The 57,671-nt window shown below is 63.9% G+C and carries 34 protein-coding genes and 16 pseudogenes (1 of these 50 running past the window's edge); 25 read left to right on the forward strand and 25 right to left on the reverse strand.

Features of this window, described 5'->3' with window-relative positions; translation table 11 throughout:
* Positions 1-333 precede the first annotated feature (333 nt).
* From ACIGXE_RS34745 to ACIGXE_RS34755, 3 genes and pseudogenes are all read right to left on the reverse strand, one after another.
* Positions 334-570: pseudogene (locus ACIGXE_RS34745) on the reverse strand (transposase); the annotation flags it as partial.
* A 511-nt stretch (positions 571-1,081) separates the two neighbouring features.
* Positions 1,082-1,474 (reverse strand): hypothetical protein, encoded by a 393-nt coding sequence (locus tag ACIGXE_RS34750; protein ID WP_399753945.1) that lies wholly within the window; start codon positions 1,472-1,474, stop codon positions 1,082-1,084.
* Positions 1,475-1,704: 230 nt separating this feature from the next.
* A pseudogene (locus tag ACIGXE_RS34755) lies at positions 1,705-2,017 on the reverse strand (transposase); the annotation flags it as partial.
* A 1,456-nt stretch (positions 2,018-3,473) separates the two neighbouring features.
* Here ACIGXE_RS34755 and ACIGXE_RS34760 point away from each other — a divergent pair.
* From ACIGXE_RS34760 to ACIGXE_RS34770, 3 genes and pseudogenes are all read left to right on the forward strand, one after another.
* A complete protein-coding gene (locus ACIGXE_RS34760) occupies positions 3,474-3,842 on the forward strand; it encodes a hypothetical protein (RefSeq protein WP_399753947.1) in 369 nt (122 codons plus the stop codon).
* Positions 3,843-3,920: 78 nt separating this feature from the next.
* Positions 3,921-4,411, forward strand: a pseudogene (locus ACIGXE_RS34765) (transposase); the annotation flags it as partial.
* A 598-nt stretch (positions 4,412-5,009) separates the two neighbouring features.
* Positions 5,010-5,474, forward strand: coding sequence for a hypothetical protein (locus ACIGXE_RS34770; protein WP_399753949.1), 465 nt, complete (start codon positions 5,010-5,012; stop codon positions 5,472-5,474).
* An 814-nt stretch (positions 5,475-6,288) separates the two neighbouring features.
* Here the strand turns inward: ACIGXE_RS34770 and ACIGXE_RS34775 are convergent.
* Positions 6,289-6,936 (reverse strand): tetratricopeptide repeat protein, encoded by a 648-nt coding sequence (locus ACIGXE_RS34775; protein ID WP_399753951.1) that lies wholly within the window; start codon positions 6,934-6,936, stop codon positions 6,289-6,291.
* Between the two features lie 1,188 nt (positions 6,937-8,124).
* Here ACIGXE_RS34775 and ACIGXE_RS34780 point away from each other — a divergent pair.
* The 6 genes and pseudogenes from ACIGXE_RS34780 (at position 8,125) to ACIGXE_RS34805 (ending at position 14,409) form a co-directional block, all read left to right on the forward strand.
* Positions 8,125-8,538, forward strand: coding sequence for a Tn3 family transposase (locus ACIGXE_RS34780; protein WP_399753997.1), 414 nt, complete (start codon positions 8,125-8,127; stop codon positions 8,536-8,538).
* Positions 8,539-9,232: 694 nt separating this feature from the next.
* A pseudogene (locus tag ACIGXE_RS34785) lies at positions 9,233-9,391 on the forward strand (integrase core domain-containing protein); the annotation flags it as partial.
* A gap of 430 nt (positions 9,392-9,821) precedes the next feature.
* Positions 9,822-10,790 (forward strand): MerR family transcriptional regulator, encoded by a 969-nt coding sequence (locus ACIGXE_RS34790; RefSeq protein WP_399753952.1) that lies wholly within the window; start codon positions 9,822-9,824, stop codon positions 10,788-10,790.
* A gap of 47 nt (positions 10,791-10,837) precedes the next feature.
* Positions 10,838-11,482, forward strand: coding sequence for an FMN-binding negative transcriptional regulator (locus tag ACIGXE_RS34795; protein ID WP_399753954.1), 645 nt, complete (start codon positions 10,838-10,840; stop codon positions 11,480-11,482).
* A gap of 1,209 nt (positions 11,483-12,691) precedes the next feature.
* Positions 12,692-12,805 (forward strand): annotated as a pseudogene (locus tag ACIGXE_RS34800) (four-helix bundle copper-binding protein); the annotation flags it as partial.
* Positions 12,806-13,207: 402 nt separating this feature from the next.
* Positions 13,208-14,409: pseudogene (locus ACIGXE_RS34805) on the forward strand (IS110 family transposase).
* A 51-nt stretch (positions 14,410-14,460) separates the two neighbouring features.
* Here the strand turns inward: ACIGXE_RS34805 and ACIGXE_RS34810 are convergent.
* The 3 genes and pseudogenes from ACIGXE_RS34810 to ACIGXE_RS34820 all read right to left on the reverse strand — a co-directional run.
* Complete coding sequence (locus tag ACIGXE_RS34810) at positions 14,461-14,709, reverse strand: type II toxin-antitoxin system RelE/ParE family toxin (RefSeq protein ID WP_399753955.1); 249 nt, start codon at positions 14,707-14,709, stop codon at positions 14,461-14,463.
* On the reverse strand, positions 14,706-14,972 hold the full coding sequence (locus ACIGXE_RS34815) for a type II toxin-antitoxin system Phd/YefM family antitoxin (RefSeq protein ID WP_399753957.1): 267 nt from the start codon (positions 14,970-14,972) through the stop codon (positions 14,706-14,708). Before ACIGXE_RS34815 ends, ACIGXE_RS34810 begins: the two co-directional genes overlap by 4 nt.
* A gap of 126 nt (positions 14,973-15,098) precedes the next feature.
* Positions 15,099-15,379: pseudogene (locus ACIGXE_RS34820) on the reverse strand (IS5/IS1182 family transposase); the annotation flags it as partial.
* A gap of 668 nt (positions 15,380-16,047) precedes the next feature.
* Between ACIGXE_RS34820 and ACIGXE_RS34825 the strand changes: the two are divergent.
* The 3 genes and pseudogenes from ACIGXE_RS34825 (at position 16,048) to ACIGXE_RS34835 (ending at position 17,998) form a co-directional block, all read left to right on the forward strand.
* Positions 16,048-17,159, forward strand: a pseudogene (locus ACIGXE_RS34825) (guanosine monophosphate reductase).
* A gap of 10 nt (positions 17,160-17,169) precedes the next feature.
* Complete coding sequence (locus ACIGXE_RS34830; RefSeq protein ID WP_399753958.1) at positions 17,170-17,829, forward strand: HAD family hydrolase; 660 nt, start codon at positions 17,170-17,172, stop codon at positions 17,827-17,829.
* Between the two features lie 34 nt (positions 17,830-17,863).
* Positions 17,864-17,998: a hypothetical protein gene (locus ACIGXE_RS34835; RefSeq protein ID WP_399753960.1), complete on the forward strand. Its 135-nt coding sequence runs from the start codon at positions 17,864-17,866 to the stop codon at positions 17,996-17,998.
* A gap of 158 nt (positions 17,999-18,156) precedes the next feature.
* Here the strand turns inward: ACIGXE_RS34835 and ACIGXE_RS34840 are convergent, their stop codons facing one another.
* The 4 genes from ACIGXE_RS34840 to ACIGXE_RS34855 all read right to left on the reverse strand — a co-directional run bounded on the left by ACIGXE_RS34840 (position 18,157) and on the right by ACIGXE_RS34855 (position 21,619).
* Positions 18,157-18,648 (reverse strand): hypothetical protein, encoded by a 492-nt coding sequence (locus ACIGXE_RS34840; protein ID WP_399753961.1) that lies wholly within the window; start codon positions 18,646-18,648, stop codon positions 18,157-18,159.
* A 567-nt stretch (positions 18,649-19,215) separates the two neighbouring features.
* Positions 19,216-19,713, reverse strand: coding sequence for an ATP-binding protein (locus ACIGXE_RS34845; protein ID WP_399753963.1), 498 nt, complete (start codon positions 19,711-19,713; stop codon positions 19,216-19,218).
* A gap of 399 nt (positions 19,714-20,112) precedes the next feature.
* Positions 20,113-20,481 (reverse strand): hypothetical protein, encoded by a 369-nt coding sequence (locus ACIGXE_RS34850; RefSeq protein ID WP_399753964.1) that lies wholly within the window; start codon positions 20,479-20,481, stop codon positions 20,113-20,115.
* A 451-nt stretch (positions 20,482-20,932) separates the two neighbouring features.
* Positions 20,933-21,619 carry a hypothetical protein gene (locus ACIGXE_RS34855; protein ID WP_399753965.1) on the reverse strand — a complete coding sequence of 229 codons (687 nt, stop codon included), beginning with the start codon at positions 21,617-21,619 and terminating at the stop codon, positions 20,933-20,935.
* A gap of 431 nt (positions 21,620-22,050) precedes the next feature.
* Between ACIGXE_RS34855 and ACIGXE_RS34860 the strand changes: the two are divergent.
* A pseudogene (locus ACIGXE_RS34860) lies at positions 22,051-22,522 on the forward strand (transposase family protein); the annotation flags it as partial.
* Between the two features lie 32 nt (positions 22,523-22,554).
* Here ACIGXE_RS34860 and ACIGXE_RS34865 read toward each other — a convergent pair.
* Positions 22,555-22,755 (reverse strand): annotated as a pseudogene (locus ACIGXE_RS34865) (transposase family protein); the annotation flags it as partial.
* A gap of 955 nt (positions 22,756-23,710) precedes the next feature.
* Here ACIGXE_RS34865 and ACIGXE_RS34870 point away from each other — a divergent pair.
* The 4 genes and pseudogenes from ACIGXE_RS34870 (at position 23,711) to ACIGXE_RS34885 (ending at position 26,981) form a co-directional block, all read left to right on the forward strand.
* Entirely contained in the window at positions 23,711-24,190 is a 480-nt protein-coding gene (locus tag ACIGXE_RS34870) for a hypothetical protein (protein ID WP_399753967.1), read from the forward strand.
* A 637-nt stretch (positions 24,191-24,827) separates the two neighbouring features.
* Positions 24,828-25,292, forward strand: coding sequence for a hypothetical protein (locus ACIGXE_RS34875; RefSeq protein ID WP_399753969.1), 465 nt, complete (start codon positions 24,828-24,830; stop codon positions 25,290-25,292).
* Between the two features lie 379 nt (positions 25,293-25,671).
* Positions 25,672-26,510 (forward strand): annotated as a pseudogene (locus tag ACIGXE_RS34880) (IS5 family transposase).
* 3 nt (positions 26,511-26,513) lie between these two features.
* Positions 26,514-26,981 carry a transposase gene (locus ACIGXE_RS34885; protein WP_399753999.1) on the forward strand — a complete coding sequence of 156 codons (468 nt, stop codon included), beginning with the start codon at positions 26,514-26,516 and terminating at the stop codon, positions 26,979-26,981.
* Between the two features lie 32 nt (positions 26,982-27,013).
* Here ACIGXE_RS34885 and ACIGXE_RS34890 read toward each other — a convergent pair whose 3' ends face one another.
* Positions 27,014-29,860, reverse strand: coding sequence for an AAA family ATPase (locus ACIGXE_RS34890; RefSeq protein ID WP_399753970.1), 2,847 nt, complete (start codon positions 29,858-29,860; stop codon positions 27,014-27,016).
* A gap of 348 nt (positions 29,861-30,208) precedes the next feature.
* Between ACIGXE_RS34890 and ACIGXE_RS34895 the strand changes: the two genes are divergently transcribed.
* Positions 30,209-35,173 (forward strand): amino acid adenylation domain-containing protein, encoded by a 4,965-nt coding sequence (locus ACIGXE_RS34895; RefSeq protein ID WP_399753972.1) that lies wholly within the window; start codon positions 30,209-30,211, stop codon positions 35,171-35,173.
* Between the two features lie 76 nt (positions 35,174-35,249).
* Positions 35,250-35,660 (forward strand): hypothetical protein, encoded by a 411-nt coding sequence (locus ACIGXE_RS34900; RefSeq protein ID WP_399753973.1) that lies wholly within the window; start codon positions 35,250-35,252, stop codon positions 35,658-35,660.
* Between the two features lie 184 nt (positions 35,661-35,844).
* Here the strand turns inward: ACIGXE_RS34900 and ACIGXE_RS34905 are convergent, their stop codons facing one another.
* The 3 genes and pseudogenes from ACIGXE_RS34905 to ACIGXE_RS34915 form a co-directional block, all read right to left on the reverse strand.
* Positions 35,845-36,093, reverse strand: a complete 249-nt coding sequence (locus ACIGXE_RS34905; protein WP_399753975.1) for an integrase core domain-containing protein — start codon at positions 36,091-36,093, stop codon at positions 35,845-35,847.
* 52 nt (positions 36,094-36,145) lie between these two features.
* A pseudogene (locus ACIGXE_RS34910) lies at positions 36,146-37,236 on the reverse strand (IS30 family transposase); the annotation flags it as partial.
* A 265-nt stretch (positions 37,237-37,501) separates the two neighbouring features.
* Positions 37,502-37,720: pseudogene (locus tag ACIGXE_RS34915) on the reverse strand (transposase); the annotation flags it as partial.
* Between the two features lie 83 nt (positions 37,721-37,803).
* On the opposite strand from ACIGXE_RS34915, the gene ACIGXE_RS34920 reads away from it, so the two are divergent.
* Positions 37,804-37,980 carry a transposase family protein gene (locus ACIGXE_RS34920; protein ID WP_399754000.1) on the forward strand — a complete coding sequence of 59 codons (177 nt, stop codon included), beginning with the start codon at positions 37,804-37,806 and terminating at the stop codon, positions 37,978-37,980.
* 173 nt (positions 37,981-38,153) lie between these two features.
* Here ACIGXE_RS34920 and ACIGXE_RS34925 read toward each other — a convergent pair whose 3' ends face one another.
* The 5 genes and pseudogenes from ACIGXE_RS34925 to ACIGXE_RS34945 form a co-directional block, all read right to left on the reverse strand.
* Positions 38,154-38,309 (reverse strand): hypothetical protein, encoded by a 156-nt coding sequence (locus ACIGXE_RS34925; protein ID WP_399753977.1) that lies wholly within the window; start codon positions 38,307-38,309, stop codon positions 38,154-38,156.
* Between the two features lie 1,088 nt (positions 38,310-39,397).
* Positions 39,398-39,722, reverse strand: a pseudogene (locus ACIGXE_RS34930) (IS5/IS1182 family transposase); the annotation flags it as partial.
* 190 nt (positions 39,723-39,912) lie between these two features.
* A pseudogene (locus tag ACIGXE_RS34935) lies at positions 39,913-40,089 on the reverse strand (transposase); the annotation flags it as partial.
* A gap of 481 nt (positions 40,090-40,570) precedes the next feature.
* The gene (locus tag ACIGXE_RS34940; protein ID WP_399753980.1) at positions 40,571-41,248 is read right to left on the reverse strand and encodes a hypothetical protein; all 678 of its coding nucleotides are present in this window, start codon (positions 41,246-41,248) and stop codon (positions 40,571-40,573) included.
* Positions 41,249-41,541: 293 nt separating this feature from the next.
* Complete coding sequence (locus ACIGXE_RS34945; RefSeq protein ID WP_399753982.1) at positions 41,542-43,065, reverse strand: S8 family serine peptidase; 1,524 nt, start codon at positions 43,063-43,065, stop codon at positions 41,542-41,544.
* Positions 43,066-44,473: 1,408 nt separating this feature from the next.
* On the opposite strand from ACIGXE_RS34945, the gene ACIGXE_RS34950 reads away from it, so the two are divergent.
* The 4 genes from ACIGXE_RS34950 to ACIGXE_RS34965 all read left to right on the forward strand — a co-directional run bounded on the left by ACIGXE_RS34950 (position 44,474) and on the right by ACIGXE_RS34965 (position 51,848).
* Positions 44,474-46,240, forward strand: a complete 1,767-nt coding sequence (locus ACIGXE_RS34950; protein ID WP_399753983.1) for a condensation domain-containing protein — start codon at positions 44,474-44,476, stop codon at positions 46,238-46,240.
* The gene (locus ACIGXE_RS34955) at positions 46,237-49,950 is read left to right on the forward strand and encodes a beta-ketoacyl synthase N-terminal-like domain-containing protein (protein ID WP_399753985.1); all 3,714 of its coding nucleotides are present in this window, start codon (positions 46,237-46,239) and stop codon (positions 49,948-49,950) included. The genes ACIGXE_RS34950 and ACIGXE_RS34955 overlap by 4 nt, the downstream gene beginning before the upstream one ends.
* A complete protein-coding gene (locus tag ACIGXE_RS34960; protein ID WP_399753987.1) occupies positions 49,947-50,915 on the forward strand; it encodes a nuclear transport factor 2 family protein in 969 nt (322 codons plus the stop codon). Before ACIGXE_RS34955 ends, ACIGXE_RS34960 begins: the two co-directional genes overlap by 4 nt.
* A 561-nt stretch (positions 50,916-51,476) precedes the next feature.
* Positions 51,477-51,848 (forward strand): DoxX family protein, encoded by a 372-nt coding sequence (locus ACIGXE_RS34965; RefSeq protein ID WP_399753989.1) that lies wholly within the window; start codon positions 51,477-51,479, stop codon positions 51,846-51,848.
* Positions 51,849-52,195: 347 nt separating this feature from the next.
* Here the strand turns inward: ACIGXE_RS34965 and ACIGXE_RS34970 are convergent.
* Positions 52,196-53,160 (reverse strand): annotated as a pseudogene (locus tag ACIGXE_RS34970) (IS3 family transposase); the annotation flags it as partial.
* 269 nt (positions 53,161-53,429) lie between these two features.
* Here ACIGXE_RS34970 and ACIGXE_RS34975 point away from each other — a divergent pair.
* Positions 53,430-53,723 carry a hypothetical protein gene (locus tag ACIGXE_RS34975; protein ID WP_399753990.1) on the forward strand — a complete coding sequence of 98 codons (294 nt, stop codon included), beginning with the start codon at positions 53,430-53,432 and terminating at the stop codon, positions 53,721-53,723.
* A gap of 390 nt (positions 53,724-54,113) precedes the next feature.
* On the opposite strand, the gene ACIGXE_RS34980 is transcribed toward ACIGXE_RS34975, so the two are convergent.
* From ACIGXE_RS34980 to ACIGXE_RS34990, 3 genes are all read right to left on the reverse strand, one after another.
* Positions 54,114-54,455: an STAS domain-containing protein gene (locus ACIGXE_RS34980; protein WP_399753991.1), complete on the reverse strand. Its 342-nt coding sequence runs from the start codon at positions 54,453-54,455 to the stop codon at positions 54,114-54,116.
* Between the two features lie 999 nt (positions 54,456-55,454).
* Positions 55,455-56,075, reverse strand: a complete 621-nt coding sequence (locus ACIGXE_RS34985) for a hypothetical protein (protein WP_399753993.1) — start codon at positions 56,073-56,075, stop codon at positions 55,455-55,457.
* Between the two features lie 1,320 nt (positions 56,076-57,395).
* On the reverse strand, positions 57,396-57,671 hold part of the coding region annotated (locus ACIGXE_RS34990) for a transposase (RefSeq protein WP_399753995.1) (this coding region is incomplete at its 5' end). Its footprint extends 261 nt past the window's final position; 276 of 537 annotated nt are visible.

The following is a 57,671-nucleotide window of genomic DNA, read 5'->3' on the forward strand; positions in this document are numbered from 1 at the left end:
CCGGTCCGGCAGCAACGGCTCGATCCTCGCCCACTGGGCGTCAGTCAACGACACACATCAACCAACGATCAGATGATCCGAAGGAAACGCCCTAGGTCGGTTAGCTCGCGGGAGGAAACCTCTGCGCCCCGATCGGGTTTCTGGTGGCGAGGACATACCGCGGCGCTGCCCGGCTGGCGGGCGTGAGGGCGCGGTGGCGCGCTTGATGGCCCTTGATTCCCGGGGTGAGTTGGCCACCGAGCACGCGGTGGCGGTCGCTGGGTCTCTTGGTGTGTCACTGCGGACGGTGTGGAACTGGGTGGCGGTGGCCCCCTCCGTCTTTACGTCGTGTCTCTTGTCCCAGTCCTGGTGGGAGGCATAGCGGAACGATGCCCGCAGGAGATGGACGACGCAGGCCTGCACGAGGGTCTGGGACTGGCCTCGCCGACGGTCTGGCAGGCCCTTCAAGCCGTCGCGGACCAGCATCAGGACGTCTTCGACGCCGCGGTTCTTCAGCTCGGTCGGCACGCGGAGCTGGTGGTTGGCGCCGTCGTCCCACAGACCGAGGATGTCGCGATGCCCATCGGCGGTGGCCGGGGGCGTGTGCACGGCTGGAGGAGGACCGGGGGAGTGCTGGAGCGGGAGTTGGGTGGGGCGAGGGCGGATGTGGGTAATGCGCGTCTGCTGCGGGGGGCTGCGTTCGGCCGGCTGGGCCGGGGCGGGGAAGGGCTGCGGGATCTGCTGCGTGCGATAGCGATCGGTCCGCGGGAATTCGGAGTGCTCGTAACGGCCGCCCACCCGGGACGACTTCAGCAGTGTCATCACGTCCGGGATCGCGCTCGATCAGATCCGCGTGTGCCGCGTCGACGTTGCCGGTGCACGCGGCCAGGACCTCGTGCACCGTGTCGGTGATCTGCTCTACCAGGGTGCCCCAAACGTATCCCGGAGCACTGGCGCTGTGCTGCGGCCGTGCCGGTTCCGACAGGGTCAACGCGGCAGCCACCGGCACCTCGGGCTGAGCGGCCGTGGGACGAATCTCTGACTCAAATCACTAGATAACGGCGCCACGAGACCAGCTCAGGGGATAACCACGAAAGAGCTATCAGTTGGTATCCTTACACCAGCCCAAAATTGTGTACGTATAAGATGTCGACCAGTCCGGATTTACACGTGTATTTACCCGGAAGCTATTAAAGCTACAGGTGACGCCATCGTCGATCTGGCCGCTAGGGGTCTTTTTATTCTCGGTTATCACCCAAGCTCCCATAACCTCTGCCTTCATCCTGGCGATCTGAATGGCCGCCATGGCGTAGTTGGACTGTAGGTGCTCTGCCATATAGGCCTGGATCTCGAAGTCATCGGTCTTGGAGTTGGCAATCCCAGCTGCAGATATCTGCCAATAATCGGAGTCGGCGTGAGCGGCCGCGCCGGAAGTGAGGGTGATAGCGCCAGCAGATATAGCGGAAATTACGCCCAGCGCGAGTTTTTTAACCATGAAGCTAACCCCTAATGGTGGAGCCGTTATCTTTACCTAAATGTAAGCCTGCAAATTTGGGGCGGGAGAGTATTTCCTACCTGACAGCTTGACTGTGGCAGGCGGCGCGGTCGGCGGCTGTCCGCACGCTGTAATAGAAGCTGGAGTGTGCAATCCCCGAGTCGGCAGAACTGCTTGAACCGGCAGCGGTGCACCAACGCGTCCACCCAGCGAAATGTTTCGCCGCCTTCCGCAGAAACGACGGTGGAGTCCACCGAGACGGTCCAACCGATGTCGTCAGCGTGGTCGGCCGCCGCCAGGACCGCGGCAAGGATGCGTTCCCAAGTGCCGTCTACGGCTCAGCTGATCAGCCGTCTGTGAGCCGTCTGGACGGGCCCGGCTCTCCGGCAGGTCCCGCCAGGGCGAGCCGGCGCGGTATTTTCAGGCGATGACTTCCATGGTTTTGCGGTGGTCGGCCCACCGCCGACCGCGGACTGGATCGGCCGGCATCAGCGGCTCGATCCGGTCCCACATAGCATCAGTGATCACTAATCGGACGGACACGTCCGATCACCTGAGCATCCGATCAGAGAGGCACGCTCTATGGCTCGCGGCCTGGGCAACCGCCCCAGGCCTTGCATCTGGCCACGAGATCCTCGAACGCCTCGTATCTGAACAGAATTACTGACTCAGAAAACTAGAGCTTGGCATACGTGCCCGCCGCGGCCGATCAGGCCATCACGCTCACGGCCCGCAAGGCAGGACAGAGACCACAGCAAGGGGGTTGCGATGATCCAGCGGGAGTACGGCTATGGGCTGAAGGGCATTGGCAGGCCCGATGACACTGCCACCACGCAAAACCTACGCGACGGCCTTTTGCGTGGACGCCGCCAGACAAACGCTCTCATCGTCGGCCCGGCGCGAGGTGAGGTCAGCTAGAATCGCGTCTCCTATGGTCTGTCCTAGTTTTACTTTCCCGAGAGCGACCCGCCCGGAATGCAACTGAAAGGTCCGGGCGGATTGCATGTCTCGACTTCCGTGCTTGCTTATTTCCTCACGTGCTGGACCTGCGAGCCGCAAAATTTGTTGCGTGCTATCGTCTCGCCGGCACGATCAAAGGAATCTAATTTTCACACTTAACCGAGTTGAAGTAATGGTACGTACCCATGAAATCCTGATACCAGCCTGTGTAGTAAGGCGATGTGCACTCTAGGTCGGAACGCCAAGCCATCATCATGTTTCTGAAGTTAATCGCCTGGGTTATGCTGTCGCTGGCAGCGGCGTAATAAGTGGAACCCTTCCCCTCGAACCGCCCTATCGCCAAGTAGTCACCACCAGATGCACTTGCAACACCAGCCATTGGTCCGGCTATCAGAGAAGTGGCCAAGACTGCAGCAGGGGCGATATTTTTCAATTTGACACTCAGGGACACTGAATCAACCTCAAGAGACGGGATTTAATTGAGATGTGAGTTTACTTGCAGAGCATGAACCGTGCCAGTGTAGCCACTACTCATAATTCTCCATCCTGACCTGGGGTATATCCGCGCCCGACCTTCCGAAGCGGTCCATAACGCGGCACGGTGATTGCGACGACGGCAGATCAGCTACCCTGGCCACCGCCGCGCGAGGGCGGCGGCGTCCTTCCATCAGGGTGCGGGTGGAGGGTAGTCCGAACTTTCGGACGCTAGTCGGCCCATGTAAAGCCTGGCGCGGCTGGGCTGAAAGCCGTCCCTATAGGGGCGAAATGATCCGGCGTGACGACTCTACCGCTCCCCTAACACTGGCTTCAGCATTGAGTAAAAGAACCTCACTCTCCCTGTTTCAGGTCGTGCTGCAATGAACACGCGCCCGGCCTGAGATAGCGTCACCCTACGCGTGGTCTGCGATCCTCTCGGGTGCGCCACAGGAGAGTGGTCCAGAGGCTGCCCCCGGCGGGGCAAACCGGTAAGTTGACGCGGTTAACTGGCCGGAGGTCCTCACATTTCGGACCTAATGCACACAAAGAGAGGATAGGTCGGATGCGCGTTCGCGAAACCGTCGCTGCAGGCCTGGCAGCCCTATTAAGTGCCGCTCTGGGTATAGGGGTCTGCGGTCAGGCTCAGGCTACCAAAGTCAAATCTGTGACCGTTACGGCCGAGACTAATCAGAATACAGGTGACTCGAAATCCGTCTATGTCCTTTGCCCGACGGGAAAGCATGTAATTGATGCGGGCGGCTACATCCTCGGGCAGGACGGGCATGAGTCGCAGGTGCACGTCGACGCGGTGGAGCCGAGCGCGGACAGGACGCACGTGTATGTGCATGCCTCCGAGGATGCGGATGGCTTCACTTCAGCCGACGGCATGAACCTGTCCTGGCGGCTGGTCGGGACCGCCGTCTGCGCTTAGAACGCCTAACACAATGAGGTGACCGGGTCCGGTCGGCGGGTCCGGCTTGTCTAGGCTGTGGGGGCCTCGCCGTGGATCATGTCGGATGATCTGTGTGTGGCAGGTACCCGGGCGGTAAGCCGGTCCCGAACCGGCAGGTGCGGTGCGGGATCCTGCCTGTCTTGCACGCCGGGATGCAGTGGGAACACCTACGCCAGGAGTTCGGCCTTGGGTCCGGTCGGGCTGCGACGGCCGCGGCACTGGAACGAGGACGGCGTCTGGGAAAGCCGCATGAGGTGCTGCTGGCCGAGCCGAACGCTGCTGCCCGCCGTAGCCGGTCGAGACTGGCCGTCGGCTCCAGCTATTTCAGGGCGCTAAACGAGGACTGCGGACAGGCCCCGCGACCGTCGACCGGGGATGGGCCGGCTCCAAGCACCACCTGCTCACCGACGGACACAGCACCCCGCTCGCGGTCATCCCGGCGGCAACCGCAACGACGACACCCACTCATGCCCCTGCTCGACGCCGTCCCCCCGTCGGAGGCAGCCCGGACAGCTGGTCTCGACCTAACCGGCCCACGCCGCAATCCGCACGGTCCCAGGACAGCGGCGTCCCCTGCGTGCGCAGCCCTGGCCGAGCCGGAGGCAGGCGCGGACTTCAAGGTGCCGCGGAACAGCTCGGGTCTGCATGGCGACCCGTCACAGGATCACGGAGACGTTTCACGCTTATCTGTCGGCATCTCATCCAGTGCGTCGCCTACTGGTGATCCCACCTCTTTTCGTCAGGCTCTTAGCCGAGAGATCTTGCGGCGCGGTCACGGGCAGACATGCGAGCCAACTCCACGCGGACAAAGCCCTCACAATCCTGAACTGCGGCGATGGTCGCCGGCAGCGCCTCACACCCTGCATCACCCAAGGGCACCAAGTCCAAAGAACGGCTCCGCCGGCACCGCTGGGTCATCGAGCGCCATCTCCTGGCTCACCGGATACCTGCAGCTCGACATCCGCCTGGAACCAACCCAGCCAACTATGCGGCCTTCCTCCCGCTCCACGCACCACTTCCCTGCTACAAGCGTCTGCTGAAATCCACCACATAGGGACATGAGCTAAGAACCTATTACTCTACGCAGCACCGGCATGCGGGGCAACACTGATGCACATAAGACCGGTTCGAAAGAAAGGAACGCTGATGAAAAATATCGCCCGAGTTCTCCTGACAGCCTGCCTCGGATTAGTTGTCGCGTTTTCGACCTCTTCGGCGGCGCAGGCCTCTCCAAGCGCCTGGTTCAGACAGTGCAGCCTGCAGTGGAAAACCCTCAGCCCGACGCTGAAGATTCGCAGTTGTGTCCAGCAAGGAAAGGAGTACTTCGCCGACTACGACAGAGCCCTAGTGGAAGTCAATAACACGGGCGGAGATCTTTGGCTCGCGAACATTGATGCTAAACTCTTCCAGAAGTCGGGCTCCTGGTATCAGATCAAGGATACAACCCATTGGAACTACGGATGGGTTCCAGGCGGAACGACAACAACGTTCTACGGTAACTGGGTCAACGATGCCGCGTTCGACTTCTACGTTGAGTTCGGCCGGGCTTCTGCTACCTACGGGCTGTACCAGTGGACGTATATCGCCGCAGACTCGCCAGACGTCAGCTGATTTTCTGCAGTAACAGCGCCGCCGGAGTATCTTACCAGGCCAGAAGTCCGCAGTGGCCGGCGGCGCAGCGGGCGCCGCTCTGCCCCGGTCCCAGTAATCCTAGCTCGGACCACGGCGCGCAAAGCGGCTTCGCGGCCCGGGGAGGACTGGATCGGTGTGGGGGACGGTCCTCTTCGGCCGTCCGCGAACTGTCCCCCGCCCGACTGGAGCTGGAGGGCATCACCACCTGGCCGCCCCTACAGCCGCCGGGTCTTGCTACCGGACCGCGCTTACCACCATCCGCTGGGCTGTCGCAACCCGCAGATTCCCGATGCTGTGGCCTTCGACCGCCTGGCACAAGTTCTGTTACTCGGTCGGCTATGGATGCGAAATGTGCGGCCGATGCGCGCTGCTTTGCCACGACGCCGCGTCGCCGTCGGGACGAGTGGATCAAGCTCGAAGTCATAGAGGACCTACGACCGCGTGATCGGCCTCGGCATGGACCACCTTGTCGCGTCCGGCTGCACCGCCAACAATCCCGTCGGCGGTAGCGCGCCGGCGGAAGCCCGGCCGGCCGCGGCGCAACAGGGCCCAGATGCTCGCGGCTGACCGAGCCGAGGGCATACCCCTGGTCACCGAGCCCGCACCCGCGAACGCGGCATCGACTCCCACATCACCCCCCCACGGAGCGAAAGTCCCCATCAGACCAGCGGACGCTGGAGTGTCCGCACTGAGCCGGGAACGGTAACGGTCGCGACCTACTGCCCTGTCAGCGCGCGGGATCCTCCAGGGAACGCAAAAAAAAGGGGGGACTGCACTACCTGGTCAAGGCAATTCAGGCGCGCCCGACCCGGATGACGGCGGAAGCCGATGTCACCTGCTGTGCGCGGCGCAGGGCGTGATCACGTGCCGCGCCGTTGAGTTGTAAGGCCAGGCCGAGCCAGGAGGCGGCAAGTTCCGGATGATTCTCGCCCAGGGCGCGCGCCTTCACCGCGATTGCCTGGCGGTACAGATCAGCGGCAAGATCCCGCCGGCCTTCCCCAACGTGTGTGTGCGCGAGCACGTGGAGGCAGAACCCGATCTCGGCGTGGTTCTCACCCAGCCGCATGCTGTACTCGCTCAGCGCCTCCTCAGCCAGTGCCCGCGCCGGAATGATCTGACCTGCGGCAGACAGCACCCCGGCAAGACACAATCTGTCCGCCGCCAGCGCGAGAACGTTGCCGCCGGCAGCCTTCTCCCTCAGTTCCAAGGCAGCCCTAGCCTGGCGCTCCGCAGTACGGAGATCACCGAAGGCCAGGTACAGCCCGGCAAGGTTGTGCCTGATCGTGGCCATCGCCTCCTGCCCGGCCGCTCCAGCCGACGATCTGCGCGCTGCCCACATCGCTTCACGCAGCCGTCGTTCGCTCGCCTTCAGCCGCCCGGTACTGCGCAGCACCACTCCCAGCAGGTTCAGCAAGCGGGCCAATTCCAGCGGTTCCTCCAAGGAGGCGGCGAACCTCACCCCATGCCGCGCCCACACCTCCGCCGCCTGGTAGCGCCCGGCCCGCCACAAGCCCGCTGCCACCTCGCGCAACGCCCGTGCGTGCGCCCTGTCAGCCGGCACCACCGCCCGCAGCGGCCGAGTGATAGCTACCGCACGCAGAAGATCCCGCAGCCCCTCCCCATTCCGGCCCAGCCGACCGAGCACACAGCCCCGGAACAAAAGCGCATCCGCTACATCCGTACTTGCCCCGCCCAAGTCCCTCTCCAGAACTGCCAGCGCTCCCTCGCCAGCCGCCAGCGCCTCCCTCAGACGCCCCTCTCGCAGCATGCCCCAACCCTCTTCCAGCCGCGCCCACGCCCCCGGGTCCATCACACCACTCCTCAAAAAGGCCATCCGTGCGCCAGAAAACCGAAAGCGGCGCCTGTATCCGGCCCGCCCCTACACCGCACCCAGGCGCCGCCGTCGCTTGCCGGCTCATTCCTCGGCGAGTACTCATCTACGGTGGTGCATCAAGGTCGGCACGGCCCGCTTCCCTGCGCTGGTATGGCCGGGATACGTAAAAAGTGCCGCGTTTCCGTCCAGACTCAGCGGAAGCAACGACAGGCGAGTGAGTAATCTGCGCTCAAGACCGCCCGAGGCAGAGCGCGGGGGACTGCCGCCGGAGAAAGATCGCTGCCGTGCTGAAGGACTCGGTTTTTCGGAAGGGCAGCATGGACCCCGGGCATCTCACGCAACTGCAGCTTGCCGGGTAGCAGATCGCGAGAGTGCCCTGCGATGCAGCCAGCGCACGGCCTCATGACTGCGACGGGAGCCGACCCGGGAGACCGGCACGAGATCAAGGAGCCTTTTCAACCCGCCCACCGATCGAGTGACGGGCCGCAGGTATCTCCGCTGGTCACAGCCTGTCGGGCTGCTCATCGAAGCCCAAGTTGAAAGAGCTTAAGGAATGCATGGGCGAAATCGAGAGCCTTGACGAACCCGCTGAGGGGGACCGAGCCTGCCGAGAACGAGCATCCTGGGGCCTGCGGTTGCTGAAGGTGGGAGAAGATGCCGTGACGGAACCAGGGGCCCTATCCCTTGCAACTGCGGCGTGATGGGTTTGGGCCGCGTGTCGGCGCCGACCGTTCGCCCGTCGTGCGCAGGGGTCGCTCACGGAAGGATTGAAGCTGGGAAGGCTGGCAGAGCAAACTGCGGTTCTCCACCGGCCCGCGCGCAGCCGTCGACTGGGATCTGATTTGCCGCCACTGGCCCGACCTCATGCAGGCCGCCCTCTCCGTCAAGCACGGCACCGTCTCCTCCGTCACACTCCTGTGCCGGCTGAACAACCGGTCCCGTAAGAACCAGATCTACCAGGCTATCCGCGAGGTCGGCCTGGCTGTCCGCATCGCCGTGCTTTTTCGGTACCCGTCGGACCCCTCTCACTGCGCGAACAGATCCAGAAGGCCAGCAACAAGGCCGAGGCCTACAACGGCCACACGAAGTGGCCGCACTTCCGCAACTCCGGTTGGCTGGCTATCCGCGACCACGAGCTGCATGACAAGGCGGTCACGTCCTCGACCTCCTCACCGCCAGCTCGGTCTTCTCCACCACCATGCAGCGTGACCACCCCCTGACCCAGATGGCCCGCGAGGGCTGGACTCTCCACCCGGCCGGCCTGGCGGTCCTCAGCCCCTTCATGAGAAAATTCTCCGCTTCGGCACTTACACCACCGACCAGCTCCATCTACCCCCACCCGCCTACAACGCAATCCTTTACAGCAACGGCCAATATAGGGGTTCGCAATGAATTGTGAATGGATTTCCCTCTCGATGCGCGGCCAGGACCAAAACCTGCCGCCTCTCATCGTTCTGGAGAATAGCCGGCTGGTGCTACGCGAATGGATCGAGGACAGCCTCCATAGGTGCGCCGTTGACGCGAAGGAAGTACTTCGCCGCACTTGCCTCACTGAAGACTACGAGCGCTCGCCCAAGGGAATTGATGAACAATTTTATCTCGGAGCGTACAGTCCACTCGCGAAGCTTCCCGACATCGTTGATGCAATTCTTGATCTACTTCCCACTGGCCACCGGGAACTCTCAGGACAGCCTCTATCGCAAGTGGAATATTTGTTAAGGGTTTCTGCCGAGTATAGAGACTCGCTGCCTGTAGTACTTGACGCCTGCAATTTGCCGTATGGGGTACGCGATGACGGCCGCGGCTTAATAAGCAAATCACCCACTAGAACCCCTGCCGGACACTGAAGAATTGTGTGCAGTCATCCTGAGGGCATGGAGCACCAATAGTCGGGTAATGAATCGTCTTCCACGACGGCCCCTGGAAGACGATCGCTGAGGTCGATTACGCCACCGCCTCCTGGGTCGAGTGGTACAACAACCGGCGCCTGCACTCAAGTCTGGGCATGATCAGCCCCACCGGGTTCGAGGCAGCCCACTACGTGACGCAGAACCACGAGCCGACTGATCACCGGCCAGCAAAACACCGGCAGGAAAGTCGGAACGGTTCACCGAGCGATTCGCGGTGGCGTGCGCCACGAGTGTGCCGCTGGCGGCTGCGTGCCCTGTGCCAAGCGGCGCCCCGCGTGCGCGGTGATCCAAAAGCGACAGCCTGACTACAGCGGCCATAGCCGCGTCGGGGCGCGGGGCCTTGCGGCTTATGGCGACAGCCTCCTCGATCTGGGGTACGTTCCTCGGGCGAGAGGCCGTCAAGGTCGGCTTCACCCGGTTGGCCCCTCAAGGTGTCGCAGCGTGGCGGTGCGACTGCGCTTGCCCTATCTATCGCCGCCGATGCCTGAGTTTCCAGTCGCAGCGCCTGGCGGTCACATCAGCGTACCGGCGCTTGACCTTGCCCCCTAGGGCAAGGTTTAGCGTTTAAGCGAGGTGAACGGCATGAAGATCAGTGAGCTCGCACGTCAGGCCGACGTGACAAGCAAGGCAGTGCGGTATTACGAATCGTTAGGGCTGATCACGCCCGAGCGTCTCTCCAACGGGTACCGGAAGTACACCGAGGACGACGTACGTTTGGTGCGTGAGATCAGAGCTCTCCAGCGGTTGGGTATCCCCGTGGAGCGCACACGGCCGTTCCTGGAGTGTCTGGCTGCAGGGCGCCTGCACGCCGATGACTGTCCGGCATCGCTGGCGAGCTATCGCGAGGCCATCGATGAACTTACCGAACACGTCGAGTTGCTGACTTCCCGTCGCGCGATGCTGATCAGTCATCTCAACGCCGCCGCCCACCGGGGCAGCATCGTCAACCTGTATCGGGAGGATTATCTGACATTGCCCGCCGACCTTCCCGTCCCTGAGGACGACGGTGCTGCAAACCACCTACTGGGCATGAAGATGCCCCAGCTGGCTCTGTTGAGCACGGGAGACAAAGAGGTTCGACTGGGCTCGTTGGGACCGCGTCGCACTGTGATCTACGTCTACCCTCTCACCGGCCGTCCCGGCACCGATCTGCCGGAAGGCTGGAACGCCATCCCCGGGGCCCGCGGCTGCACCCCGGAAACGTGCGGTTTCCGCGACCACTTCCAAGAGCTTCTCGAAGCTGGCGCCAGCCGTGTGTACGGGCTATCCAGCCAGGACACCGACTACCAGAAGGAGGTCGTGGAACGGCTGGGGCTTCCGTTCGACATGCTCTCCGACCCCACCCTCAGCCTGGCTGACACTCTCGGCCTGCCCACGTTCGAGGCCGACAGCACGCGGCTTTTCAAACGGCTCACCCTCGTCATCAGAAACGACGTGATCGAGCACGTCTTCTATCCAATCTTCCCGCCAAACCAACATGCCCAGCAGGTCCTCATATGGCTACGCGAAAACCCCATGAGCGCTGCCTGCCGATGTATCACAGACTCCTGAATCGCGGCATCTAAAGTCCACCCATAGCTTTCACCGAAAGGCTGACTATGTACGTCCCCAAACAGTTCGTGCCCGACGAGGCGGCCGTCCATGACCTGCTGGCCAATCAAGGCGCGTCTGACCTGATTACCCTGACTCAGCAGGGTCTCCTAGCCACCCTGCTGCCCTTCGAGTACGCCCCTGCATCCGGTGGCCACGGCGCCCTCATCGGGCACATGGCGCGTGCCAACGACCAGTGGCGTGAGCCGGTGCAGGGCGAGGCCATGGTGATCGTCCGCGGGCCCGAGGCGTATATGACGCCGTCGTGGTACGCGACCAAGATTGATAACCACCGCGTGGTGCCGACCTGGAACTACGTGACCGCACATGTCTATGGGCAGCTGATTGTGCACGAAGACCCGAGCTGGATTGAGGCGCAGATCCGCCGTCTAACCGACCGGCATGAAGGCGGCTACGCCGAGCCCTGGTCCGTCGACGACGCCCCGGCGAAGTTCGTCGAGCGACAGATACGAGCCGTCGTCGGCATCGAATTAGTCATCAGCCGCATCACGGCTAAGTTCAAGCTGAGCCAGAATCAACCCCAGAAAAACGTCGAGGGAATCGTCGCCGGCCTGGAAGCCCGGGGCCAGGCCGGCGACGTTGCGGTGGCAGCAGCCGTGCGTGCCCACACCCTCACGGCCACCATCCGATGATCGAGCGGGCGATGCCATAGCCCCCCCCGGCGGGCGCGCTTCTTCGGCTTCCCGTAGTGCGACGCCCCCTTCCGCTTGGACGCGACGGCAGCGAGGGCGGTATCGCCGGATCATCCACCGCTATTAAACGGGCTGGTATGTGATAGCGGGTGAGGTGTCCGTGCTGGTGGATGGCATGATCCGGCTGTGGCGATCATGGTCAGTCGGGCGGCACCGACGTCACCGACTGGCTCCACCACTGGCACCGCTGCCCCGGCTGCCGCGCCCGCACACCCTCCTCGCCGCATGGGCCTCCCCACACAGCCTGGCGGACGCTACGCCCCACCCTCCCGCACACGAACACCTTGCGGTCCACTGCACGTGTCGTAGACAGGCAGCCACCACGCACCGTGCTCCTGCCCGCTCACTGTCGCCGTCGACGGATGTCCATCCGGCGAGCACCGCCTCCTGGCGCGCATCCCCTCCCGCGAAGCCGCCGAGCGCTTTCGTGGCTGCGGCACGCCGCCTGGACGGCCTCCCCGCCCAGCCTCGTCCCGTCATCGCAGACACCAGCGACAGCCTGGCGCTGTTCTGAAAACAACTCAGTCCGTAGTTATAGATCGTGATGCCGATGGGGAGTTCCTGCGGCCGCTCGGCTGGGCGGGAAGGCCGGAAGAATGGTCGCCGTGTGAACGCCCGGGAGTGCGTGGGACGACAGAACGAAAGAGTCCGGCGCACCCCCCTCCGGCCGATGAGGCGATCAAGAAAGCTCCAACACCCCTCCCCCCGCCCTTGCCCCTCACCGGCCCGGCGCGCGTCGCAAGCCGGCAGCAACCGCTCCCGATCTCTCCCGGCCGCGTGAGAGCGGCTTTCATACGGACGCAGTACGTGCCCTTTCACCGCCGTCAGGCGTTGTTCCTCACGACGCGTGCACCATTCCGACCGCCCCACGGCCGGACCCGCACGACTCCGTGGCCCCGATCCCGCGCCCGGCATCGGGGCCACGTCCCAGGCTCCCCGGTTCTTCTTGCCGAACCGCCCAACTCTTGCAGCCTCGGCCTCTCCCCTTTGAGACCGGGACTGCCCGCTGACTCAGGCTCCAGCCCCGCCCCCCCGCCCCCTCATCCGCGGGACTGCGGCCTACAGCGCCCCAGGCGGCCGGATGTGCTCTTATGCCCGCGAGGTACCAGGTGCGCGCCCATTCGGGGTTCTGCTGTCCAAGGAGGAGTCATGAGCCAGTCTGTCGGGCCGGTGCCTGAGATGAGCCGGGAGATGCAGGAGTGCATCGAAGCATGCATGGCGTGCCACAGCGTGTGCGAGGAGACGATGAGCGCCTGCATGCAGCCTGAACCACACGCCACCACCATGACCGAACACGCCTCGAATCAGATCACCCCCACTCAACCTGACAATGCCCTCTGATGGAGACGGTTCTCTTGGTCGAGAACCCATCTACCAGAGGATTCACCACGTTGTCAGTTCAACTGCCACACATCGGAAGCAGGTTGGAAAAGGCTCCCTACGTTGTATGCCGGGACAGGGCGAACCCTTCGTATGGTTCTCCCACCCAGGGTGCCGGGTGTGGTTCAAAAGGCTCTGCCGCTTGCGGCTTCCACTGATTGGCCGCCCGGCGCCCCACGACGACTCGGCTGCCAATTAGGAATTGCGAATGATCGCTCCGTAGGGAATCGACAGCGGGGTCGTCCGTCGGGAGGCACCTAGCACACCCCACCGCACGGAGGCATGATGGCCGCGATCTGGGCCGGCATCGACGCAGGCAAGACCCACCACCAATGCGTCGCGAATCGATGAGAGTGGCCGTCGGCTGCTGTCGCGGCGCGTCGCCAACGACGAGCCTGAACTCCTCGAACTTCTCACCGACGTCCTGGCCCTGGGCGATACGGTGACCTGGGGAATCGACCTGGCCGACGGCGGAGCCGCACTGGCCATGGCATCCTCCTCAACAATGACCAGCAGGTCCACTACATCTCCGGCCGCGCCATCCACCGCGCCTCCGAGACCTACCGCGGCGAAGGAAAGACCGACGCCAAGGACGCCGCCGTCATCGCCGACCAGGTCCGCATCCGCCGCGATCTGCACCCTCTATGCCCCGGCGACGAGACCGTCATCGACCTCAAGATCCTCACCGGTCGGCGCATCGACGTGGTCGCCGACCGTACCCGCACCGTCAACCGGCTGAGAGCCCAGCTGACCGGCATCTTCCCCGGCCTGGAGCGGGCCCTGGACCTCACGCACAAGGGACCACTGACCCTGCTGACCGGCTACCAGACCGCCGCGGCCATCCGCCGGCTCGGCGCCAGACGCCTGGAGACCTGGCTGCGCAACCGCAGGATCCTTCGAGCCGACCAGCTCGCCCAGGCCGCGGTCGAGGCCGCCGAGCGCCAGCCCACCAGCCTGTCCGGGGAGAAGCTGACCGCGCAGATGGTGCACACGCTTGCGAAGGAAGTACTGGCCCTCAGCGAGCAGGTCGCCGAGCTGGACAAGCTCATCGAGGCCCGTTTCGCGATCATCGACACTTCGAGGTGATCACCAGCATGCCCGGCCTCGGCATCATCCTCGGCGCTGAGTTTCTGGCCGCCACCGGCGGCGATATGTCCGCCTTCGAGACCCCCGACCGCCTCGCCGGCTTCGGCGGCGTCGCGCCGGTCCCGCGCGACTCCGGAAAGATCAGCGGCAACCTGCGACGCCCGCAACGCTACAACCGACGGCTCCAACGCGTCCTCTACACCTCCGCGCTGTTCAGCATCCGACGGAGCGACGAGTCCCGCCGGTTCTACGATCGCAAACGAGCCGAAGGCAAGCGTCACACCCGGGCTGTCCTTGCCCTCGCCCGCCGCCGGGTCAACGTCCTCTGGGCCCTCCTCCGCGACGGACGGTGCTACCAGCTCACGCCGCCGACCGCCCTCGCGCTTGACAGACGACATTAGGAATCAGCGTGATCGTCGCTTGATGGCTTTGGGATCGCCGGGTAGCCCCACTCAGCCGGTGTGTCCTACATGCTCAATGTGCAGCGTGCTGTTCTGGGCGTCGATGCGGTACAGGATCCTCCAGGGGCCGCTGTGCAGACGCCTGTGACTGCTTCCCCACGCGCGAGAGCCTTCGGGGGCTGGATCATCCGCGAGCCGGTCCGTGGCATGCAGCAGTGCGTCCACGCCGGCGGGGTCGGCCTTTAGATGGCCGGCTGCCTCGTTGAGCGCTGCAGGCTCCCACGTGACGCGCCAGCTCACTCTCCGGTCCGGCCTGCCGCGTCGAGGAGTGCGAGACGAGCCTCGGCATGTGGGACGGGAGCGGCGGTGATCCCCAGGGCCCTGTCGCGCTCCAGGCGCGCCACGGCCAGGGCGTCTTCGAGGTCTTCCAGCTCCGCCGGGGAGATCAAGACGGCGGCGGGTGTTCCCCGGTCGGTGAGAGTGATGTGCTCGTGCTGGGCGGCACGACGCGCGAGGTCACCTAGACAGCTGCGGGCTTCAGCGATCGGATATGTACTCGACATGAATCTAGAGTACACCTACATAACACTCGGGGGATGGATCACCGGGGCCTGGGCCGCACGGCCCCTGTTTAAGAGGTCGCTTTCGTCTGCTGTTTCATCCCGAGATGGGCTGGGCTGTGGTATTTCTGGGTCGCGCCAGGAGATGGTGTTGTCGCCGGTGAGGCGGCGAGCCATAAGGTCGGTCATGGCGATGTGGATCACGGCTTGAGTGGGCGGGCAGGGTTTCGTAGTCGCGGGCCCCTGGTCCCGGGCTCGCGGGCGGTGATCTCCATGTCGATGCCGAGGGTGGCGGTGTGCTCGACGAGATGCTGGCGGTAGCCGCCGTCGACCCAGACCTTGCGGACGCGGGGGTGTTGGGCGGCGACCTGGTCGGGCAGCGCGGTGTCGGCGATGGAGTCCTGCACACTCGGTCCGCTGCTGGACTGATCTCTCGCCGGGGCAGCGCACAGGCGCCGGCTGATGGCCGGTGCGTGCGTGGTCAATCGATGACTCCTTCGCTCCGCTCAGCGTGATCGAGGGGAGCAAGCGCCGGCCCCCTTGAACGCGGTCTGACGGTCGGCGGCGATTTCTCCGCCCCTTCCATCTGCTGGACCTGAATGCTGATCACCCACGCCCATCCACGGCTCGGCCCGCCACTCGCCACAGCCGGCCCTGGAAGAAACCCACTGCCTCCGGCCGGCTCACCGCGGCTTTGGACGGTCCGCCGCGGATTCAGGAACACCCGCGCTCACTGTGCCTGCCCGGCGTGGCGCCGGGTCGCGGCCGTCCATCCGGCGCCGAGCGAAGAATAGGGGCAGCCGATGCGCGGGCCTCAACGAAGAGATCAGAGAGAACTTTTAGGATGTTAAGGGTATATGCCTTCTTTGCGGCAAAAGCTTCTTCAATGAATTACGGTCGAATCTCTGATCCAGGTTCGAGATTTCCTGTTGCGCGCTGGATGAGCGCTAAATACTCACGGGGGACTAGTGGGCACCTTATTTAATAAGATGGGCGGTCAGGCGTGGTCGCACCTGGACCTTGCGGCCTAACGCGCTTTTACCTCGTTGCCTTTGAGGCGTGAAACGGAGATACGATAATGGGTATTCGAGAGCTCGCGGGGTATACATTCGATGACGTGTTGATACGTCCGAGGAGGACGGGTGTTCAACCACGGGAAACAAGTCTGGCGAGTGAGGTGGCATTGGGTCTGGATCTGACCATCCCGGTGATAGCAGCACCGATGGAGTCGGTTTGGTCTACCGAGCTCACCGTGGCGATGGGTGAGCAGGGGGCCCTGGCTCCGGTCATGCGCGATCTGTCAATACCGGACCTTCAAGAAGTAATTAACCTACTGGCAGCATCGAGATGCGATAATTCCGCATTACACGAGACGGGGCAGGGAGGGGCTCGACCGATATGTGTAGCAGCCTCTCCGTCCGATGAGAAAAAGCTTGAATTCCTGCTGGCGCATAGTGATGTGGAATATATTATTCTTGACACGGTCCACGCTCATAACGATGCAGTAATAGAGGCAGTGGCGAACGTGCCGGCAGATATGCAGCGGCGACTAATCGTGGGGAATGTGGCGACGAGCGAGGCCGCAGCGGACTTTTGTGGATTCAACATTGCCGGCTTGAAGGTCGGCCTCGGTCCCGGATCTATCTGCACCACGCGTGAGATCACTGGTGTAGGCGTACCACAGGTACAAGCAGTATCAGAGGTTAGTGCGGTAGCGGCGCAGGCCGGGATCCCGGTGATCGCGGATGGCGCTCTATCGGAGATATCGCCAAAGTCCTAGCAGCCGGCGCAAGCAGCGTCATGATGGGAAGAATATTTGCCGGGGCTCTCGAATCTGCGGGAGAAATTGTTCAGGTTGAGGGACGGCATTTCAAACACTATGCAGGTTCCATGTATTCAACCGTGGAGACGGAAGACCCACTTGACCTGCACTATTCCGACCCATACGTGAATGATCCTGGGCATCGCACTGAGGGTGTGTCCGGTTACGTCCCATACGTTGGCCCCGTAGCCAGGACGCTCAGCCAGATCACCCGGTCTCTGCAGGCGAGCATGGCCTTTGTGGGAGCAAGGAATCTTACTGAATTCAGGAGACTCGCCTCGCTCTTCCCTGTCACTGCCGCCGGTAGCACCGAGGGAAGGGCGCACAGCATCGATCTGATAACGCACCGCAACCGGACATTCTCCTAGGGCTGGCAAAATGCAAGAATGCAGGATTGCAATATTTGATGTTGACGGAACTTTGACGGCCGGGCCTAGCGCTTGGAGAGCCCTCCTCGACGGATGCAACAAGTGGGATCCACAGGGGGAGGAGATCCTCAGCATGTTTCAGTCCGGGCAGATTGATTATTGGGAGTTTTGCCAGGCTCATGCCCGTCTACTCGAACGAATTCCGAAACGGCAGCTTACTGAAATTATTCGTGCAAGCGTGCGAGTTAGAGATGGCATAGCGGAACCCTTTTCTTTCCTGAAAGCCTTGGGGTATCGAATAGGATTCGTCTCCACGGGACTCCAGGTGCTTACGGACCTAATCCGGGCGCAGTATCCTGTTGACTTCTGCCGCGTTAACCGGCTTGAGTTTTCATACGGAATCTCGACAGGACGAGCCATAGTCGAAGTATTTGAGAACGACAAGAAGTCCCATGCAGTGGAGCTGGCTGCGCTATACGGCGCAAGACACGTGATCAGCTTCGGTGACTCTCGTGGCGACATTGGGCTGTTTGCAGCTTCCGACGTATCCGTTGCCGTGAATTCTTACCCCGATGTCGAATGTTTTTCTACTTATTCTTACACTGGGGACAGCTTGGTCGGCTTGACAACTCTGCTGGCGCCAATCCTGTCAGAGCCGCAGCGGCAATAAAGGAGAGAAGGGGATCTGCGGAAAGGGCGGCCTGATGGCTGAGCAGTCCGTAGCCGGCTCCGGACTCCTCAATGAGGTCGCCGGCGCCACCGACATCCGCAAGGTGTACGTCGCCGCCGGCCGCCGCCAACGCTACGCACCCGGGAATAGAGGATTCACCCCGACATAAGCGGTCAAGCGGACCTGCGGTCGGCGCTCATGCACCGCCGCCGCTGGCCTGCGGCGGCGAGACCTTCTCCAGACAAGCGCTCGCTGCCGGCACAGTCCATCGTTGGAGAGCCTGGAAGTGCCGGCAGCCCTCAGTACTGTCCCGACAGAGAGCTACTGTCACAGTTCCGAGATCAAGTCGAGAAAGAGAGTCCGCTGATTGAAGGCATCGTGCTCATACCACATGATGCTCACCTCACCACTGGGAGGAATCCACAGAACCGGATCCGGGTACTCGTTCGCGAGAACGGCGCCGTAGCCGGGGAATCGTGGGGATAGGTCTTGGATCAGCTCCTCAAGGTATTCTCTGGTTTCTTCGTCGATCTCGTCCTCGATCGATTCAAGGCACACCCAGCGCAGAACACGGTCCATCGAATCCACCGCAAGGACCCCCTCGCGGTCGGCGACTGGCACGGCACTGCGGCCACCGTTCAGCGGATAGTAGTTATCGAAGGCCGCCCAAAGACAGATGGGGAGGGGTGCCGGCTGCCCGTCCGGGAGAACAAGCGCCCAGGCTCGCGGGTGAGGGTCGGCCCCTGCGTAGCCGCCCGTCGCTCGCAGTCGGTCTACAGCTGCCGCGATCAGGCTTTCCGTCCGGCCGCGCTCTGCCATGGTCTGTGACCCCCTTTCCACACCTGCAACTGATGAAGACCAGCAATCGAGCCAGGACCGTGCTCATCCCGCACGGCACACGGCACCTGGCTGGTGGCTTGGTCTCCGGAAGAGCGTAGGCGCAGGCTGATGAAACTCTTCTCGGCAGACGATGGCATCGACCGCAGGTCCGCAACGTGAGTGAGCGGCGTCATTCTCCGGCTTGGCTCTGGCACTCCCAGAGCTACCCTCCAAGCCGGCTGCCTGGTCGGCCTGCCTAGGTCCGCTGCCTCGGGCCGCGCACGTGGAAGCCGCCGGCCGGCATCCGTTTGCCGCCCCCGAGGCATCTCCGCGGCCGCCGCTTTGGGCTTACCCGCTGGTTCGCACCCGGGACCCCCCAAGCCACCGGCCCCCGAACCGGCCCGCCTGGCCCTGTCGGAGACCCCCCAGGAGCGCGCCGAACGCCTGGCCACGTACGTGCTTGGGATCGGTGCGGTGCTGGTCGCGGTGGTCGCCGGCGTGGCGGGACGGGGGTGGGGTTTGCTGTGGTGGCCGGGGCGGGGAGTCGGCCGCCCCGGCTGATTGTGGTTAGGCAGTGAGGGGGAGGTCTGCCCAGTGGGTGGTGCCGTGGGGGTGGGTGTGGGTTCCGTGGGCGGTGGCGAGCAGGTTGATGATGGTGTGGCCGCGTCCGTGTTCGTCTTCGTTGCAGGAGGAGGTCCAGGGGCCTTCGGTGGGGGCGGGGCCGCCGTCTTGGACGGCGATGTGCATGGTGTTGCTGGTGCCGGGCCGGTCTAGCCGCAGGGTGATGGGGGGGAGGGCGTGTTCGACGGCGTTGGTGACCAGTTCGGAGATGACGAGGAGTATCTGGTCGGTGCTGTTCTCGTCGGCGCCCCAGGCGTCTAGGGCTGCGCGGGCGATGCGGCGGGCGGTCGCGGCGGCCTGGGGTCGGTGGGGGAGGGCCCAGGCGCAGGGCAGTTCGCTGAGGTGTCCGTGGGCCTGCTGGGGTGTGGGTGCGGCGGGGGATGTGGTGGCGTCTGGCCGGCCGTGACGCTCTGCGGCGTGGGGGGCGGCAGGGGTGGCGGTCATGGCGATCACATCCGGAGGCTTGTCGGGTGGTGATCCAGTTCCTGGCTGGGTCCTTGCGTCATTTCTACGAGAAACCCGCAAACCGGACATTGGGGGGCACCCCCAAAACCAGCCCCCAATACCCACCCCCTCCCCGCACCCAGCTGCTTGCCCCCGGTGCCAGGCGAGATGGCTGGTGTGCTGCCGGCGAGGGGCAAGCGGCTGCTCGGCCGTGGGCGGTCGACCGCCCACGGTCCGCTTCTGGCTCTTCTTCGAACGGTCCGGCCCAAAGGTAAGGCGTCACCGCCTCCAGCTGGTTGCCCGCTTAGCCGCAAGCGGCTGTGAGCCAGGTATGTCATGCCCGGCCCCCAAAAGGTACTTCCGATGTGCCGGTATGCGGCAATCCCCGCACCGCTTTACTCAAGGCGTCCTGGCTTCTTGACGTGCGGTGCGGGCGAACAGCCCTACAGCCTGGTGCCATGAAGTGCAGTGCATGTCGGCGGCCAGGGTCTCGGCCGCTTGCTGGGCTTCTGCCGACCCGCGGTAGTGCCGACGGTGGGGGAGCAGGATTAGCCACGCAGCTTCCTCAAGAGGCGCGAAGAAGGCGAGGTAGACACGCCAGCGGTGGTTTGGATGGCCTGGCCGAGAGAGGAAGAGCAGCCCTCGGCCCGCGAACACCACTCGGGTGTAGAACTCGCTCACCACCACTCGGTCGAAAAACGGGTTGCCGGCCCGCCGGGCGGCAAGGCGCACATGGGACAGGTCATCCAGCCTGAACGGCTGCTGCAAGCGCACGGATCCTCACATCACAAAGGGACGGCGATGCCGTCTTGACGTAGCGACACACCGGGCACGCCTGCCCGCGGTCCCGGGTGCCCGCAGTGGCACTATGCGGGACTAGAGGTTGCAAAGCGGCATGCGGCAGGGGGAGTAGCGCGCAGCGTGCCTCCTGCTTGCAGCCGGCAGCCACAACGCAACGGGCCGAAGGATCGAATCTAGGGTGAGCACAGGGATGTTCAGCGCGGCGGATGAGCACCGGCAGACGCTTCGGCCAAAGAGGTCCCGGACAGGCCGGTACGGACTGGGCCTGCGGGGGCGGCTCCTAGATGAGGCTGCAGCCAAGAGTAGAACGTCCCCTTCGGAGAGGGAACCGGCTGCCGCTTGTCCGCTAGGAGGCTCTCCGGCGTCGCAAGGCCCGCCAGAACCTGACGGGCCTTGCGAAAGAGCAGCTAGGGGCACATCAGAGCTGTTGGCCCCAGTCATACCCCACAGTTCTTAGCCGTATCGTCACACCGCATTTCGCCTCGGAGCCGGTGTAGCCGCCTTCGAGGGTCAAATCCAAATTCTTAAGGTCATTTGCTGTTAGCTGTCCACTACTCTTTGTAACAGCGCAGACCTCTTCGCTTTCGCTGTCGAAGTCGTAATCGTCAACTTTCACCTTCACGTTGAGCGTACTGCCCGGCTTGACAGTGGCCAGTAGAACCCTGTTGTTGCTCTTCGAGTAACCAGAAACGCAGTACGACCATCCACTTGACGAGCACAGTCGCGTATCGGCGAACTTGTAATTCACATCATTGTAAACAAAGCGCTTCTGTAGACCGCTCGCCGTTGCCCAAGAAGACACCCAAGGTGAAGCGCTCGCCTCGTCCCAACCACCGAAATTCAGAAATCCCTTTCCGCCAGACCACGGGTAGTAGCCGTCAGTTGTTTCTGCCTTGAGATAACCGAATATCTCAGCCTGACTGCAGGTCCCCACAGCACAGTCGTCGATATTTTCAAATCTGATTTTTTCAAACGACACTTCAACCTTGTAAGCAACTGGACTGACTGGAATATCGGCGGCTGCTGAATCTGCTCCTGCCCCCACTGGGACGAGCGCAGCCGCCGCCGCAGCTACCGCTAGTTTACGCATTTTAGAAACATTCATTGCAGTCCCTACTTCCAGGCTTGAATCCAGGGGAGAATGTCATCCGCAAGGCGGGGCGGCAAGAGTATTCGGCACTCAGTCGCGTTGAGTCGAAGGAGGCTGAAGGCAGCAGGATAATTTTCCGAAAAATGCGGATCTTGTGCAAATTCAATATGAGCGGCGCGCTCTGAATGCGGCAATCAGGACGTGATCTGTTACGGCAGCAGGACATCTGCTTCCCTGATCTCAAACTGCTTCCTCGCCGCACATGGAACGAGGAATGACAGTGAGCTCTTTCAGAGTGGCCATTGATCGGGTGATGGGCTGAGGTTCCGTAACGCACGAGGCTCCCGTGCTGTTGAGAGAGGTGTTCGACGTCTCAACTCATTAGCGCAGGAGCTTCGTTGGTTGCCGCACTCGGCCTACCGCATGCCCTGGTTGAGTGGGTATCCATGCTCATCGTCACCCGTGAGGGTGACCGCCGCCGCAAGCTCCCGCCCCACCAGCGTGCGCTCGTCGGCCTGGTCTACCTTCGCCGCCACGACACGCTCGCGCAGATGGCCGCCAGCTTCGGCATATCCGTCGGCGCCGCCCACGCTTACGTCAAAGCAGATCGAGCATCTGACCCCCAAGGGCGCCCGGCTGCCGCGTGTCCTGCGCGAGACCGATCCCGATCACGTCCTGCTGAACGGGACCCTCGCCGAGTGCGACCGCGTCGGTGACAGCCGGGACGATTTCTCACAGAAGCACCCCGTCACGGCGTGAACCTGCAGGTCATCGCCGATCCCACCGGCAAGCCGCTGTGGATCTCGTCCGCGCTGCCCGGCCGCAGCCACGACCTGACCGCGGCCCGCACCCACCGCATCATCCGGATCTGCGAACGCCACCGGCGTACCCGTCCTCCCCAACCGCGCCTACATCGGCGTCCTTACGGGGTCTCTAGCGGCACGGCACGGCTACGCGTCGCCTGCTCCCTGGTAGGCGTTGTCGGTCAGGACGGGAATGCCCAGGCGGATGCACGGGGCGATGATCCGGTGCCGGCGGGCTGCGGCGAGGCCGTGGGTGCGGCCGGCCAAGGCTGGTGAAATCCAGACCACCATTCTGTCCGGTGCCTCGGTGACCTGCAGGTTCACGCTGTGACAACGGTGCTTGGCCCAATAGCCGGCGCGGCTGTCACCGACCCGGTCTCATTTCGGCGAGGGTCGAGCAGGACGTAGCGGGCGTGAAGCTCTCAAGGTCGCTGTCAAGCCTGGTGCCCGGTCGGCCAGGATCCCGACCACGGAATGAACCTAGGCGTGGGCGGCGCTCACGCTGACCCCGGAGCCAGCCGCGCGCTGGGGCAGGGCGTCGTTCGTTCGCGAGTACACCAACCAGTACGGCAGGGGGACGCTGGAAGGCGGGGCTTACGCGGTCATCCTCCCGGTGACGGTCAGCATCGTGACCCACTCCACGAGTGCCTATACGCCTTGCCGTCGCGTCCTGACTGCTGCCGCCCCCAAGCACCGCCAGCGGCTCCCTGCCTCCAAGGGCGCAGAGCGGAGCCTGGCGGACAGAAGCGCAGGGCGGAACCGCCCATTTCGCCGCCCGACAGGCACACAAGCACACGAAGCTTTCGGCAGAGACGGCCCCCTTGGTCCGGCAACCCCTCTACCAGGGGCTTCACTCTTCTCCCAGCCCAACAGCCCATCAGGCATGGCACGTTGGAAAGAGCTCAGTGCAGGCGCCCCGTCGGCCCGGACGCCCGCAGGCGGTGGATACCATGGCGCTAGACGTCGGAGACCTCCAAAAAAGTCCCCTCGCCTGTGAAGGGGAACGTGGTGATGAGCCAGGAATTCGGTTCATTTGCGCGGTGCGGGATTAGGGCACCCCATTTCGCCTGTATCGTTCTTTGCCGAATACACATCCGTCACGCTGCTGTCGAGTCACCAGAGGAAATAAGCCCCTCGGACGTAATGCGGAGTCAGCGTCCGCAGGATCGTCCGGCGTCGTTCTGGGCATCGGAGCCTGAAAGAGGTACAAGGGGAATAATCTGTGTAGTCAGGTCGGCGAGCGCGGAGACCTGAGTATACGTCCCCCTGTCGCCTCAGCTCCCCTGGCGTCGATTATCCTCGCATGAATCTTAGGAACAGCGCAAAGGTTGTGCTTTCATCTGTAGTCGCGTTTCCCCTGATTGCAGGCTTGGCTATCGGCAGCGCGGCCCCTGCTTCAGCGGCATACTCTCCGTCAGTCAGCCTGATGGCCTACAACTGCGGCACGGCTCAGAACCTGAGTGGAACGACGATTGCGGAGACCCAGAGTTGCCTGCAGGTCCAGACTGGACCTTTCCCGACCATCTGGAATCCTGTTACGTACGTCAGAAACAAGAGCGCCTATTCGTGGCTCAATGACGTCGATATCACCGTATTCGACGGCATTGTGTACAAGACTGTCTGTCACTTCGATGCGATCCCTCCGGGAGAAATGCGTAAGTGTGAGCCGTACTGGTGGTCGTCACCCACGGGCACCAGTCACCAGACAAACGGCACAGTTAGTGCAGTCATTAACTCGGCAATTTCGATCGGATACTCCTCTTCCAAGTATGTGATTGTCTAGTCTCGAGTTAGGGATAAGAGTGGCCTGAGAGCCTGACGGGCTGCAGGAGTCCGCTGACTGCATATACGCGGGACTAAGCAGCTCGTTCGGCGGGATTCCCTGCGGGCCGGGTCTGGCGTGGTGGCACCATCGCCGGGCCCGGCTCAAAGACCCGTGGCCGCGATGAAGGCGGCGTAGCGCCTGTGTCCCGTGCAGCGACCCACAGCAGCCGCGAGCTGCCGCATGATCCGGCGTCTCGCCAGCACGCCGTACCCAGCAGGGCTCTTTGCCTCAGGGGAAGTGCCGACCGCTGCCAGAGCGCGTACACCCTCGCGTCGCAGGTCGTCGTGGCAGGCGGCGTGATCTTGTATGCGGACCCGACCGGAGTCCAGTGGGGCGCCATCTTCCGCACAATGCCCCGCGCACGCACTGAGCCTCCGCCAACGTAAAGTTGGTGGTCAAAGGGCTGATGTGGCCGGCGCTCGGAGTGCTCATGCTGGTCGTGGGCGGAAGTCCACGCTGAAGATCGTTTGTGTGGGGCGGGGTAGGGGATACGCCCCCGTAGGTACGCTTCGGCTGGGGCCTCGTTGGGCGAACGTGGCGTGTGAGAGGGGCTGTAGTCAGTGGCGGGTACCTGGCTGTCTATCCGGTGGAGTTGGTGTCCGGGCACGGTGGGGATCTGTGGCCTCGTCCCGGCAGGGTCTTCGCCGCCTCGCGCTCGCACTCCTTCGCCCAGTTCGCGACGGCTGTCGATCTCGCGTTCGCGCGCTGGGACCTTGCTCACCTGCACCTGTTGACCCTGTCTGACGGCACTGGGGTCAGTCCGCTGGAGTGGTGGGGCGGAGAGGCCCCGGACGGGACGGTCGACGGTCATGCGACCAAACTGAGCAGGCTGCAGGCCGGTGAGCAGTTCGCCTATGTTTTCGACACGGGCGATGACTGGGCCCATCTGTGCACGGTCGGGGAGAAGCGGATCGATCCCGTCGATGAGCTGGGCAGGACACCACCTGACCACCCTGTCCCGTACTGGGGCTGGGGCAACCTTCGGATCAGTACGCACGGCGCTGGGACGGCGACGACGGTGAGTCGCCCAGCCGAAGCGGCCGGCCCGGGGCCTCAGTGATCTGCCGCCGATCCTGCCGTGGTGGGGTGAGCACCGCCGCGGGTGATCACCCTGCCGCCGGTGTCCGCGTTTGCGGGAGGCGGGATGGCCGGGACGGCTGAACGGGTGACAGTGGTGTGTGCGAGGCTTCGTGTCATGCGCAACGACCTTCCTCTGAGAGGGCGTCTATGTAGGTCAAGTCCTATATGCGGCTCTCGCCCCTGGCCTGTTTGAGGGCTTTCATGCGGTAGGTGGCGGATGGCGCTCTGTAGGAGGGAGGCTCGGCAATCCGTCTTGCTCGCTTCTGTACCTGTAAATCCCTCTGGTTTGAAGTTGCCGCGGAATCACCCAATGAGTAGCGGAAGCGAGCCCTCCGGCTTACTCATGCTCATGCCGCGCCGTGAGCGAGCGCAAGCCGTACCCCAGCGACCTGTCCGACGCCCGATGGGCCCTGATCGAGCCGACGTTGACGGCCTGGCGCAATGCCCGGCTCGAACGACGCCCCACCGGCCAGCCGGCCAAAATCGATTTACGCGATGTGTTCAACGCGATCCTCTACATCAACCGCACGGGAATCCCCTAAAAATACCTTCCGCACGATTTCCCCAGCCACGGCACCGTCTACGCCTACTACGCAGCCTGGCGCGACGAGGGAGTCTTCGCCCGCTCAACGACGACCTGACCGGCCTGGCCCGCGTCAAGGAAGGCCCGCAAGCCCGAGCCGACCGCCTCGGTCATCGACACCCAGAGTGTCAAGACCTCCACCAACGTGCCCCTGACCAGCCAGGGCACCGATGCCGGAAGAAGATCGTCGGACGGAAGCGCGGCATCCTCACCGACACGATCGGCCTCATCCTCGCCGTGACCGTCGCCGGCGCCGGCCTCTCCGAGAACGCCATAGGAATACGACTCCTCGACCAGGCGAAAGCGACGTACCCGACCATCGCGAAAAGCTGGGTCGACACCGGCCTCAAGAACACCGTCGTCGAGCAAGGCGCCCGCCTCGGAATCGACGTCGAAGTCGTCAACCGCGACCCCGAAAAGCGCGGCTTCCACGTCCTGAAAAGACGCTGGGTGGTCGAGCGGAGCATCGGCTGGATCATGACGCACCGCCGCCTCGCCCGCGACTACGAGACCCTCACCATCAGCTCCGAAGCCATGATCCACATCGCCTCGATCGACAACCTCACCAAGCGGATAACGGGCGAGGCCACACCAACCTGGCGAAGAACCTACTAGGGCATACAGTGCAATACACCCAGATCAAACGCCCTCTCACAACTCGCGTATAAAGCCAAGCCGTTCATGAACCTGGTCGCCCAGGTCATGACGCAGGAGCCCTACGCCAGCGCCAGACGGGTGTTCTGGATCGTCGACAACGGTTCCTCCCACCGCAGCAAGAAGGCCGTCGACCGGCTCACCGCCGCGTTCCCGAACGCCGTCATGGTCCACACCCCGATCCACGCCTCCTGGCTGAACCAGGTGGAGATCTACTTCTCCGTCATCCAGCGCAAGGTCGTCTCACCCAACGACTTCACCCACCTCACCCAGGTCGGGGACCGGCTCCGAGCCTTCGAAGACCGCTACAACGCCACGGCACAGCCGTTCCAGTGGAAGTTCACCACCTCCGACCTGGACGATCTGCTGGCTAGGCTCGACCGGCACACCGCCGATCGCCAGGAAGAATCCTGGCTCCGCCTCGCCGCATGATCAACCCCCGTAGGACTTCCGGAGCCGACCACTTAGTATTGTCGGATGTTTCGATTTGACAGTGCTTCGTTCAGCCGCTCGCGCCGGTTGATTCCGAGTTTCCGAAATGCTGCGCGGAGGTGGCCCTCTACGGTTTTTACCGTAATAAACTGCTGCTGTGCAATCTGGCGGTTGGTGAGCCCCTGCGCGGCGAGGTGGGAGATTCGCACCTCGCTGGCCGTGAGTGAATCCGGCCCTTCCTGGATGGTGACTTCCGCCAGCGGGTAGCCCGCAGCATGGAGTTCGGCGCGGGCCTCCTCCGCGACCGGAGTAGCCTGATGTGCACGGGCGAGGTTGAACGCGGCTGTCAGGTGGGGACGGGCCTGAGCGCGAGCGTTGTTACGGCGCAGCGCAGAGCCCAGGGCGAGGAGTGATTTGGCGTGCTCGACCCGGGCCGTAGAGGGTTTGAGGACATCGGTTGCTTCTTGGAGGAGGTCGATCCCTGCTTTGCCCGGGGTGAGCAGTCCAGTAATTCGCAGTGCTCGGCCGAGTGAGTAGGCGGCGCCCCATCGGCGGGCTAGCTCGAGTTCGGTTGCGGCGTATTCTCTGGCTTCGCGGTCACGGTGTAGGGCGTGCAGGCTGATTGCCGCTTCGGAGCGCCAGGCGATGACGGCTGGATTGTGTCCTCCGGTGGCGGCGAATCGGCGGCCCGTTTGCAGGGCGATCTGAAGGGCTTCTTCGTGGTGGCCCTGAATATTCAGCAGCCGGCTCGCGGCGTGCGGGTGGTACAGCAGGAAGCCAGATCGGGCCATTAGTTGAGGGATGTGGGTCTTGTCCAGCTCGGCTTCGGCTTCGGCAAGGCGTCCTTGCTCGATCATCGTCTCCGCCAGGAGGCCTCCGGCTGTGGGGGCAGCGAGGGCCCAGTCGATCAGGTCCAGATGGTGTTCCGCTTCGCGTAGGTCGGTCTCTGCATCCGTGAGGTTCCCGCGCCGCAACCAGCCCAGGCCTCGGTAGAGGTGGCATAGGGAGAGCGCTGCCGAGGTGCCGTTGGCTCGTGCTTCGGCTATGAGGGTGTCGAAGGCGGCGATTCCCTCGTCAGGGTCCCCCACTACCAGTACCCAGCAGCCGATCTGGAGCGGGAAGGTTCCGCGTCCGGCCGCGGCGCGGGCGGACGGCCATGCGAGAGCCGCACGGGCTCGCCCGAGGCCGTTAGGGTCGCCGAGGTACGTGTCGTACGCGGCGATCATGCAATCCAGCATGCCCGCTTCGACAGTGTCGGCCGCTGGCAGGTTCCTTAGGGGATCTACGCGCTCGAATAGCTGGTTGTACCCGACCGCGATCATCGGAATGTTGAGGAGGGCGGCCTCGAGAGCACGGCGGGCGCCGTCTTGAGCGGGGGGCAGGTGATCGATCGTTTCGGTCAGTATTTCCGCGGCCTCCTCGGTCCGCCCCAGGAATGGCAAGAGGCTGCCCAGCGCGCCAGCGATCTGGGCTTTGTGTGCAGGGTCGCCAGTAAGGCGGAGTGCCTGTTTGTAGAGGTCGGCGGCGGTCGGCAGGTCAACGCGGGCGGCAGCCAGGCCTGCCTGTGTCAGCAACTCTAGCCGCAGGTCGGTGGGGAGCTGCTCGGCCAGCAAGCGGTGCAGGTACGCCAGTGCTGCTTCGGGTGCGCCGTCCTTCAGTGCCTCGGCGGCGGCCTGACGCAGCACGGTGACGGTCTGTGATTCGAAGCCTGGAGGCAGGCGGAGCAGGTGGGCAGCAGCCCGTTCGGTGCTCTGGCCAGCTTCGACAAGTATTTGTACGGCCTGGGCATGGTACTTGATGCGGCGGCTGCGATCGGTCTGTTTGTAGACCGCTGCCTCCACCAGGGGGTGCCGGAATCGGTGCACTTCGGGAAGAGCATTCCCTTGACCGGGTGCGAGCAGGTCGGCGCGTTCGAGATACTCGATGCCATGGGCAACCTCAGCTGCGGCCAGGCCGGTCAGCCGGGCGATATTCGTGAGGGTGCTGTCGGAGCCGAGTACTGCGGCGGCCTCGGCGATACGCAGGTGTTCCGGCGGCAGTCGGCGCAATTCGTGTGCTACTCGCCGCGATACCGCATGTTTGCCAATATCGAGCACTTTGGGGATATTGGCGGCAACCGGTTTGACGTTCTGTAGATCTAGTGCGTGCACTAGCTCATTCAGTAGCAGCGGATTTCCGCCGCTGGCGTGGTGGCATGCGCCAGAGAAATCATCAGGGCAATGGCCGAACGTGGTCGACAGGAATGCGCCCACAGCCCGCGCGCTCAACGGCGCCAGCGGCAGCCTGCGGCAGAGGGAATGGTTTACGACTACATCGATCAGATGGGCGGCTGCCCTGGGCTCGTGTTCTCGGGCACTGGCGACAATCAGCAGCGGCAGGCCTTCCAGCCGGGGCAGCAGGTAGGCCAGGAACCGAAGCGAGGGCTCGTCCGCCCAGTGCAGATCATCCAAGATCAAAGCCGTCGGGCCGGCGAGGCTCAGGTTGAAGACCAACCAGTACAGCCCGTAAAGGACCGCCGGCTCCCCGGGAGTGCTCTCAGCTGCTACCGACCTCTGCCCCAGGACGCTCTCGGCCGCGGTGGCGGCGCCGGACAGCAGCTTCGCGCGGTCCTGCTCCGACACCCTGGCCATAGGCATGTCGAACAATTGCCTAACCAGGCCGAAAGGGACTTCGCGCTCCAGCACGGCTCCCTCGCCAGCCAGCACCCGCATCCCCTGCTGGGCGGCGAGCCGGCGCGCCTCGTGCAGCAGGCGCGTCTTGCCAGCTCCGGCCGGCCCGAGAACCACGATCGCGGCGCCAGAGCCCGCCATGGCCGCCTGCGCTGCCTCCTTCAGGGCTCCCAACTCCTGCTCTCGCTCAATTAGCACGTCTTTAGCCATGGGACCAGAGTATGTGCGCCTCGCGTGCAGGACACTTCCAGATCCATCGGCGCTCAAGGGTGGCCCGAGGGAAAGGCGAGGGTTGTGTCGCGGGTGCTCCCCTGCGCGGGATCCCCGGGTCGGCCACGGGTGCGGGGCGCGACCGTTTCGCTAATTCTTCGATAGGCGCATTCACCCTTCCTTCTGCATCGGCCAGAATGGCCGCCGAATAATTTCCACACTTTTCAAAAAGTGCAATCCGGCACCATTGCGCCGCGTGGCAGCAGACGGCCGACATTTTTCACCTGCCCAGCAGACTGAATGCGGCCCGGAGGCGTTTCCATTCAATCGATATAAGGTCACTTCTACATGACACGCAACTCCGATTTCGATGTGTCTTCTGACTGTTTTCCCGGCGTCCGGGAGGGCGAGGCCAGGAGGTTTCCGGCCGACACTGGCGTGCACGCCCTGGTGGAGCGCTGGGCGGAGTCCACCCCGGATGCGGTGGCAGTTGCCTGCGGCAGCGAGTCGCTCACATACATGGAGCTGACCAGGCGGGCGAATCAACTGGCGCACCACTTCATCGGACTGGGAATCAAGCGGGGAAATCGGGTTGGGGTCCGCCTGCCGCGCGGAATTGATGCGGTGGTGGCGTTTTTGGCGGCCTGGAAGGCCGGAGCAGCATATGTGCCGATAGACCCCTCGTACCCGCAGGAACGGCTGCGCTACCTCCAAGAGGACTGTGACGCTGCCCTGGTACTGGATGCGGATCTCCTGGCAGCCAGCGCTCCTTCGATCGCCGCCCAGCCCGGGCGCGCTCCCGATGTCAACATCACGGGCCGAGATCTTGCATACATAATATATACATCAGGGTCGACCGGACAGCCCAAGGGCGTACAGATCGAGCACCGAAGTATCGCGAATCTGGTCACTGGATGCACCCACTTGCAGTGCGCCCCTGGCTCTCGAATCTTACAAGCGGCATCGATTTCCTTCGATGCCGCGACCTACGAGATCTGGCTGGCGCTGACGTCCGGAGCCCAGCTGATTCCGGTTCCGCAGCACATGCCAAGCAGTGCAGATCTAGCAAATCTGGTTCGGGGATTCCAGGTTACTCACGCCTTCTTAGCCATGCCTCTGTTCCATCGGCAGGTGGATGAACAGCCGGGATCCCTTTCAAATCTGCATGTCCTGGTTGCAGGCGGCGAAGCCATGAGCCCAACCCATGCGAAGGCCGCATTGGATACCGCTCCGAACATGGTGCTAATCAATAGCTACGGGCCGAGCGAGGCCACTGTCGAAGCGTGCTTCCATGTGGTGGCCGCCGGGGATCTGCGGCATGGCACTGTGCCGATCGGGCGGCCGGCGGCCAACGTGCGGGCAGTTGTCCTCAACGCCCAGGGCCAGCCGGTACCGGTCGGCGTGGAAGGCGAGTTGTATCTCGGTGGCCCGGGCCTAGCACGCGGATACCACAACCGCCCTGACTTGACCGCGCAGCGATTTGTCACCGACCCGTTCAGTAACGCCCCGCAGGCACGCCTTTATCGGACAGGGGACGTGGTGCGCTGGCGGGCGGACGGCCTATTGGAGTTCTGTGGTCGCGTCGACCAGCAGATCAAACTCCACGGGGTGCGCATCGAACCAGGTGAGGTCGAACACGTGCTGCGTCAGCACCCGGGAATCGGCCAGACCGTCGTCGTGCGCCGGGAGGACCGCCCCGGCCGCCCCTACCTGGCCGCCTACTACACCACCACGGGCATCTGCGGTCCCACTCCCGGCGCTTTGCGCTCGCACGCGGCGCGCTACCTGCCGTCGCACTCCATCCCTGCCGCATTCACCGAGCTGGAAGCGCTGCCGCTTACCACGCACGGCAAGGTCGACATTTCGGCACTGCCGGTTCCGCCGAAGGCCCGGGATGCAGGACACGGGGAGATGGTGGGGCCGCGCTCGCCGTTGGAAGCAGACCTCATCACATTGTGGCAGGAGGCACTCGACATCCCAGAAGCCTCAATCCACGACGGCTTCATTGCGCTGGGCGGGGGCTCACTGGAGGCAATGCGAATTGCGGCCGCGGTGGGAAAGCGCTTCGGAGTGCAAGTACCTCTGTCGCTATTACTGCCGCAGGGTACCATCGCCGACCTGGCCGAGTTCATAGACGGGGCCGCCACGGATACTACCAGGCACGTGACCCCGATCCCGCAGGTAGCGCGAAGCGGGGGCGTGCCGGCCACAGCGGGGCAGCACGGGTTGTGGTTCCACGACCAGGCCCATCCGGGTAGCGCTGTATACAGTGAAATCGCCCCGCTGCGGCTGCGCGGGATCGTTGATGTGGGCGTGCTGCGCCGGTGCGTGGAGCAGCTGGTTGCACGGCATGAGCCCCTGCGCACCGCGCTGATCCTCGAGGGCGACCGGCTGACGCAGCATATCCGGCCCGAGGCCAAGGTAGTGCTGGCCGAGGTCGAGCTGGCTGGGCTGGAGGACGGCGAACGGGAGACTGCGCTAGCGCAGGTCGTGCGCCAGCTGGTCGGGCAGCCATGCGATCTGGCTCGTGGCCCGCATCTGCGCGCCCACCTGATCCGAATGGGCGAACTGGATCATCTGCTGGTTTTGTCGATGCACCATGCAGCGATGGACGGCTGGTCCGCGAACATCCTGTTTGCGGAACTGGCCGAACTGTACCGGGCCCTGGCCTCCGGTAGGCAGCCAGCACTGGATCCGCTCCAGGTGCAGTACGCCGACTTCGCCGCCTGGCAGCACCAACAGCTGGAACAGGGTGGCTTCGAGGAGGAGGCGGCCTACTGGCGTCGGCAGCTGGCCGGGGTTTCTGAGCGGTTGGAACTGCCAGCCGATATGCCCCGACCGGAATATCCCAGCGGGCAGGGGGCGCTGGCCCGCACCCGGCTTCCGCGCACACTACTCACCCGCATCGACAAGTTGGCCCGGGAAACAGGGACCACCCGCTACATGGTGCTGTTGGCCGCCTTCCAGCTGCTGTTGGCCCGCCATACCGCAACCGACGACATTGTCGTGGGCACCCCGGCCTCCGGCCGCACCCACCCCGACCTGGACCGCGCGGTGGGCTACTTCATCACCATGCTGCCGCTGCGCACCCGCATCAACACCGGCATCTCGTTCCGGGACCTGCTGGCCCGGGTGCGCACCACCGTCCTCGACGCCTATGCCCACCAGCAACTGCCCTTCCCTGCCCTGGTACAGGCCTGCGGCATTGAAACCGACTCTCTGACCCCTCTGGTGCAGGCCGCCTTGGTGCCCGAGGACGTTTACGCCCACGCCTTCACGCTCGGCGACCAGCTGGATGCCGAGTTCGAGTACCACGACCTGGGCATCGCTAAATACGACCTCACCCTGGCCCTGATCCCCGACACCGGCAGTGACGGGCTGCGGATCAACACCGAGTACCGCACTGACCTGTTCCACCCGGCCACCATCGAACGATTCCTGGGCCACCTGCACACCCTGCTCGAATCCGCCACCCTCACGCCGGACGCCCCTGTGGGGCAGCTGGAAATCCTTTCCAAGGCCGAACGTGCCCAGCTCTGCGGCGGCTTCGACGGCCCCACCCAGGACTTCCCCAGCACAGGAGTGCATGACCTCGTCGCACGGTGGGCTAAGGACACCCCCAACGCGGTGGCAGTGACCGCGGCAGACACGAGTGAGTCGCTGACCTACGCTCAGCTGGAGGAGCGGGCCAACCGCCTCGCCCGCTACCTGGCCGAGCGAGGCGCCGACCCCGGCACCCGGATCGGGGTCCGCCTGCCCCGCGGCATCGACGCGGTCGTGACCTTCCTCGCGATCCTCAAGACCGGCGCGGCCTACGTGCCGCTCGACCCGGCCCACCCCCGCGAGCGGCTGGAGTACATGACCCGAGACGCCGGACTCGTCCTGGAAGTCACGCCGGGCCTGCTGCAGCGCGATGCTGCGGTGATTGCCGCCTGCCTGATGTCGGCCCCGGCGGTCGCCTGGCGGGCCGATGACGTCGCCTATGTCATCTACACGTCCGGCTCGACCGGGCTGCCCAAGGGCGTGGAGGTCACGCACCGCAACGTGGTGGATCTGGTGGTCGGCGCAGGGTATGCGCGGCTGAGTGCAGGCATGCGGCATCTGCACGCGGCGTCTACCTCGTTCGACATGGCGACCTTCGAGATCTGGGCGACACTGATCACCGGCGGCCGGCTAATCGTGGCGCCTTCCTCGGCGATGACCACACACCAGTTCGGCGAACTGATACGAACCCAGGAGATCACCCACGCGCACCTGCCGACCGCGCTGTTCCACCGCCGGGTGGAAGAAGACCCGGCCTGCCTCAAGGGCCTGCACACGGTGATGGTCGGCGGCGAGGCACTGAAGGCAGAACATGCCAGCGCGGCGCTGCGCGCCAATCCGGGCCTTCGGCTGATCAACGGCTACGGGCCGACCGAGACCACGGTGTACGCCACTTACCATGTGCTCACCGACCCCGAGCGGGTCCCTTCCCCGGTGCCGATCGGCCGGCCGACCCCCAACACCCGCATCCGGATCCTTGACCAGGATCTGCGCCCTGTTCCCGTCGGGATCCCCGGCGAGCTGTACCTCGGCGGGCCGGGGCTCGCCGCCGGCTACCTGGACCGGCCGGAGCTGACCGCCGAACGGTTCATCCCCTACCCCGGCGATCCCTCCGAGCGCCTCTACCGCACCGGCGACCTCGTTTCCTGGAACACCGACGGCACCCTCGCCTACCGGGGCCGCATCGACGACCAGGTCAAACTGCACGGCTACCGGATCGAACCCGGCGAGATCGAAACCGTCCTGCACACCCATCCCGGTATCAGTGCTGTACATGTTGTCCGCCGCGAGGACGACCCCGGCCGACCCTACCTAGCGGCCTACTACATCACCCGCGGCACAACCGTCCCTCCCGCCGAACTAACCGATCTGGCCGCAGCCCGCTTGCCCTCATACATGGTGCCCCGGGTCTGGATTGCACTGGAGCGACTCCCCCTCACCAGCAACGGGAAGATCGACCGCGCCGCTCTGCCCACCCCCCCAAGCCCTGCCACACCCGCACCCCAGGCCAGCACCAGCGAAGACCTGGAGGAAGCGGTCGCGACTATCTGGCGGAGCGTGATCATGGCCGACGCCATCGGCCCAAATGAACGACTTTTCGATATTGGCGGTGCTTCCCTGCACGTCGCCGGGATCCACCAGGCGGCGCGCGAGAAATTTGATCTGCCCGGCCTCTACATGAGGGACCTGTTCGCGCATCCCACTATCCGCACCTACGCCCAGCACATCCGGAATCTGCTGTCAAAGAACTCCGCGCGACGAACCCCCTAGCGCCACCCCTCTAAACAAGGACGCCAGCACATATCCCCTCCGCCTCCCCAAACCATCCCCCCGATTAGGAAAAGTAATGGAACTCACAAGAATCCTGGCCGTAAAATCCGTCTACGATGCCTTCCTGTCGGGAGATTTGTCAGAACTCCCCTCCACATTCTCCTGTAACTTCGAATATTTCACACCCGAGGCCCGATCGGCCATAGTGGGCTGGCAGAATTTCATGCACCGCGAGATCGAGCTTGCGGCAGAATGTGGAGCCCGTCTTGAGGACATTGAATTTGCCGAAGGGCCCGAGACGGTGATCTCAATAGTGCGGCACAGGATAGATCGTACCACTCCAGAACTCGGCGCCTACACTTTTAAGTCCGGAGATCATAAAATGATAATGAATTGCACTATATGGCGATTCAATAAAGAAGATCTGATAGTGCGCGTGGAATCATTCCCCATGTCTGCGAGGTTGCCGCGTACTGCTGATCTTTGATCGGATGTTTGACGAGTAGTGCGAGTGCAGGCATACCGGACGTATGGGGCAGCGAACTCGTAGAGAAAACAGGCCGGCGGACCTGGAGCGACGTCGGTTGCAGGCGGCGGATCTGTGGTTGCGTCCGGGGAAGTGGTGTAACGGCCAGCTGAAGTTCCCCCCCCTGATGTTGGACAGCGTGTTTCTACGCTGCGGGGGTGAGGTCGCACTGTAGCAGGACGCGGGTCTCGAGCGGGGTGAGGTATCCGAACTCGGGATGCCGGCGGAGTCTGGTGCGGATGTACTCAACCTCGATGAATCGGAAGACGTCGGCACGGGCCGCTGCCCGGCTGTCCCACACGCGGGTACCGATCTCCGCCTTGAACAGGCCGAAGAAGCTTTCGGCTGCGGCGTTATCGCAACAGGACCCGGTCCTGCCCATGGACTGCTGCATCCCCAACTTCTGCATCTCCCTTCGGAATTCGTTGGACGTGTACTCACTGGATTCAACTGGTCGTTGCATCACCGGTTTGGTGGAGCAACAGTAGCTGTTCGTTGAACGCCTCGGCCGGTGTCTTCCAACCGAGCGTCTTGCGGGGGCTGGTGTTCAGAGCGTGGGCGACAGCCTCGAGCTCCTCGGCGGACCACCTCGAGAGATCCGTTCCTTTCGGGAAGTACTGGCGCAGGAGCCCGTTGGTGTTCTCGTTCGTGCCGCGCTGCCACGGACTGTGGGGATCGGCGAAGAACACGGGAATGCCGGTCTCGACTCTGAATTGCGCGTGCGCCGACAGCTCCTTTCCTCGGTCCCAGGTCAGCGACCGCGTCAGTGGCCCAGGCAGAGACGACATCGCGCTGGCAAGGGCGTTCTTCATGGTGATCGCCCCGTAGCCGGCGAACGCGGGCCCGTTCTTGACCGTGGGCTTGTGCCGGTAGCCTTCCTCGCGCGGGAGGTGGATCAGCATCGTGAGTGGACCGCTCGACGACGGTGCCGATCGCGGAACGCTCCAGCCCGATGATCAGGTCGCCCTCCCAGTGGCCGCGGCGCGGTCCTCGGCCTCGGCGGGCCGTTCGCTGATGAGCGTCTCGGGTGTGACGTGTGCCCAGGTCTTGCGACGCGAGCGAGCCCTCGGCGCGCCAAGTGCACGGCCTATGCGAAGGCACAGGATCAGCTCGCGCTTGAGCGCTCCGCGGCCCTGAATGTAGAGCGCCTGGTAGATCGCCTCATGGCTGATACGCATGGACTCATCATCCGGGAAATCGAGTTTGATCCGGTTCGCTATCTGCTCCGGACTCCACGCCTCAACCCACGCACGGTCCTTGCGGTGCGGCTTGTTCCGTCCCGTCCACTCGCCGGTCGCGGGTCCTGCGACCGGCGACCGCCCTGCCGCCGGGCGTGCTGATCTGTCCGGACAGCCGTTCCTGGACATACGCGTGCAACCGTGGATTAGCGACCAGCCTCGCCGTCTTCGGGCGGCGTGCGGCCATGTCGGCCTTCCACTGCGCGACCGACGCACCGTCGGCTGATGCGACCGCGTCGGCGTAATTCGGCGTGGACCGCGGAGCGCCGTAGGCACCGCGGGAGGCCGCGTGGATCTCGCGGATCTCGGCCGCCAGGTCCTCCTCCTCGGCCTGGCGGGCCGCGGCGGCCGGCCGCGACGCGAACCAGCTGTAGTAGGTGGACCGGGGCAGGCCGAGCACGCGGCACAGCAACGCCACCGGATAGCCCTAGGGGTTGTTGTCGGCGCAGGCCTTCTCCGCGTCGATGAAGCGGCACACGTCGCCCACTTCACGATCTCCTTCGCGAAGAAGGCCGCGGCTTTTACCAGGATCTCGTTCGCCCTCTTCACCTCGGCCAGCTCGCGGCGGATCCGCCGCAGCTCCTCGCGCTCATCGCTGGTCAGCGCACCAGCAGGGCCCTGGCCCCGGTCGGTCTTCGCCTGCTTCACCCACGAGCGCAGGCCCTCGGCGCTGACGCCGAGCTCCCGCGAGACCTCGGTCGGGGTCCGACCGGTCGAGAGGACCAGATCCACCGCGTCCTTCTTGAACTCGGCCGTGTACCGCTTACCACTCTTGCCACTCACGATCAGGACTGCTTCCTCCGGGACCAACCGTCCCAGTATCGAGCTGTCCAAGATCCGGGGGGAACTTCAGCGGGGAAGGGGTCCTGATCGACGACACCCTCATCCCAACCCCGCGCCGCACCGGCATGGCCGACCGGCGAAACCACTCCGGAAAGCACCCCCGTCACGGCCTGCCCGTCCTCGCACTGACCGACGAGGACGGGCGCCTGATCTTGATATCCGTCGCCCGGCCCGGCCGCACCCACGACAACCGTCGATGACCACTCGCGGCGTCTGGCCCACAGCGATATCTTGCCCGACGAACGTCAGCACATCCCGTCGCCTTCCGACAGCGGGTGAACGCAGCATCCTTCCAAGCGCACACATGGCCATCGAAGCGCGTCCTGCCCGATAACGGCGCCTGCTACAAGTCCAAGGCGGACAGGAGGGAGCCCTACTCGTCGCCTGTGCTCTGCTCCACAATGACGCCATCTGCGGTTGCCCCAGTGCCCTGTTCCACAATGACGCCGGCCGATGCGACGCCAGCCGACGTCACGATGCCCAGAAGGACGGTGGCAAACGCAAGAGTACATTTCATCTTGACGTTCATGTCTGACTCCTAATGGCTATTTGATCGGCATTTCTGCGAGAATGACAGCGGCGCATTCCGTCGGGACGAGCCATTGCTACTCATTCTCGTACCGTGACTGGCGCTCAACCGGGTGTACCTGCCTGTCTCGCTGCGATCGGGCTCGGGGGAGGGGGCTTGAGCAGGGTGCTGGGATCTGGGTCACGGATGTCGAGCCAATGCTGAGCGCACGCGCGCGGCGAAGGGCGAGTGCGGTGGGTCAGGACGTCCTGACGAAGCAATCCCCAGGCGGGGGCCGCTGCCGGCAGGAACGCGGCGCCAGCCGGCTTCTCGCGTGCCAGAGATGCCCTCTGTGTTTGCTCAGTTCAGGGAGATATCCGGGCGTGATGGCCCTGTGCCGCGTCCAGGCGGGAAGGTCTCCGCACGGTTCGGCGTCAGCCTGCAAAGGAAGGCGACCGCTCCGGGTACTCGCCCGAATGGAGCCGCTTTTCGGGTCGTGGCGCAGGCGGCCCGGCCGGTCCTGCATCCCCCGCAGCTCCTTCTAGCCCGCAAGACGGCGTGAGCTGCTGCGTGATCCGTTCGTGTGCTCCCCAGGACAGGCCCACCAAAGGGCCTGTCCTGGGGGAAGGCATACGGCCGGCTCTCGTGGGACCGCGCCGACGCCCTCGCGTAGCAGACACCGTCACCGCCTCCCCGGATCAGTGGCCATCCTGGGAAGGCTTCTTCTGCGACACGCCTTCAGTGGCCGACTGCATCGGCGTGGAATTTCCGTTGAGGAGTATTCACTCAAGCGGGAACAGGGCGGGGGGTGGACCGTGGAGGGGAGTGGCGCCGCAGAAGTCGCAGGCTAGAGCGGGCTTCCCTGACGGTCTGCTCAGCGCAAAGATGCCTTGTCTTCTAAGCGCCACCTCCCAAGATCCCCGGCCCGTCGCTTCCCTGGCGCAAGGGCCGGCGGCCCGACCTCGGCGCGGTGACTACAACCCCTGGTCAGGCCAAGGGACGGGGCGAGGCCGCGCCCGGCCTCGCCCCTGATCCCTGAATTTATGGGCCGCCAAGCCGCCGGGAGCTGCGTTATCGTGCTTGGACCGCGTGCACCAGCGAGGGCAGGTCGCGCGTATGTTGGAGCGGATGAGCAGTCGTCTGAGCCGGTGGAGCCAGGCGAAGATCCGCTCCATGACCCGCCGTGTCTTGCCCAGACCGGTGGCGATCTCGGGTGTGATGCCACGAGTCCGGAGGATACGGCGTACTTTCGAAGTCAGCCGCGGTCGGAGCACAGTCGGCCAGGCGGGGTATCGCGTCCAGCAGGGGTGCCGGCTGGGTGACATCGGGGCGGTCTCCACTGGTCGGAGTGACGACGGCAAGAGGAGTGCCGTGACGGTCGACGACCAGGCGGTGCTTGCTGTCCGGCCGTGCACGGTCGACCGGCGAAAGTCCGCCCCAGACCGGCCAGGGCTTCGGCGGGACAGGGATCTCGGTCCCGTCCATGATGCCGGTCTGCCCACTGACGCCGAGGCCATCGGTGACCTCGGCAAAGGGTTCGCAGCCGGACGCTGGGGCTGATCGTGCACCCACGCTCGGCAAGCAGAGGCCGTATCTCGCCGAAAGCCCTGGTGACAGTGGATCGGTCGATCCCGAACCAGCAGACCGGCACGTCGTGAGGGGCCCCGTGGCGGAGGGGGACGAGGGCGGCCAGGGACCGGTCGACGAACACGAATCGGTGCTTCGCGCCGCCTCCCACAGCACGCTCCCCCGGCCGAGAGGCCAGCATGGATTCGTGTCGCCAATGCCATACAGGCCCCATGTTGCGGTGAGTTCACCGTCCGCATCCGCCGACAGCCCCGTGATCAGGCGATTGCTGACGATCACTGCACGAGACGCGTTCCCTGCCACCCGACCATAATCAACCATCCAGGGCCCGAGATCTCACCGCTACCCCTTCATGAGCTCGTTAGGGCTACTCATCCCGGGCGTCCGTCTGGTCCTGCGCAAGCGCACGATCCGGGCGGTGATCCCGCAAACCTACCGACCGTATTGCTAAGCCGCAAACGCCGGGGCAGCAAGGGCGGCAGGTCCTCGGCTTCGATAACACCACCTGCAGGCAGCGGAACACCGCCAGCCGATTAATCAACATAACTGGAGGTGTGGTATGACACCGCACCCACAAGCTACCTCGCGGCTCTGTCGATGATCTGGGTCAGCCAACTCGCCTGGACCACCTGGTGCTATAACCCAGTATGAGAGGCAGGGGACACCCCACAGGGCAGCGTAAGCAGTGATGTTCCTCAAACTGGCAGATCAGCGGGTTGCTTCAGAGCCTCGTGCATTTCATTCCACAGGAGGTCGAACGCACTGAAGCATTCGCCTGCGAGGGTGATGCATGCAGCCCTAGACGTTTCGTCAAGCTCGATCAAAGTGAGCTGTTCTTTCATCTCTTCGTCGCCGATTTCGTGACTCTCCTCCGCGAGAAGATGGGTCTCGCCGAAGAAGAGAAAATCTTCAACCAGCCCGACACGCGCCAGAGCCGCACTGTAGCGGGGGAAGAATAACTGGGCTGTGGCCTCCAGTGATTCGATCAGGGCGATTCGTTCTGCGTCGGATTTGAGCGCCATGCATAATGCGGAAATTCGATAGGACATGAAACGAATTGACTCGTGTTCTGGACCAAAAACCTCATCCACCCTGGGTAGTTGTCCGCTGACTTTCCTCAAGTCCTGCAGGAACCACTTGTCGTGACCACAATCCTCCTCGTAATGCTGCTGGAGTATCTCGACGTAAGGGGATTCGGTGGCGAGGTCTCTATTCATTTTGAGGACGTCTTGGAATGTCATGACCCAGAATGTGAGAACCGGGATAACTGACTTGATTGCTCCCAGGTCTTCCAAGGACTCAAGGGCGGTGAAGAACGGGTGGCGCTCCGTGTCGGCGCGCAACTCCTCTATTCGCTCGAAAACTTCTTTCATGGATATTTCCTTCTTTCCGTCGGGCTATCCGGCTTTTCTGTGGCGGTCATGCGGGGTGCACGGGCAAGCCCCTGCCAGGTGGCAGCCGGGCGGCACTGCTTTTCCAACCTGGCATCCGTGCTGTTCGCGCCCTGGTGCCGGTGAGGTCTGCATCGTTGGCACGGGTTCTTGACCAGGAGTTCCATGGTCGGCCGAGGGCTCTGGAGACCCCCCCGCAGGTTCCTCGCGCCGGCAAACACATCAGGTTGGAAAGGCTCAGTGTTATGCGGCGCTTCGCTTTCTGACAGATTGAGTTAGGGCGCCGTGACAGCGTCGAGGGCGTTGACGATGCCGAAGCCGTAGAAGCCGTTAACGGGCTTGGGGCCTTCGCAGACAGAGTCTGCAACGCCGTTCCCATCCGGGTCGTATAGCCCAGTCGGGCATCCGGGATTATCTGCCTGCTCCTTCAGTAGCTCCTGCAGCATTTCAGGTGTTGCCGCCGGGTGCGTGCTCTTCAGCAGGGCTGCGACACCCGCTGCGTGCGGGCCCGCCATGGAGGTGCCTTGCAGGAAGGCGTATCCGTTGTTGGGCATTGTTGAAAGAATCCGGCCGTTTTTCGACGGAGTGTCTGGAATCTGGTACTTATCGCCGCCCGGAGCTGCGACGTCGACCACGTTTCGGCCGTAGTTGGAGTAGTAGGATTTTATGTTCTGCACGCCCGTCGCTGATACCGTGACGATTCCGGGTAGCTGGGCTGGTATGTCCCAGCACTCGCGCGGGTTGATGGTGCGCACGACTGGGGCTGTGTCATCAGGGCTGGTGTCGTCTGTGATGGACGCCGCGGCCAGGTTGTGGTTAGCGTTACCGGCCGATGCGACGTGCAGCGTTCCCTTGCTTTGGGCGTAGAGCGATGCGCGGTTGACCGCGTCGACGATGGCCTTTTGGTCAGGGTCGTCGAGACAGTTGTAGAGCCAGGGGTCGATATAGTAGCTGTTATTCGTGATTTCGACGCCGTGGTCCGCGGCAAACATGAAGGCGCAGACTACGCTTTCCGGGTAAAAGAGGCTGGTTTCCGGGTCGCTCACCTTGATCGCTGAAATTTTCACACCCGGAGCGACGCCGGAAATTCCTATGCCGTTGCGTGCGGCGGCGATCGAACCCGCGACATGAGTACCGTGATAGTCGCTGGCAGGGTCGTAGGGGCGCCAGGCACCTTCGCTCGTATCGGCGACGCCGCCCACACAGTTAGCGGACTGGCTCTTGGAGAAGTTGGGGGCTAGATCCGGATGGGTGTCGTCAACCCCCGTGTCAATGACCGCGACGGTGACATTGCTGCTGCCAGGATTGATTTTCGCGGCACGATCGGCTCCGATAGCCCGCAAGTCCCATTGATCAGCCTCAAGAGGCTCCGCTCCCGGAACGTCGGTCGCGGTAGCTGCCGGGCTTCCCGCGAGGTACTCCGGTGCACCAATTTCGGTGGTCACCGCGGCCTGTAGGGGTGCGGTACGTGTCGCTCCTGCGCTCTGCACACCCTTGATGGTGCGCATCTGCTGGGGAAAATTGGTGTTTGCTGAATGGACTACGAGCACGCCGATTTTCTCGTAGGCTACGACGATAGTGCCCCCGGCGGTGGCTGCGGCCTTCTTGACTCTTTCGATCGTGGCAGCGTCGGCCTTGGTGTTCACGACGTATGACAGCTGGGGGCCGTCGCTGGTTTGGAGCGCCACGTTCTGGGGCGCGGCTGACGCCGTGCCCGGCAGGAAGGCGAGGGAGACGGTCAGAGCCAGCCCGATGGGTGCGGCAAGAACGCGTCTGTGTCCGGGTTTGGGGGCAGCCATAGGTACTCTCCACATCATGAAAAACGCCCGATGCGATGCATGGGCGTGCTTCGGCGGCGGCTCCCGCCGCCGGCAAGTCCCAGAGCAACGAGGCCGGGCCTGACTTGTCTCTGCCGGCAGGCCGCGGTCTTCCTTCGGCGAAGGATACGGCCGGGTCGTGCCGCCTATAGGAGGCGATGTCCGCTGGGCACCGTCAGTGCATCACAAAGCCGTACTTCAGACCTGAGTATTTACCGCTCCGGCGGTTTCCACGCCATGCGTAGCCTTACCTGGCAAGTGTCAATTGACCGTCTTGTGCCTGTGGCTGGGTGCCGTTGACGAAGCTCCGCGTCGGGAGGCGGCAAGAGCCGGCCCGGCGACTGGCAAGTATTGGCTGGGGAGGGCTTGACGGGCCGGTGAGGCGTGTCCGTCCCTCTGAATGGCCGGCTCACTTGCGGCAGGTATTGGTTACTCTTCCCCTGTCCGAGGGCAGGGCGTTTGATCGGTTAAGTGGTCATACGTGGCGCAGGGCCAACCTGTCCGCTCTGGCTGATGCGTGTGCAAGTATTCCTGCTCAGGGTGGAGTAGCTGATGCTGTGCTGCTGATTTTCACTTTCCGGCAGGCGTAGTGTAGTTATAGCGCGCATGCTAGTATTTTACCTTTTCTGAGGCTCGCCTAGATGTTGTGCAATTCTCTTCCTGTCCTGTCCGGTTTATTCCATGCTGCTCACAGTGGATCGGGTGAACTCTCCTCCGCCGCATCCGTGCCTCAACTGATCGATGAAGGATGCCCTTTCCTCGGACGCGGTTACGGTGGAGTCCGGGCGGAACGTACTACTTGCCTATGGAGAGCTCTGCAGTCATGTCGGCCAGTTAGCCCTCCACCGTGTGCCATGTATGGCAGACAGCCTTTGACGGGCCGGATGGCGGCGCACGATGCCAGTCAGGAAGCGGACGGAAAGTTCCCAGGCTGCAGGCCTCGAGTACGCGCGGGACAGATGGTCCAGAACCGCGAAAGGCAACCGTATGGCGGGACGGGCCCGGCTCGCTGGCGTCGCCACCGTCTGCAACACATCGCCGCGCGCTTCCAGCTGCTGACGTTACCGGTATACCTGATGAGCCTCTGCACCTTGCGGAGGACGCGATGCGGTGGAGGACCTACAGCGTTCGGGAGTTCCGAGGACGCGTCCAACCCTCAGGCCAAGCCGCATGAGGTACACCGCACTCGGGCCAGAACGATAAGGGGCTGCGCCGGCATGCGGAGACTTCCACCCCGCTCGCAGCCCGCAACCGCTACCAGTCCTGCCCCTCTCCTGCTGCCCTTCTTCACTGAGCACGGCGCTTCGCCGGATGCCGTCGCAGTCCATGCCCATGGCGCCGGCCATCCGTCGGCGCACGTCTACCGCTACACGCAGATGGAAAAATCAACGTGACCGCCAAGAGGAAAACCAACCGCCCCGCACGGTCAGCCACATCACCGGCCGGAGAAAAGCGGCTGAAGCCAAGGGTGAAGCCGCATCGCCCGCTGGAAACAGAGCTGGCCGCACTGTGGCGCGAAGTCCTCGGCCATCAGGACATCAGCGTCCACGACACTTTCGTGCAGGCAGGCGGAGACTCCCTGGCAGCCATGCGAATTACGACAACGATCCGCCAGCGGTACAAAGTGCACGTCCCTCTGCCGACGCTCCTTCCCGATGGAACGATCACCAGCCTGGCCTCACTTATCAAAGCCTCCGCGGCAAAAGGCGATGGGAAACTGACACCCATTGCCCGCGTGTCCTGCGACGCGACGGTGCCCGCCACACAGGGACAGCGGGACTTGTGGACGCACCACCAGGCTGCACCACATAGCGCGGTCTACAGCGAAATACTGCCGATACGGCTGCAAGGGCCGCTGCGCACAGGAGTGCTGCGTCAGTGCATCGAACGACTGGTGGCCCGGCACGAGCCTTTGCGCACCGCGCTCCTAGCCGACGGCGAGCAGCTGGTACAGCGCATACGAAGGGAAGCTGAGCCAGTCCTGGCCGAACTGGACTTGACAGGTCTCTCCGGGGAGGCGGAACGGAACACAGCTCTGGCACAGGCAATGCGCTGGGCCGGCGGGCGTCCCTTCGACCTGAGCGCAGGACCACACCTCAGAGCCCACCTGATCCGGCTGGCCGCGCAAGACCACCTGCTGGTGCTATCCACGCACCGTGCAGCGATGGACGGCTGGTCAGCCAACGTACTATGCGAAGAGCTAGCGACTCTTTACCGCAGCCTCGCCACCGGCCACACTCCCCGCCCGGACCCGCTGCGCCTTCGCTTCGCCGACTTCGCCGCATGGCAACAGCAGCAGCTGGATGAAGACGCCTTCGCGGCAGAGCTGGATTACTGGCGTCACAACCTGTCAGGCGTACCTGAGCAGCTGCTGCTGCCCACGGACTTGCCCCGCCCCCAACGCCCCAGCGGACAGGGAGCACTCGCCTGCACCAGCCTGCCCGGAAAGCTGATGAGCCAGGTCGACGCACTGGCGCGCACCACCGGCGTGACCCGGTACATGGTGCTGCTTGCGGCTTTCCAGCTCCTCTTAGCCCGCTACGCGGCGACCGATGACATCGTCGTGGGCACCCCGGTCTCCGGACGCACACACCCCGACACGCAGCGTCTGGTCGGCTACTGCAGCAACATGCTGCCGATGCGTACCCGCATCGACCAAAACGAATCCTTCGCAGACCTGCTGGCCCGGGTGCGCACCACCGTGCTGGACGCCTGCGCCCACCAAGGGCTTCCCTTCACCTCCCTGCTGCGCGGGTGCGGGATTGACACCCGGTCCGTGACCCCTCTTATACAAGTGGCGCTGGTCCCGGAAGACATCTACGGCCGCACCTTTTCCCTCGACGATCACCTCCGTGGCGCTCTCGAGTACTACGACCTCGGCCTTGCAGAGTACGACCTCACCCTCAGACTGATGCCTGACCCCGTCGAGAACGGCCTGCGGATCGGTGCCGAATACCGCACCGATCTCTTCCGTGCTGCCACCATCGAGCGCCTGCTGGGCCACCTGCACACGTTGCTCGCGTCCGCTGCCGCCCGTCCGCACGCGGCTGTTGCAGACCTGGAACCAGATCCTGACGCAGGACCGACGCAACTCCGCGAAGGGTTTCACCAACCTGCTGCCGGCCGGTCCGGCGAAGCAGACAGGAGAACAACATGAACGGCCCCATATCCCGTGACGCCGTAGCCATCGTCGGTATGGCCGGCCGGTTCCCCGGCGCCCAGGACGTGGACAGTCTGTGGACGATGCTGCTGGAAGGCACCGAAGCGGTGCGCCAGTTCACCCCAGCGGAGCTGCGATCCGCCGGCGTGCCCGCCCATCACGTCAGCGATCCCCGCTACCGGCCTTTCGCTGCCGAACTGACCGGCATTGAGAACTTCGACGCAGCGTTTTTCGGAATCACGCCGGCTGAGGCACGGGTGATGGACCCCCAGCACCGCATCTTCCTGGAATGCGTATGGACGGCGCTGGAAGACGCAGGAACAGCACCAGCATCCTGCCAGGGCCGCATCGGCGTCTACGGCAGCAGCAGTCTCAGCTCCTATCTCGTACATCACGTCCTGGCCTCTGAGGAATACCGCGGCAACGCCTTCAGCTACCCCGTACTGCTCGGCAACGACAAGGACTTCCTCGCGACCCGCGTCTCCTACCGGCTCGGCCTGAACGGGCCCAGCATGACAGTCCAGTCAGGCTGTTCCAGCTCCTTAGTCGCCGTCGACATCGCCAAAAACGCTGTCCTGTCAGGCCAGTGCGACGTGGCGGTAGCCGGCGGAGTGAGCATCTGCACGCCGCAGACCGCCGGCTACCTTCACCAGCAAGGCGGTACGTTCTCAGCCGATGGGCACTGCAGGCCGTTCGACGCCTCAGCCACCGGCATGGTGCGCGGCAGCGGCTGCGGCGTCATCGTCCTTAAACGCCTCGAGCAAGCACTAGCCGAACGTGACCACATCTACGCCGTCATCGCCGCCACCGCTGTCAACAACGACGGAGCTCTCAAAGCCGGTTACACCGCCCCCGGCATGGCAGGCCAGACAAGAGTCATAGAAACGGCCCTAGCCGCTTCAGGCCTGCCAGCATCGGCCATCAGCTACATCGAAACGCACGGCACGGGCACCTTCCTCGGAGACCCCATCGAAGTAGCAGCCCTCACAGAGGCATACACCACGGGCTCCGATCCCCTTCGCCAGTGCGCACTGGGAAGCGTCAAAGCGAACATCGGACATCTCGACGCCGCCGCCGGCATCACTGGCCTCATCAAGGCTGCGCTCGTCCTGCACCACCAGAAGATCCCCCCACAGATCAACTTCACGCAACCCAACCCCGAACTCCGATTACAGGAAACCCCCTTCACTATCCACACCCAAGCCGTCCGTCCCCGTGACCCGATCATCGCGGCCGCCGCAACCTCCCTGGGTATCGGGGGAACGAACGCCCACTGCATCCTTACCACCCCTCCCCCCGCCGACCCGCGCACCAGGCAGCCGGCCGCAGGCGAGTATCTCCTGCTCCTGTCCGGCCACGACGACAAACGCCTCGCCGAAAGCGCCGGCGACCTCGCCGACTATCTGCAGCGCCACCCCGCCACCCGCCTCGACGACCTCGCCTACACCCTGGTCGCAGGCCGCCAGCCCCTGGCAAGCCGCGCCGCAATCACCGCCACCGCCCAGCACGACGCAATCGCGGCCCTGCGGACGCTAGCAGCCGGACAGCACCACCCACCCGACGACCTCCACGCGCACGCCTGGACTTCCGGCGCGCCTGCACAAGACATCGCAGTCGGAGACATCAGCCAGGCAAGGAAGATCCGAATCCCGGCCACCCGCTTCCGCGCCCTGCGCCACTGGATCGACACACCCGCCTCACCACCTCCGCCCGGACACGAAACGTCCCAACAGCAGACCCTTGCCGCGGACCTCCTCCAGGCCATCACCGATGTCTTCAGCACCCACCTGGGCATCAGGTCCATCGAGGCAGATGACGACTACTTCGACCTCGGCGGCGAGTCCCTCGGCGCGGTGTCACTCATTGACAGCCTCAGCAGGCAGCTTCACATCAAGCTGACGCTTCCCCAGTTCACCCGGCTGCGCACTCCCCAGCGGCTGGCCCAATGGGTCACCACGCAGCGCACACCCTCAGCCCCAAGACCGGACACAGCAGGCAACCTCGAGCTGGTCAAGGACGGACGGCCGGGCCGGGAAGTCTTCCTCGTCCATCCCTCAGGCGGCACCACGCTCTTCGCGCATACCCTCGCCGCCCACAGCACCGATCCAAGCCGGCTCTACGCCCTCGGCTATCCCACCGACAACCCCGCACCACCAGCGACCATCCCAGAGATGGCCCTCCGCTACGTCCAAGCAATCCGCACCGTCGCCCCCCACGGCCCCTACCGTATCGGCGGTTACTCCCTCGGCGGCACGGTCGCTCTAGAAATGGCGCGCCTGCTCACTCAGGACGGCGAGCAGGTGGAAAAAGTCATCCTCTTCGACACCCTGCCCCCCTCAGCGAACACACGGCCGTTCAGCGAAGAGGAATTCCTGCAGGCCTTCCCGGCCCTGCTCGCAACCTCGCTCGATCTTCCCCAAACCCCCATTCTCGCCCGTCCCTCCACCCCGGAAGAAGCCATTGACGCAGTGCGCCAGCCCAGCTGGACGCCAGCGACCGTCCGGGAGCTCCGCGCCCTCTACGACGTCTGGCTCATCAGCGCTCGAGCCCTGTCAGCCCACCGCCTCCAGCCTTACGACGGCCCCGTCCACCTGCTGGCCGCCGCCCAGCCCATCCCACCCGGCCTGAGCGGCCTGCCCTCCACGATCGTCACCGACGACGCCTGGAAGCCCTTCCTCACCGGAGCCCTGCACCTGACCGCTGTGCCAGGAAACCACTTCAGCATGTTCCACGACCACAACCTCCCCGCTCTCGCATCCGCGTACGACCACGCCCTCCAAAAACCACCACACCGCCCCCGCATCACACCACCCCAGCTCAAACAACGCCCGACTGCCTGGCTCTTCGCCGGACAGGGAACACAGCACCCCGGCATGGGACAGAACCTGCTGCCGCACTACCCGGAACTCCTGGCAGAAGCCGACGACATCCTCGGCTACTCCACCACACGGCTATGCGCCGGCGACCCTGAACGTCCGCTCACCAACACCGCCTACGCGCAGCCAGCCATCTATCTCATCAACGCTCTCGCCTTCCGCAAGCACCGCGAAGAAACCGGAGAACCCGACCTCGCCCTGGGCCACAGCCTGGGCGAATACAACGCCCTCGAAGCAGCAGGAGCCATCAGCTTCGGCGACGGCCTGCGCCTCGTCGCCCGCCGCGCCGCCGCAATGGCCCGCATCGAGAGCGGCGGCATGCTCGCCCTCACCGGCATCCCAGAACAGCGCCTCCTGGAACTTCTTGCCACGGAAGACTTCCAGCACGTGGATCCCGCAGCCTTCAACGCCCCCCTCAGCCAGACTCTCGCCGGGCCCGAAAGAGAACTCGACCGTCTCACACCGCTCCTGCTAGCCCATGGCGCCCGCGCACTCCGTCGGCTCAACGTCAGCGGCCCCTTCCACTCCCGCCACATGCAGCCCGCGGCCTGTGAACTGCAAACCGCGCTCCGAAACATCACCTGGAGACGCCCAGCCTTCCCCGTCTTCGCAAACACCACCGCCCGCCCCCACCAGCCCCACACCATCCCCGCCCAGCTCACCGCCCAACTCACCCGCCCCGTCCGATGGCGACAGGCCATCGAACGGGCAATCGGCGAACATGCCCCCCGCTTCCACGAAATCGGAGACCAGTATGTACTCACCCCGATGACCGCTCAGATCCAGGCAGCCCTCTCCAACCAGCCCATGCCCTCGAAGGACCCAGGATGAGCAGCCAAGAAATCGAAGACATCTGCACCCAATTTTTGAGTGCCTACGAAACCCGGGACATGGAAACCCTCGGTCGCATCATCAGCAACACGGAAAGCCTCGTAGCCCTGGGAACCCATCAAGACCTCGAATTCCACGGCTGGGACGCTTTCAGGGAATCCTTGACTCATCAATTCTCCGCCACTAGAGACACAAGCATCCGAATAACCGGAATGAAGTGTCATGTATGCGCTGGAGAAAGAGCCGCTTGCGCCTCCCTGACCGCAGACTACCGCGGAAAAGTCTCCGGCCACGATATACAGCTCACCGGGCTGCGCATAACCTTTTCCCTGGAGAAACAGGAAGGGGCCTGGCGCATCATACAGATCCACTGGTCCGCCCCTCAGGAAGGCAGCCTGCTGAACCCGGCGCTGGCAGAACCACAGATCTCGGTTACCCAAGAAAGTGTGCTTGCTAAGGCCCCTAAAAACCCTGGAGTGTGCGCTAAGCCAGGCACGCACAGCCAAACCCATCATCCCCGCGAGGATGTGTCCCACGCATCCAGGGAAGCCTTCTCCGTGTATCATGCGATGGCGCAACGTGTCAGCGAGTCAGTCAACGCTGGAATTTTTGATTTCGCGAAACATATCCTACCTTACACCGATAAAGACTTCACCGAAATCGTAGCAGGAACCTCGCTAGACCTTGCCGCAGTGGAAGAAGGCTTCACTGATATCGTAAAAGTGACCGCAGCGGGGGGAAGCTTCTTATGGGCTGTTGAGTTGGTCAGCGCCCGTGACCTCACGCCTGATACGGTCCTGCTCATCACCACTGCAGATGTCACCTTGATGTACCCCTCCGGGTATCAGGAGAGCCGCAAGTACCGGATAAGTAATATTTTGCAGGAGAGGCCGCCCGGAACGTGGGTATTCCTGCACCAGCATCGAACGACGCTTGAAGAAGGACCCCCCGCTGACGTTGCTTGAGGTGTGCGGAGCCGTCTCAACGCTCCCAGCGGCAGAGCGGGGTGGCGGATTTGAGCGCCGCCTTCGATGAGGCTCGCAGCGGCCGGGCTGGAGCGGCCCGCGGATCCGGAGCGCACGGCACCGCTGATCGTGCCTTCGTCGACCAGATGAAGGCCGTCGGGCGTGCCCTCGAGCCGATCTCTCCATCCTGCGTGCCCCCAGTCCGGACCGGCCAACCAGGCCGCGACCAGAACCGTGACCGAAGCCCTGATGGAAGACCGTGCCCGCCCGTTGCGCCCCGTCCGCCATGGGGTGAAGCCCGGCCCTCGCTGTCCCGAGTCACTGGAGGGAATACGAAGTACAAGTAAGCGGCGCAAGCGAACCTAACAGCGAACAGCGAAGTGCCTTTTTGGAGTATAGATTGCTCAGGCGGAAGGCAGGTTGACCGGGGGAGCGTGATGTCCGGCGGAACGTATCCCGAAGAAGGACCCCCGTGCGTGATCGCTCTCCCCTCCCCGGGCCGCCCTGCAGCTGTCCTCGAGCTCTTCTCGCACGTCCTGGAATGTGAAGGAATCCAACTCCGTGAACGTATCCCTCTGGATTTTGCAGGCGTTGCTTGCCGCCTTGTTCGGCCTGGCCGGCATCATGAAAGCCACGCAGCCCAAGGACGATCTTGCCGAGAAACTGCCATGGGTCGCGGACGTCTCGACCATGACTGTCCGCTTTATTGGCATCGTGGAGGTGGCGGCGGCACTCGGACTCATACTCCCCGCTGTCACGGGCATCGCCCCCCGCCTCACGCCGCTTGCGGCCATGGGGCTCGCCGTCATCATGATCCTTGCCTCGCATACCCACGCCCGCCGCAGGGAACTCCCAGCCATCGCCTTCAACGTACTTCTGCTGATCCTTGCCGTCGTGGTCGCATGGGGCCGGTTGAGCCTGTACCCAATCTGACTTGTCCGTCCTGTCTGGTTACCCGCCTTGTGATGTACCGGACAGCACTCTATAAGGCCAAAATTCTATTCCCCAGCAGAATTCGGGGGTACCAGCGGTCAGGCGGATGGTCTCGGTCGGGCTGAGCGGGAGGCCGGCATTATCAAGCAAGGCCGAAAAAGCTCAGACCTCTAGACACTGCGTTATCGTCAGCTGATGCATCCCCGGCCTCCGACATCAACCGCAACAGAGCTCCGGCTCCGCCCTGACACGGGGCCGGCCGGCCCCCGCCGAGCCTGGGGAGGATAGGTGGGGCCTGAAAGGGGGGTGAATCCAGACTACCGTCTGGATTCACCCCCCTTTCGTCTTCCCCCGGCTGAACACGCCTGCCACACGCCAGCGTCGTACGACCGACAGCACGCTCCGGCTAGGACGTATTGCGCGCCGTTGTCGCTGTGGAACACCGCGCCGTGCAGGCCATCGGCGCCCCGGGCCGCCGCAGCGGCCTTGGGCGCGTCGGTGACGAGCTCCGTTCGCATGTGGTCGGGGATCGACCAGCCCGCCAGCCGCTTCGAGTACAGATCCAACACCGTTGCCAGATAGAGGAATTGACCACCTCCGATCGGGAGATAGGTTATGTCGCCCACGTACTTGGTGTTCGGCGCCTGGGCGGTGACGTCGCGCCGCAGCAGGTCCGGGACGGGCGTCGCCGAGGGCTCGGGGATGGTGGTGCGGACCTTCTTGCGCAGGTGGAATCCGATGATGTGGAACTTCCTCATGACGCGTGCCACCCGCTTGTGATTGACCCGCTCGCCGCTGTCGCGGAGTTCGGCGGTGACGCGCGGGGCCCCGTAGGTACCGTCCGATTTCTGGTGGATCTCGGTGATGCGTTCGGCGAGCTCGGCATCGGCCCGAGCGCGGCCGGCTCGGGCGTCCGCGCCGGCCAGGTGCCGGTAGAAGCCGGAACGGGAGACCCTCAGCATCCGGCACAGCCGCTTGACGCCGAAGGCGTCCCGGTTGTCAGCGACGAACTGGAAGCGGCTGCTCACCAGCTGGTCTCGGCCGCAAAATACTTTGCGGCCCTCCGCAGGATCTCCCGCTCAAGCTCGAGTTCCTTCACCCGCGCCCGCAGCTGCCGGTTCTCCCTCTCCATCGCGCTGGCCTCACCCGCGCCGGGCCGGGCGGCCTGCTCGGCGTCCCGCACCCACGTGCGCAGCGTCTCGTGGTTGACGCCCACGTCCTTGGCCACCGACGCATAGGTCCCACCCGGACTGGCGTGGTACAGCGCGACAGCATCGGCCCGGAACTCAGGCGAGTACCTCGACGTCCCCAACGGGAACTCCTATCCTATGGATCTTCACGATCCAATGATCAGGGTGCCCACGATCAAGGGACAACGCCCGTGTGTTACCGCATAAACCTCACGATGCGGCAGCTCGCGCCCCTTGTCCGGCTGCTCGCCCGCGACGGTGTCGCCTGATCCTGTCTCTGCGGCTCGCGATCGAGCAGGCCCCCGGCCGATGTGGTCGACCGGCTGACCCTGCTCCCGGCCGGCGACCGGAAGCCTGGCGCGACCTCACGCACTACCGGTTCTCGGCGAACGTGCAGGTCATCATCGACGCCGACGAAGCTGGTCATCGCCCCCGGGTCCGGCCGATACCCGGCAACACCGCGGACGCGAAGGCCTGGCCGGACTCCGGTCTGGCCCAGCACTGCGAAGGCGTGACCGTGCTGGGCGACGGCGCCTACCGTGGAGGAAGACAACGCCGAGCACCGCGAGTCCCGGCCCGCTTCGAGCACGCCTTCGCCCGCATGAAGTACTACAAGATTCTGCGCGACTGCCGCCAGCGGCCACGGACTCCACACGTGGTCCAGGCGGTCGCCCGCGCCGCTTGACCACGCCAGCCCGAAACCGGCCATGACCTGCCCAGACAACCGAGTATGAGTCGTCAGGGCCGAAGATTCCGCCATTGTCGGGCACTGATGCCGGGCGGGCTTGCTGTAGGGTCGGGCGCGTCGCCGGACGATGGCTCAGGCTCTGGCTCTGCCGTCGCGGATCGTGCTGGAGTGCGCTGAAGGCGCCGTATGGCCGCTGCTCGGTAGACTCATCTCCAGCCCGTGCCGATATGGCGTGCGCGGGTGAGGCCCGGCGCCCAGAGCTCTGGGGGCAGCCGTCGGGCCGCCCAAAACCCGGCTGGCTGGCACGCAGCAGAAAGCTGCGCTGCGACGCTCCATCTTGTCAGGCCACTCGTGCATCGAGTCGGATGCTGGTCCACTTTCGCGCGGTTATCCGAGTTCGGCGCGGGGCCATCGAGTGGGCATCCCCCCTGGCTCGCGCGGCGTGATGGGCAGGGGGTGGGGGATACAGTGCAGCAGCCGCGCGAGTTGAGCCGGAGTGTTGCGGATAGCCAGGGCGGTGCCGTGGGCATCCGCGGTTTTCTGGGCGGTGATGAGGGCGCTGAGGCCGGCGCAGTCGCAGAAGTGGGGCTGGTCCACGACCCGCTCGTGGCGATGGATGGCGTCGAGGAGCGCCAGGCGGATGCGGAGGGCGGTGGCGATGTCGAGTTCGCCGGTCACGCATGCGACCGTCTGGCGGCTGTCGTGGGTCACGAGGACATGGGCGTTCATTCCAGGCCTCCCTGTAAGGGGTGACTGGGTGTCCCGTGAGCCCGTAAGGAGGGTCTCAGACGCAGAAGTCCGGATGCGCAGGGTGCGGATCTTGCGTCGGCGCTGCTCTGGCTGTTCAGGCTTTCGAGGGCTGCGGTGGGGAAGAGGGGAAGTTTCCACTGGGCGGGGTAGGCGGTCCAGAAGACGTTCCAGCCGGCTGCTTCCGTGGGGCCGTCCCCGGCGATGCCCGCGCCTGGGACGGCCATGGTGTAGCCATTGGGGAGACAGACGGACACGCCGGCCTCTGTGTTTGAGTGATGATGGAGCCGACGGCAGCCGGCCACTAGGACACAGTTGTCGACCATCCGGCGATGGCGGCCCAGCCGCTGTGATAACTCGACGCGGGCGACGCGGTGGCGGCGCTCGCGTCGAGTCATCGGCCGCAGGTGGTGATAGTCGTAGCCCTTGTCGGCGCGCAGCTCCGTAGGCGTCGACACCGGCGTGACCGGATCGGCGGCATGCCCGGTGTCGTGCATGGTCGCGCGCGGAGATGCCCAGGGCAAGCGGCAGTCGCGTTCCTGTCGGTGATCAGGTGGATCTTCGATCGTGACTTGCCTCGGTCAGTCGAACTCGGTCCCGTCAGTGGGGCCCCTTTGCAGCCTGCAGGCCGATGGAATCGATCGCTCGCCGCGCTCCAGTCCAGCTGTCCGCCGGGGCCGAGTTCGTGGAGGGTGATGCGGTACAGCCGGACCCAGATGCGGGCTCGACTTTATGCCCCCGCCGAATAGTTCCCGGATCTGCGCTAGATCTCCCGTACCTGGCTCCTCCACCGCGGCTGCGGCCAAGTTCCCTTCCCCTGGACAGACAGCCTGACCGGACTGGTGCAGTGCACCGCTGCACTACAGGGCTGGGCAAAAAACTGCCTTATCCCCGACGGGCGCCTTGCACACAAAGATTCATACACCCAACCTGTTCAGACAGTTTCAGCAGTCGCCCCAAAGTCGAAGACTTGCGGAGAAATCAGGAGTTGGGCCAGACATAACCGATCGTTTTCAGTGAATAAGTAACCTCACAGGAGGCGTCCAGATACTCACTGTCCCCTTTTTCCTCAGCCATTGTTCTCGACATGTTCAAATCCTTCAAAGTGACCGCACTTAAGGCCCCAACGCTGTCCGACACGTTGCACAGTGTGTCGTCATCCGAACCCGGGTCGTAATCCTTGATCTTGGCGGAAACTTGAATAGAGCTGTTGGGCTTCACCTCCAGTATGACCTTGTTATTCTGCTTCAGGTCTGATCCACTGCATGTCGTGCCCGTTGAGCCGCTGCACAAGCGGGTGGCGGCGAAGTTATATGAAACACCGCTATCCATGTAGCGGTACTTTTCCCCCGTGGCATTCCACCAAGAATCACCACCGTGGCCGCCGTCGCCTCCGAAGTTGCGGTACTGCTTATTGATCGACCAAGGTAGGTAGCCATTCGTTGAGAGTGTGCTAAGGCTCCCCATCGCGTCTGCGGTGCAGTCACTTAAGAGGCAGCCATCCTCGATATCGTCAAGCCGGACAGTATTGAAGGAGACCTCCACCTTGTAAGCGAGCGGACGCACTTGCGTGGCAGCGGTTGAAGAATTGGTTGGGATCATCACGCCTAACGCTATCGCCAATGGCGCTGCGAGAGTGTACCTCTTGAAATGAGTTAACATGGCTGTCTCCGAATCCGTTCTTGGCGTCATCTTCGGGCGAGATGCCTGGAGGTGGCAGAGTAAAATCTGCTCATTCTGGACACGTCTGATACTTTGGTGAGCCTCTGTGAGCCCGCATCTCGCAGGAGCGAGGCAGTGAGGTGACGTGCCCGCCTCGTGGCTGCGGCACGTGGTGACTTTACCCAATATGGACGTCAGGTATGCCGCGACGGTGTCACTCTGAACTCTCGGACCATGCAGCTCCGAGCCGCGACTATGGGAAAACGGCAGAGCAGGATTATTAGCATCGTTCGCTTCTGCATCTGTCAATGGATTCAGAGCGAATAGAAAATTCGAGCGGAGCGGCTGGTTTCTGAGCCTGCCGCAGTCGACCATGTTGCGGATCTGTTGGGTTTGCGGCCTGCGACCGCACCGCGCCACTGCGTTCAAGCTATCGACGGACCGTACTTCGTCGATAAGATGCACAATGCAGTCGACCTGTATCTGGATCGGTCTGAGAGGCGCTTGTCTGTGTGGACGAGAAGAGCCAAATCCAGACCGCTGGACCCCTTCCAGCCGATGACGCTTGGTTTACCGCAGCCGATCACGGCTGCGTGCGAGCCGGCACCGCCACGCTGTGTGCCGCCCTTGAAGTGGCGGCGGGCAAGGCAAGCCTCACTGCGAGCCGCCACCGGGCGGGTGAGTTCGAAAAAGATCATCATCAGACTCGACCAAGGGGCGCCAGCGGTGCCTGACGGGCATCTGCTGGCCAACTACGCCACCCGCAGACTACGTCGATCAAGATCTGGCTGCTCCCCCTCTTCCACCTGCACTTCACACCCCCCGGCTCGTCCCGGTTCAACCTCGAGCTGGCAGTCCGAGGGCTGACGAACAAGCACAAAGGCGAGACGTTACAACAACGCACAGGCGCTGGGTGAGGAACGACCGTGCCCGGATTGCCGCATGGAATACCGCCCCTCGCCCTACGGGTGGACGAGGATGGCGAACGAGAGCCTCGAGCCTCTCGGGAGTCACCCGAACAGAGCCCCGACTCGGCAGACTGGAGTCGCTGCTACCCGACCCGGGGGAAGCGCGTCTGCGTTGCCAAAGCGTGACCAGCGGAAGTTCTCGCAGGTTTGCAGTTTCCAGTCCCGTTTGTAGTTATTGGAAGTGAACCCAGTCCGTGTATCGCTATCCCCGCGAGGTCTTTCCAGGTCGGTCGCCCACGGGGGAGGGTGACGCTACTGCCGGCCCCTTTAGAGGTCGTTTTCGTCCGATGTTTCATGCCGAGATGGGCCGGTTGGCGGCCTTCTTTGGGTCGCGCCAGGAGATGGTGTTCTCGCCTGTGAGGCGGCGGGCCATGAGGTCGGTCATGGCGATGTGGATCACGGCCTCGGAGCGTTCGGGCAAGGTCTCGTAGTCGCGGGCCAGGCGGCGGTGGAGCATGAGCCAGCCGTAGGTCCGCTCGACTGCCCATCGTTTCGGGATCGGGGTGAATCCCCTGGTCCCGGGCTTGCGGGCGGTGATTTCCATGTCGATGCCGAGAGCTGCGGCATG

Source organism: Streptomyces sp. NPDC053431 (assembly GCF_044544925.1).
GTDB lineage: Bacteria > Actinomycetota > Actinomycetes > Streptomycetales > Streptomycetaceae > Streptomyces.

Coding starts and splice junctions, on each gene's coding strand:
- ACIGXE_RS34750 (WP_399753945.1), bottom strand. CDS start 1,474: ATGGTTAAAAAACTCGCGCTGGGCGTAATTTCCGCTATATCTGCTGGC.
- ACIGXE_RS34760 (WP_399753947.1), top strand. CDS start 3,474: ATGCGCGTTCGCGAAACCGTCGCTGCAGGCCTGGCAGCCCTATTAAGT.
- ACIGXE_RS34770 (WP_399753949.1), top strand. CDS start 5,010: ATGAAAAATATCGCCCGAGTTCTCCTGACAGCCTGCCTCGGATTAGTT.
- ACIGXE_RS34790 (WP_399753952.1), top strand. CDS start 9,822: ATGAAGATCAGTGAGCTCGCACGTCAGGCCGACGTGACAAGCAAGGCA.
- ACIGXE_RS34795 (WP_399753954.1), top strand. CDS start 10,838: ATGTACGTCCCCAAACAGTTCGTGCCCGACGAGGCGGCCGTCCATGAC.
- ACIGXE_RS34815 (WP_399753957.1), bottom strand. CDS start 14,972: ATGTCGAGTACATATCCGATCGCTGAAGCCCGCAGCTGTCTAGGTGAC.
- ACIGXE_RS34830 (WP_399753958.1), top strand. CDS start 17,170: ATGCAAGAATGCAGGATTGCAATATTTGATGTTGACGGAACTTTGACG.
- ACIGXE_RS34835 (WP_399753960.1), top strand. CDS start 17,864: ATGGCTGAGCAGTCCGTAGCCGGCTCCGGACTCCTCAATGAGGTCGCC.
- ACIGXE_RS34840 (WP_399753961.1), bottom strand. CDS start 18,648: ATGGCAGAGCGCGGCCGGACGGAAAGCCTGATCGCGGCAGCTGTAGAC.
- ACIGXE_RS34845 (WP_399753963.1), bottom strand. CDS start 19,713: ATGACCGCCACCCCTGCCGCCCCCCACGCCGCAGAGCGTCACGGCCGG.
- ACIGXE_RS34855 (WP_399753965.1), bottom strand. CDS start 21,619: ATGAATGTTTCTAAAATGCGTAAACTAGCGGTAGCTGCGGCGGCGGCT.
- ACIGXE_RS34870 (WP_399753967.1), top strand. CDS start 23,711: ATGAATCTTAGGAACAGCGCAAAGGTTGTGCTTTCATCTGTAGTCGCG.
- ACIGXE_RS34890 (WP_399753970.1), bottom strand. CDS start 29,860: ATGGCTAAAGACGTGCTAATTGAGCGAGAGCAGGAGTTGGGAGCCCTG.
- ACIGXE_RS34895 (WP_399753972.1), top strand. CDS start 30,209: ATGACACGCAACTCCGATTTCGATGTGTCTTCTGACTGTTTTCCCGGC.
- ACIGXE_RS34900 (WP_399753973.1), top strand. CDS start 35,250: ATGGAACTCACAAGAATCCTGGCCGTAAAATCCGTCTACGATGCCTTC.
- ACIGXE_RS34905 (WP_399753975.1), bottom strand. CDS start 36,093: ATGCAGCAGTCCATGGGCAGGACCGGGTCCTGTTGCGATAACGCCGCA.
- ACIGXE_RS34925 (WP_399753977.1), bottom strand. CDS start 38,309: ATGAACGTCAAGATGAAATGTACTCTTGCGTTTGCCACCGTCCTTCTG.
- ACIGXE_RS34940 (WP_399753980.1), bottom strand. CDS start 41,248: ATGAAAGAAGTTTTCGAGCGAATAGAGGAGTTGCGCGCCGACACGGAG.
- ACIGXE_RS34945 (WP_399753982.1), bottom strand. CDS start 43,065: ATGGCTGCCCCCAAACCCGGACACAGACGCGTTCTTGCCGCACCCATC.
- ACIGXE_RS34955 (WP_399753985.1), top strand. CDS start 46,237: ATGAACGGCCCCATATCCCGTGACGCCGTAGCCATCGTCGGTATGGCC.
- ACIGXE_RS34960 (WP_399753987.1), top strand. CDS start 49,947: ATGAGCAGCCAAGAAATCGAAGACATCTGCACCCAATTTTTGAGTGCC.
- ACIGXE_RS34980 (WP_399753991.1), bottom strand. CDS start 54,455: ATGAACGCCCATGTCCTCGTGACCCACGACAGCCGCCAGACGGTCGCA.
- ACIGXE_RS34985 (WP_399753993.1), bottom strand. CDS start 56,075: ATGATCCCAACCAATTCTTCAACCGCTGCCACGCAAGTGCGTCCGCTC.